Raw genomic sequence first — 57,671 nt, 5'->3', positions numbered from 1 at the left:
GACTGGTAAATATAACCCGCGCAATGGGTCCAGCCTTCGGTGCCCACATCCGGACTAACATGAACCATGGCATAGGGGAGCGAAGCCCCGGGAAAAGTATGTCCGAAGAAATCGGTTCCCAAAAATGGATTTACATAATCGGCGGGTTTTGCTGTGTTTTCCTGCGAAAAAGCCGTGAAACCGGTCGTGGCCAGCAAACAGATCAACAGCAAAGTTCTGATTTGGATATTGGAAAAGGAAAGATGGATGTTCATAAGTTACTTTTAGAATTTTAACCTCTTTGGCGAATTTACATTATAAAATATAAACGAAGGGTTAATATATGTTGTAAGATGAATAAAAAAGCAGAAGTTTTTTTGTGCTTTTCCTGCTTCCTTTGTTCAAATCGAGCTAGCCGGAAGTGGAAGAAAAGACGTAGGGTATAACCAAATGTCAAAGCAGCAGTAAAAAGTAAAAAGGCGAAAGCAACGGTACTGGAAAATGAGGATAAACGCATTCATTGCCTGCCGTGTGCGCCTGAAATATGACTAAGAATAAGTGTAAAACAAGTCCAGGCTTCTTGCCTTACGAAAGGATGAGTTGGAACTGAAACGAATGAAACGAACAACCTAAAACAAAATGAAACAGCGCAATTATTTTCACAAAACTTTGAGGCTTTTACTGGCGGGTATGTTTTTTATAACAGCTTGCACACCTGCAGAAAAAGAATTGGTTTCGCGGGTGGAAAACCTTTCTTCGGGCTGGAAAATGCAGGCGAGTGAAAAACTGGCCGGTGTAGAGGAAAGCAGTATTTCTGAAAATGGCTTTTCCGACGATGCGTGGCTGCAAGCTTCGGTACCCGGAACCGTGCTGGGGAGCATGGCCACTTACGGCGTGATTGAAGATCCTTATTTCGGGATCAACATGCAAAGCGTGGATATCGAGCAGTTTAAAAAGCCCTGGTGGTTTCGTTCGGCTTTTCAGCTTTCTGCCGGCGATTTAAAGAAACACATTTCGCTGCGTTTTAACGGAATCAACTACCGCGCCGAGCTTTGGGTGAACGGAGAAAAAGTGGCGGGTAAAGACGAGTTTGCCGGCGCTTACCGCATGTTCACTTTTGCTATCGACGAGTATGTTCAGGAAGGGGAGAACACTCTGGCATTAAAGCTTTGGCAACATGCCGATGGGGAATATTCTATCGGTTTTGTGGATTGGAATCCGCTGCCACGCGACCGGAACATGGGCATTTTCAGGGAAGTTTTCCTGGAAGTGAACGAAGGCGTGAAAATCCGAAGTCCGTTTGTTTCATCTAAAGTAAACACGGAGAACCTGAAAGACGCCGATCTTTTTATTCAGGCTGAAATCGAAAACCAGTCGGACAGACCCGTGGAAGGTCTGGTTCGGGTTGATTTTGGAATCGGAACGGTTGAAAAGAAAGTGCAGATCGCTGCCGGAGATACCCTGTCCTGTCGGTTTACTTCGGATGAATTTGCACAGCTTTCAGTAAAAGACGTGAAGTTTTGGTGGCCCAACGGAATGGGCGATCCCAACCTTTACAACATGTCGGTTGAGTTTATTGCGGGCAACAAAGTGCTGGACAAAGTGGAAAGCCGTTACGGAATTCGCGAAATCGACAGTTACCTGAACGAAGATAAAAACCGGGTGTTTACCATCAACGGCAAATTTGTATTGCTGAAAGGCGGCGGCTGGGTGGATGATCTGCTGTTGCAGGATACCCGCGAAAGCGTGGAGGCACAGATGAAATACATTCGCCACATGAACCTGAACAGCATTCGCTGCGAAGGTTTCTGGGGCAAAACGCAAATGCTGTACGATTTGTGTGATGAATACGGCATTCTGGTGATGGCTGGTTTTAACTGCCATTGGGAATGGGAGGAATACCTGCTAAAACCCACGCACGAAAAATACGGAGGCGCTGTTACGCCTGAAGACATTAATTTGCTGGCTGCCTACTGGAAAGACCAGATGTTGTGGCTGCGCAATCATCCCGCCATTTATGTGTGGATGCTGGGAAGCGATAAACTCCCGATTCCGGAGCTGGAATACAAATACATCGATCTGTTTAAAAAATACGATTCGTCGCGGCCGTACATCACTTCGGCAGGCGGCGCCGGAACCGAAGACAACAACATTGTGGCCGAAGTTCCTTTGATTAGCGAGATCAGCGGCCCCACCGGCATGAAAATGTTAGGCCCTTACGCTTACACACCACCGGTTTACTGGTTTACCGATACACAACTGGGCGGCGCTTACGGTTTTAACACCGAAACGTGTCCCGGCCCAAACGTTATGCCTTTGTCTTCACTCAAAAAAATGTTGCCCGAAGAAAGTCTCTGGCCCATCGATAAAAAATACTGGGAATACCACACCGGGCGGAATGCGTTTACCACGCTCGACCGTTTCCGCAAAGCCATGGACGAGCGCTACGGACCTTCCAGCAGCGTGGAAGAATTTGCCTTTAAATGCCAGGTTTCGAACTACGAACTGATGCGGCCGATGTTTGAGGCTTTTATCGCGCACAAACCCAAAAGTACAGGTTTGGTGCAGTGGATGCTCAACTCGGCCTGGCCCGAACTATACTGGCAGTTGTACGATACTTATCTGCAGCCCAACGGCTCATTTTACGGCGTTCGCAAGGCCTGTAACCCAATTCATGCCATTTATCGCTACGGTTTTGACGACATTTACCTGGCCAACGAAGATTTGAACGATGCCAATAGCCTGACGGTGAAAATCGCAGCATATGATATTCACTCCAAAGAGATTTTTAGCGACGAATGGAAAGGTGATCTGGCCACCAACACCTCGAAATTTATTTACAAACTTCCGGAAATCGCAGGGCTGACTTCGGTTTGGTTTCTTCGCCTGAATGTTTTTGACCAGGACAACCGGGAGGTGGATCACAGCACCTACTGGTTATCGTTGAAACAAGATGAACTGGATTACGAAGCCGCTAAAAAATTGGATTGGCCCTTCTATACTCCGCCAAAAGCTTATGCCGATTTCAAGGCACTGGATAAACTTCCGGAAGTGAAGCTGGAATACGATTACAAGTACCAGAAAGAAGATGAGAAAGGGAATATCACTTTGACAGTGAGGAATCCGGGGGCATCAATTGCGTTCTTTACTTATTTTGATTTGGTGAATCCCGGAACCGACGATCCCATTCTGCCGGTTTATTGGAATGATAATTATGTAACTTTATTCCCGGGAGAAGAACGGGTTTACACCGCAAATTTCGATCTTGTCGATTTAAAAGGCGAAAGACCGGAATTGAAGGTGAAAGCCTGGAATGTAAAACCTAATAGAATAAATTAAAAATGGAGAAATTGAGATATGCCACTGGCATCGACCTTGGAGGAACGTTTGTAAAATATGCTTTGGTAGCTGAAAACGGAGAAATTGTAACCGAAGGGAAATTGCCGGTAGGCGGAAAAGCCAGCCGCGAAGATACCTTGGAAGCCATTAAGACTTCCATCCAAAAGACAATCGATAAAGCCGGAGAAGAGGCTATTGAGGTAGTAGGGATCGGGATCGGTTCCCCGGGAATTGTTTGTGACGGAGTTGTGCAGGGGGGAGCCGAAAACCTGGATCGCTGGTTTGACATTGATCTGGCCGGGATTTTTGGCAAAGCTTTCAACCTGCCTGTTTTTGCTGACAACGACGCCAATGTGATGGGGCTGGGCGAAGCGACCTACGGTGCTGCGAAAGATTGCTCGGATGTGATTTTTATTACGGTCGGAACCGGTATTGGCGGGGCGATTATTGCCAACGGCGAATTGTACGGAGGCTATAAAAACCGCGGTACAGAAATGGGCCATGTCACCATCGATCACAAAGGGATTGACTGTAGTTGTGGCGGACGTGGCTGCCTGGAAGCCTATGCTTCCACCTCTGCATTGGTGCAGCAATATGCTGAAGCAGCAGGTTTGAATGCCGAAGAAGTGAACGGTCATTTGATTGTTGAAAAATACAAAAACAACGAAGCCACAGCCGTAAAATGCATGCAGGAACACACCGATTATCTCGGACACGGAATAGCCGGGTTCATCAATACGTTTGCACCACAAAAAGTGGTGATCGGCGGGGGAATTTCTGAAGCCGGGCAGTTTTACATCGATATGATCAAAGAGTCGGCCTTCGGTTACGCAATGTCCGATTGTGCTGCAAATACCGACGTGGTGGGGGCAACCCTCGGGAACAATGCCGGTTGTCTGGGCGCAGCATCGCTGGTTTTTAAGCACGTAATTTAAACAAACAATATGCGACGAAATCATCTTATGGTCGTTCTTGTTATGTTGGTGTTTTTTGTGATTTCATTTCTCACCAACATTCTGGGGGCGCTGAATCAAAAAGTATCCGAGAGTTTTACACTTACCGAAACCATGGCCGGCCTGCTCCCGTTTGCTTTTTTTATTGCTTACGGGGTTATGTCGATTCCCTTTGGTTTTATGGTGGAGAAATACGGTGAAAAACGGATAATCATTTTTGCATTTCTGATGGCTTTCGCCGCTTCATTGATATTTGCAGTTTTCCCTGTTTTCAATGTGTTCATCGTTTCATTGTTTACGATTGGAGCAGGAATGGCTGCTTTGCAGGTGGTCATTAATCCGCTTTTGCGCGTTTCGGGAGGCGAAGCAAACTATGCTTTTTATTCCGTAATGGGGCAATTGGTTTTTGGCCTGGCTTCCTTTATAAGCCCGCAAATGTATTCCTATTTTGTGGTGAATATCGACCATGGAAACCTGGACAAGCCGCTGATTGAGTGGATGGCAAAACTGGTTCCCGAAAATATGTCCTGGGTTTCGGTTTACTGGGCTTTTGCCGCCATTGCCATTCTGATGGGGGTAATTATTTTCCTGGTTAAATTTCCGAAGGTGGAATTGCAGGATGAGGAAAAAGTTGGTTCAAAAGAAAGCTTTAAGGAACTGATCAAAAACAAATATGTGATTTTGTATTTCCTGGGCATTTTTATGTACGTAGGTTCTGAACAGGGAATCTCTTACTGGTTGTCAAAGTTTTTGAAAACCTACCATGACATTGATCCTGATTTGGCGGGGGCTGATGCCGTTTCGTATTTCTGGGGATTAATGACGATTGGCGGAATACTGGGCCTCGTGCTGATGAAACTATTCGACAGCAAACAAATTTTGCGGTGGTTTACCATTCTGGCCATGATTTGTGTCGCTGCGGGTTTGTTTGGCAGTGCCGGTATTGCCTTGTGGGCTTTACCTGTTTCGGGATTCTTTCTGTCAGTAATGTACCCCACAATTGTTTCGCTGGGGCTGAATTCAGTGGCGAAACACCACGGTTCGTTTGCCGGGATCTTGATGACCGGTATTGCCGGAGGGGCCATTGTTCAGGTGCTGATCGGCGCCATCAGCGACTTTTCTTCGCTGCGGGTCGGAATGCTGCTGATCTTTGTGACACTGGGCTATGTATTGAGTATTTCATTCTGGGCCAAACCGCTGATCACCAACAAAACAATCTCGTTTAAGCCGGAACATTAGCGGTAAGCAAAAATAAATACCGGGGGACTGTCGCTGACAATCCTCCGGCACTTTTTGACAGGTAACTAATCAAACAAAAACAGATATGAACAAAGAAAAATTCCATTCGAAGTGGATGTTTATTGCATTCCCTGCTTTGGCCATGATGCTGGGCTGGGGATTGCGCGGCCACATTGGCGGTGGCCCCTATGGTGCCATGATTCCCGGCGCCATGATTGCCTTGTGTGTAAGCTTATTACTAAGAATGCCTGCCCGGGCTACTTCTTTTCTGGTTGTTTTTGGGGTAATTGGCATTGGCCTGGGGGGCGAAATGACATACGGACAAACATTGGGCTTTTTGAAAAATCCGGATACCGTTTGGTGGGGAACCGCCGGAACTACTTTAAAAGGTGCCGTTTGGGGATTGCTGGGAGGAGCCGTTTTTGCACTGGGGTTTTTCTTTCGGTCTGTTCCGCGGAAGACTCTCATCGTGGCTTTTCTGCTCCTGATACTGGGTATAATCGTCGGTTTTAAACTGATCAACGACCCGATGTTGCTGTATTTTTCCGACCCTGTGAAACCCCGCGCCGAATCGTGGGCCGGACTGTTGCTGGGCGCTGTGTTTTTGCTGGGGTATCTGAAACTGAAGATACCGGCTGAAAACTTCAAAATAATTCTTCGCTTTACGATTTGGGGAACCATCGGCGGGGCACTTGGTTTTGGCCTTGGTGGTTTTTGGCTGGTGCTCGGAAGTCATCTTCCCGATGTGATTTTTGGAAGTTGGTGGAAAGCGATGGAATTTAGTTTTGGTTTGTTGCTGGGGGCTTCGTTGGGCTATGCAGCCTGGTTAAGTCGCAACGATTTGGTTTTTGAGCCGGATAACGAGCCTTTAACGGAAGAAAGTGGTTGGGCAAAGTGGAAAGAGTTGTTCGTGGTACTGGGAACCGGTCTGCTGATTTTCTGGTTATTTCCTTCGTTAATCGAAGTAGTGGGCAAAGTAACACTCGACAACAACATGCCGGGCGGATCGATAAAAAATGAGATGATTCGACTGGTGGATAATTACTCGTTTACCGGGTTGATTTTTGTGCTTGTACTAATCCGTTTCCCCAAAGCAGCCTGGCAAATCGGAATCACCTTAACCTTCTGTCATACGGCCATCGACTTGTTTCGCGATTTTTACCCGGGTGTAAATACATTGTCGCCTTTTACCTGGCATTTTTTCTGGGTGTTTCTCTCCACAGCGGTGGTTGCTGCCCTGGTATTTTATTTCAGCCGTAAAAAGGACAACATTCGGAACCTGTTGTTGGTATTGACCTGGTCGTGTATTTTTATATCTATACTTCGGATGTACGAACATCCCCGGAATTTCGACCTGGCTGGCTTGTCCTTGTGTCAGGTGGTTTGCGGACGTTTTTTTGTCGATCTCTTTTTTGTACTTTCTGCTGTGTTGCTTAGCTGGATGATCAAGTCTGAATTCAAAACAGAAGCAGAAAAGGCTGCATAGAACGGGGTGTGCTGAGAATGGCTAACATTGTATACATCAACCTGCTTCTCCGCAAAGTGCCGCGCGATCTTCAGCAAGATTCAAAATTATGGCTAAATTGCAGATATTGAAGAAACAAACGAATGATACAGAATGGCTGAGCTGATCGAATTCCGAGCCGTTTTTGGCTTTTGGTGATTGATCTGTTTCGGAGGGTCAGGATCGGTACCGTATTTTTGTTTTCACACAAAATTGCACGAAAAAGAATACAAATGAAGAAAGTAGCAAAAATCATCGGCATGGTAGTGGTAGTTTTTCTGGCAGGACTGATTATCTGGATGTTGACCAACCTAAAAGACAGGCATCCCGGTTACTCAGCCGATCTGAAAGTGACGGGTACTTCTCCGGCCGGATTAAAAGCCGGGTTTGCCGCAGTGCCGATCACGCCTGAAGTTCCGGACCGCTGGGTGGACAAGAACGACGATGCCAAGTACAAGCCGAAGGATGGAGATACTTTTATTGACGGAAACGGGAACGGTAAATTCGATCCGGTGTGGATTGCGGGTTTTAGCAACAGTAAACCCGCCAACGGAGTTCACGACGATACTTGGGCTCGTACCCTGATTATTGACGACGGCACAACCCGGTTAGCAATCGTAATTATCGATGCCATTGGTTTTATGCACGACGATGTGGTGGACGTTCGGAAAATGATTCCGGCAGAAGCGGGCATTACGTACACATTGATCGCATCAACGCATACACACGAATCGGCGGATCTGCTTGGTTTGTGGGGAAAATCGCCTTTGAAAAGCGGGATCAACCCCGATTACATGATGTTTGTTAAAAACCAGATCGTAAAGTCGGTGGTAGAAGCTTCAGAAAGTTTAAGACCGGCCCGCCTGGAGATTTCACAGGATCTGACCGGAGCGATTCCGCTGGTAAAAGATACACGCAAACCCGAAGTGTTTGATTCGGGGCTCCGGATGATAAAGGCTGTAGATAAAGAAAATGACCAGGTTTTGGGAACGGTGGTGGCCTGGGGAAATCACCCCGAAACTTTGTGGAGCCGCAACCTGTTGATTTCGTCCGACTTTCCGCATTTTGTACGCGACGGGGTTGAAAACGGCGTTTTTAATGGCGAATCGCTAATGAAACCCGGTGTTGGCGGCGTTTGCGTGTACATGAACGGGGCACTTGGCGGCTTAATGTGCACACATCCCTCGCTTGCGGTGAAAGATCCTTTTACCGGAGAAGAGTTTAAAGAAGGTTCGTTTGAAAAGGCTGCCGCTGAGGGAAAACACCTTTCGATGCTGGCGCTGAATGCGATGGAACAACCCGAATCCATTATTGATTCAGCAAATATTTCATTGCTGGTTCGTACCATTTCGCTTCCGATCGATAATAACCTGTTTAAGCTGGCTACTGCGTTGGGCGTGATGGACAGAGGAACAAGCGGCTGGATGAAAATGCGCTCGGAGCTTTCGGTGTTTAGGATTGGCCCAATGTCGTTTGTAAGCATTCCCGGCGAGATTTATCCAGAAATCGTAAACGGGGGAGTGGATGCTTTGCCGGAAGGCGATCTGGGGATTCAGGCGGTTGAAGTTCCACCCATCCGCGGAATGATGGCAGGCGACTTCAAATTCATCATTGGTTTGGCCAACGACGAAATCGGATACATCATTCCCAAAAGTCAGTGGGATGTAAAAGCACCTTTTGCCTACGGGCGCGAAAAGGCACAGTACGGAGAAGGAAATTCGCTCGGTAAGGAAACAGCGCCGCTTTTGCATCGGAATATCCAGGAAATGCTGAATGAATTAAACGGGAATTAACTGTCTTCCAAATAAGCACGATGATGGTAAAAAAAGCAGTAAAACGAATAGGGAAAGGATTGCTGGTTATACTGGCTCTCCTGGTTGTTTGGATGTTGATCCCGAGCTTGGTCGGAGTTTTATTTCCGGAGAAAGCTCCCATTGGCTACCATTTTGAAACCCTCGATTACCTGGCCATTGGTGTAGGTCTGGAAAAGCTGGTGGATCTGAAACCCGAAGTTCCGGACGGAATCGAATCGTTCAAAGACATTGAATACAAGGCGGTAAACGGGAAGTCGCTGCAGCTGGATGTTTACAAACAAAAAGGATTGACGGAGAAAGCACCTTTGCTCGTTTTTATACACGGCGGTGGCTGGCGAAGCGGGAAACGGCAGGATTACCTGGTGTACCTCCTGGACTATGCGCAAAAAGGGTATGTAACCGCCACAGTTTCGTACAGGCTGAAAAAGGAAGGGACTTATCCCGCGGCTGTGGAAGATGTGATGGACGCAGTGGATTTTCTCTTCCGAAACGGCGAAACTTTTGGCTACGATACAAGCCGGGTAGCATTGATTGGCGGCTCTGCCGGGGCACACCTCGCAATGCTGGCGGGCTACGGCTGGGAAAACCCCCAGCGGCATAAAGTGAAGGCGGTAGTGGATATTTACGGGCCGGTGGACATGACCACGCCATACGCGCAAACACAGTTTATGGTGACTGATTTTATCGGACATCCGTACACCGAAAAGCCGGAGTTGTATTGGGACGCTTCACCGGCCAAATACCTGAGTAAGGATATACCGCCAACACTGATTTTGCAGGGAACTTCCGATAATTTGCTTCCTCCCAGCCAGTCGGATACCTTGCAGGTGCGGCTTGATCGCTTGGGAGTCCCGAATGAATATTATCGTTTGCCGTTGTGGCCGCATGGTATGGACATGGCAGAACGTCCCAACGTTTACATGCAAAAGAAAATGGATGCCTTTTTTGAAAAATACCTGAGGTAGTTTTTGTGCAACATAATTGTTAAAATTCAGGCTGAACCGGAGTAATACCAAAGTCTTTGCCTAATAGGATGGTATTTACAATGTCGTTGACCAGCGGGAAATCAACCTGGTATTGAAATAAAAGTTTGATTTCTTCCGGCGAGTCGGTGCCAAAATAGTTTACCCTGATATTCTTTTGTTTTAACCGCTGGATGTGTTGTTCTAAATCGGGCGTAATTTCACCACGTAACTGAATAAAATCGGCCTCCGAATAAATCGTGGTATTTACATAATCTTCGGTGGAGGATTGTCGGTCCATATTGCAGATCAGTATCTCGGGAACCTTTTTTCTGGCCTTTTTAGCAGCTTCTACACTGCAAGCCAGAAATGCCTGGTGGAGCCGGTTTTCTTTTTTTAGTATTTCTGCAACAAGTGCCGGTGCCTCATTCCCATCTTTCATGTGAATATTCAACCAGACATTCCGGGGCATCACTTTTAATGCTTCTTCAAAAGTGGGCACCCGCACTCCTTTAAATGACGGCGATTTCCAGCTTCCGGCGTCCAGCTTTTTTATTTCGGCCAGCGTTAACTCTGCTATTTTTCCCGAGCCATTGGTTGTTCGGTCAACCGTGTTATCGTGAATAACCACCATTTGCCCGTCTTTTGTGAGCCAAACATCCAATTCAATCATGTGGGCACCAGCGTTTATGGCTGCCTGAAATGCCGGAAGAGTATTTTCAGGATGTGTTTGCATGGCGCCGCGGTGGGCACAGAAACCACGTGCCGGAAGGATGATTTCATCACCGTTTCCTTTATTGATTGCATTTTGACCAACGCAACTTAATGCTGCTAAAAGTAAAAGGCCCAGTGAAAAAGCGGTAATGTTCATTTCTATTAAGTTACTTCAGAAGCTATCTCGCTGCCGGACTTTTTTCAATAAGTTTCAAGGCTTGCTGTTCATAAATTTCGGCTGTCATTTCGCCCAGCGAGGTTCTGGTGATGTACTTATATCTTTCAAAACTATTAAAATCTTCCTTGGTTAGCATGTAGCCAAAGGCATCGTTGGTTAAGCCAAAAAGAAAAGGCTGTTCGGTTTTGAGGTGACGTTTTAGGTAGAACCCAATATTGGGAAGCGCTTCTCCCGGAATGGTAAGTACTTGCGCTGTTCCGATATTTAAAAGGTTGACTTGTGTGGTTACTTTGCTAAAATCATCGGTTTGTTTTTCAGCCAGTTTCGCTACCGGCGAGTGTTTGAAAACAAACTGCATGGTCTCATTTTCCACCGGAAGTTCGATCATTTCTGCGGTGCAGTACAATTGCGGATCTTGCTGAACAGGAGCCGGGGTGATAATACGAAGTGCTTCGTCGGCCATTAAATTTCCGATGCGGATGCATTCGTTCCAGTCGTTGGCCTCGCCGCCATTTTCGAGTCTAGTGTCAGCAGTAACCATTCCACCCTGTGCACTGTTCATAAATAGGGCAATGCCTCCTACTTTTGACTCAATTCTGTCGTACAACGGGCCGCACAAATCCGGGCTCATCAGTTTTCTTTTTGTTCCCAGAATTTCGGGGTGGGTGGCATAGTTTACCAAAGTGGCAATCGGTTTTCCTTGTTTAGCGCCGGTAGTTGCAAGAACCTGAATAACACCCATCCTTGGATCGTAAAGACGAGGTGCGTAGTAGTTGTAAGCTATCTTTCCTTTGGCTTCGGCAACTGCGGTTTTTAATTCCGCCGGTTGAGTATTTTTTACTGCCTCGTTCACCGCATCAGCAATTTGGGTGACGCACCAAGTCAGGTAATCCAGATCAGCTCCAGTGTTTCCTTTTTCATCCGGAAAACCGTAAGCATCGGGTGCACTGTGAGTATGCGTAACGCCAATCAGCACATTTTCGGGTGCAATATCTTTTATCAACGCTCGCGAACGATCACCCAGATATGCCGGCCAGCCAATATTGTCAATGCCTACGATGGCCACTTTTGTTTCGCCTTTTTCCAGCACCAGTGCACGAATGGTGAGTTTTCCCTGGTAGTCGGTTGGCATCACCGGCTCGCCCATCCCTCCCGAAATCGGGATTAGATGATCGGGCGTAATATCACGAATGGCAGCGCCGGCTTTAAAAGTTTGTGCATGTATTTGTGTGACGAAGAGGAACAAAGCGATCAGGAACGAAATTCTTGTTGTCATCTTGAGATTGATTTTCAGTAAACATAAATGGGGTTTGAATAAATCCACGGAACATACTTCCCGTGCAGCGGAATGTGCACTTCAATACGGTATGCTCCTTTTTTAAAAGGGCCTTGCGAGGCATAGTTGTATCCGTCGATACCGGAAATATTCACCTGTTTTCCGTTATAGATCAAGCGGAACTGGCCGGGAAGAGGAGTGACGGCATTCAACGATTTAATGGCGCTTATTGAAATGGAATCACCGGTAATGGCGTTGATCTTTCCGTCGGTATTTTTGCTGAAGTAGTTGAATCCTTTCGCATCGCCCAGACTTTTAAACGCAGAGAACAGGTGTCCTTTTTTTATGTTTTCGGCGAGTGATGGAACAGAAAGTGTATCGGCAAAAACATAGTTGGTGATGTAATTAAAGCCTTCGTTGTAGGTGTCAATCATCAGTCGGAAAATCCAGCCGTTTACATCGGGTTCGTGAAACAGCCACTTATTGAAAATGGTAACATCGGTGGTGTCAATAATTTTAGCATTGGGGCCTACCCATTCCACTTGTCCGTTGGAAGTGTATCTGGCTCTGAAATTTTGATTTTCATGTGTGTCGACAGCCGAAAAACCAACGTGGTGACGGTAAGTGTTCAGCGAATCCCAACGTGCAAGAATAGCGGTTTGCTCATCAAACATCTCGCGTAGTGCCCAAATCCGGTATGACTTTCCGTTAACCAGAAAATTAAGAATACTGGGAAGAAGTGATTCATCTTTGGTGTCGGTGTGGAAGTTGTACATTTCCATTCCCTGGTACCAGGTATTGCCCCAGTTACGAGGTTCCTCGGTGTGGGAAAAGAATACGATTCCTCCCTGTTGTACCACATTTTTTGCAATGGTGTCGGGATTGGTTTTCAGGTCGATCACCATGGTATCGAGCGGCCAGCAAACATAACCGTGTTTTTCGCTCCCCGGTTCAATTAAAACGCCGTCGTAGTTTCCCTGGTAGCCACGTGGAAAACTGTCGAGCTGATAGCGCGGATGATCGGTTAAAAAGATAAAGTCGATGCCGTTGTTTTTGGCTGCTGGAATCAGGTCATTCAGGTTCCCTTCGCTGTCGTGCGAAAGGTAACTGTGAACGTGCATAACACCACGATAGGTGTTCAGGTCTGTTGTTTTGGGAGTTTCTTTCCGAAGCTGATTAAACTCGGCTATTTCTTTTTCAAGACGGGGATAAGTAAGCAGGTTGCGCCAAAGAGGCTTGGCAAACCCAATGACGAGCAAAACCAGGAGGATTCCCAAAAATGAAAACAAAGTGTATTTCAGGATTCTCAGTGCCTTTTTGATTGCTTTACGTCCGTTCATTTTAAATGACAATTTCGCTTAGCTGATGAATTAGATCCATGGTGTAATCGCCCATGGTTGGTCCAAACCAACCCATGTCTTTAGGCTCGTATTTATCGAGATAGAAATATTTCCCGGGAATGATGTACCCGAGGTAACTTCCGTTAAAACTCGAAACGTTGGCCTTGTATCCTTTAGTTGCCAGTGCGTTTTTTAGCTGCAGTGCATATTCTCCGCTAAAATCAGCCGGAGTTGTAATCCATATCATATTTCCAAGCCTTACAACCTGGAGAACAGAATTGTCAGGGATGGGATTTAGCTTCCTGCAAAGAAAAGTTGCCAGGTTTCGTTGGGTGCTCAGGCGAATATGATATTCAGGAAGCGCCATTTTTAGCGTCAATGACGAAGCAGTGATTTTATTTTTTAGCGGAATGTTCTGCAGGTGCACATTTAAACTGTCGGCCAATGCTTCTCCGATGAATTTTGGTTTTTCAAAACCTTCGCCTTCACCTACATTTGTTTGACTTCCGACCGATCCTGCAAAAAAGATGGCATAATCCACCGATGTATTTTCCATTTTTCGTTGCCAGTAGCCCGGATAATCGCCACTGATTTGCATGTTTTTGTCGCCCATGGTGGTGGCATGTGCCGCAAACGAACCGATCACCGCGTTTTTCCCATTATCTTGCTGAAGGTAGATAAAACTGAAGTCGTCGTTGGTGGTTCCGCGGGCCCCAATTAAACGGTTACGCGTATACTGTGCCGCATCAAAATCGCCTGTAGCCAGCGATGCCGGCTTTAAATCGGAAACAGCAGCTGTGACTGCCATAACGATTTGCCTGGTCAGCCATTTGGCAAGCCTGGGATTGTACTCTCCCGAGAATTGTTCGCCAACCCATCCGGGAGCCCACGCTCCCAAACTGGAGTGCGTATGTGTAGCTGAGAAAAAGAGCTGATCCCGTTGTATCCCTTTTGTGGAAAGCGCGACCATCACCGAATCGGTAATGTTGGGGGGAATAATCAGCAGATCGGCCCCCACAAAAACGAACAATCGGTCGGCTACTTTTAACGCGGCTGCCTTTACAAAAATACTGTCGTGAATGCCGGTTGCAGGCGCACCTTTACGGGCACCAAATCCGGCTAATGGAACCTGAATGAATTTGCCTTCTTCCGCATTGTCTTCAATATTGTTGAGAACCGGAGTGATACTCACTTTGGCAAAGCCGGCCAGCAATGAATCGTTGAAAGAAGTGTAATTTTCCTTCAAATCATCAATTTTCGAGCAACTTTCCTTGTAATAGTCGCTTTCAAAATAGGACTCCTGGTTTACCGGTCCTGTTGCCGTAAAATAAAGGATTGCGAGTAATAAGGCTAAAACACCGGTTATGATTCCAGCTCGTTTCATAGGCAGAAAAAGCTGCCGTTTTAAATCTGGCAGCTTTCGTTTTTATTCGATTATCGTTTATTCACCGCGTTCAAGAAGCACTTTTTGGTCGTTCATCAAAAACATGCGGGTACTTTGTGTATAGTCTCCTCCAAACGGAGCTTTGTATTTCAGGTCGACGTAAAAAGCTTTGTAGCCCGATTCAGGTAGTTTAAGGGTGACCGTAAATTCTTTTTTCCCTTTTTCTCCCAGGCTTTTATCGGTCCACGTATTGTCGCGAATGTCGCGGTCATCCGATTCGGCACTCCACAAAATAGCATCTTCCAGTAAATTGCCATCGGCTTTCATTTTAAGGGTAACAGTGCCGTCGTTTTCTGAAATGGAATAGTTACACTCCGGATGTTTATTCCCGGAAATGGCTTCCCCAAAAAAGGCACTCAAGGTTGTGATAGCCTTTGTTTTATCTCCCAGTCCGTGCCCGGCATTCGGAATGTAGCAAAGGTGATTGTCGCCCGGAATACTGTCGATGTAATTCTTCATGGCATCCACCGGCCAGTATTCATCGTTGGCACCGTTGAAGATCATCTTGGGCATGGTCAGCGCCTTTCTGTATGAATACGGATCCACCATTTGAACCAGTGCATTTCCTTCTTCAGAACCCACTTGCTGAGCAACCCCCAGTTTTACGTAATCCTCAATCTGGATGCTGTATTCGCCCCAGGCAGTTTTGTGGTAAGGGATATTTACCTGCATGTTCAGCATGTCGATCACCATTGGGCCGATTGCTTTTACCCGTTTGTCGCTGGCACCGGTTAGCCACGTTGTCCAGCCGCGTTTGGAGGCGCCTGACACCACAAACTCGTTTACTTTGGTTTTTAAATCTTTTTTGGCAAATTCCTGAATGGCATCCATGGCGCGGATGGCACTTTTTGTCATCGGAAACAAAAGCGGCCAGGTGTAATCGTTGTCGCTCTGGAAATTGTGAAAGGTGTAGGAAATAATTTCGTCTTCCGTTTTTCCGTCAAAAATGGGCTGGTTCGGAACCTGCCATACGATGGCGGTGATGGCTTTGTTGGTTATGGCCATTTGGCTGAACATCTTTATTTCAGATTTATCCCATTCATGGATGTTGGGTTCACCGTTTTTTACGCTTCCTCCGGTAATAAAAAGCAAGGCATCGTGGTGCTTCAATTCGTCGGGAACCATGATGGTGAGTTCGTGTTTCCAAACCAGATCGCGCCAGGTTTGCGAAGTAAAAATAACACGGTACAGTGCAACTCCGTCGACTTTTAGCTGATCCTGAACCTCCCAATTAAATGAATTGTCGCCATTGTTTAAATAGGCTTTCAATGCCGTTTGCGGAGTGATTTCTTTTTCTGTGCCCGCCAATACAAGCATTGCCGGAAGCAGGAGGACGATAATACCCAATAAGATCTTTCTCATGTCTGTTTTCCTTTCAAAAGCAGCAGGGAGTCCCAAAAGTATATTTCACGCAAAGTACGCCAAGTTTTACCCAGAGAGCGCAAAAGCAGAAACTGATAATGTGCACTCTGTGAGCTTTGCGCTTCTTTTGTCTCTTTGCGAGAACCTGATTTTACTAACTTTTGGGACACCCTCCTTGTTGTTTTATTATGAATGTTTTAATATGGTTTTGCAGTTCCCTGGAGCAACCAGAATTTTGACCATGCGCTGTTGTTGGTCTGATCGCTGCCTTTGTATTGGGTTGGTTCCAGCCTTGCGACAGCCGCTTCAGCATTTGCCGTGTTGGTGGAAAGGTCTTCGTTAATGTTGTAGTAAAAACGAAGCGGTAGTTTCTCCCTTCGTGCCGATGGGCCAGTTTGCAGATCAGGCAAACCTGTTCTGCGGTAGTCGAACCACGATTCGGCAGCAGCAGTCCAGCTGGCAATCCATTTTTGCTGAATGATACTTTCCAGTCCGTTGTAGCCGGCACCGTCTATGTAATCGTCAAATTGGTCAGCCACATCCCAGGCGTTGAACGATTCTTTAATACCATTGTCATAATAGGTTTCGGGGCTTCCCGGCGCCCAACTGTAAAGGGCGGCTTCGGCCAAAATGAAGTTTACTTCGGCCGCAGATAAAAGTCTCATTTGCAGCAGTGCCCCGCTGGTTTCCTTGTACATTTCGTTCAGTTGCGAAACATGCGGGTTATAAGCAGCCTGTTGGGTATAATTGGGTGTTAGGTTATACGCTTGTGCCGAGAATGTTTGAACCGGTATTCCCACATATTCCTGGTCGTAATCTACGTAAAGATTATCTTCTCCTTCCCATTTGGCTAAGAAAGCTTCTTCCACGTCTTTTGAAATCTCACGTTTCCCATCTACGATCCTGTCTACACCGGTACCAGGCACCAGCACCAGCGGAATCTCAACTTTTTCGGCCCAAACGCCTAAACGCGGATCATTCAGCGCCTGAAGAGCCTCCACCAATGTGGCACAGGGTTTTCTTCGCATGTATTCTCCCAATGGGTCGATGTTAAATACCATGTTGATAGGCCACGAAGTGCCCGGAGATGAACCGGGATAGGCCACATTGGCCTCGTCGGCGGCAAGGGTGATAACTGGGTACTTGGCAGGATCGCCGGTAATTTTACTGATTCCTTCCTGTGCAACAGATGGTTCCTTTGCCTGTAACCTCATGTAGTAACGTAGTGCCAGCGAGTTGGCAAATTTCCTCCACTTGCTAACATCTCCTTCGTACAGTACATCCTGCGTGGAATTGATGTTGGTGTATTCGCTACTGTTTTTTGATAAAAGCGTATTGGCTTCCTCCAGGTAGGCAAGAATGCCGTGGTAGATATCCTGTTGCGAATCGAAAACGGGTTTATAGAAGTCCGGACCTTGCTCAGCCTTTAAGGCTTCTGAAAAAGGGGCTTCTCCCCAAAGATCGGCAATCATCCCAAAGGTATAGGCTTTCAGAATTAAACCAACACCCTGGTGGAACTCTAACTCTTTCTCTACAGCTTTGTTGTAAAACTCGTCTGCATTTCGCAGAATGTCGTAAAAACCTCCCCAGGACTGACCGGGATTGTTCCAGTCGTAATCGTTGTGACCGCTCGACCAGCCAGTTTTTTGTGTGTGCTGCATAACGCCGGCAATATCTCCGATGCCGAGATTAACGATGCCTTGTCCTAAATTGATGATGATGGTAGGCATCAGCAGGTTAAGGTCCGTTATTTCCGGATCAGGGTTGTTGGGGTTGATATTCAGATCGTCTAAATCGTGACAGGCACCAAAGGCCAGCAACATACCCAGAAGAACTGTGATGAACTTTATATTGAACTTTTTCATATTCTTAGATTTTTTTTGTTGATGGATAAGGTGATTCAATTAAAATGTAAAACCAACTTTAAACCCGATAGGAACTACCCATGGATTAACATTATAACGCTCAAGTCCTTGCAGTAGTCTGCCTCCATCTGGCTGGTAAGCCCTTTCCGGGTCGATTCCAAAGCCGGAGTCTTTTGTCCAAAGAAGGATATTGCGACTGTAGACCGAAACATTGATGTCTTCCATATTTACTTTTTGAGCAATGCTTCTGGGTATTCTGTAGTTTAATGAAATCTCCCTGAGCTTGATATAATCGGCATCGAATACGTTGGCTTCGCCAATATCCCAAGGATAACTTACCGAGTAGGGAAGGAAAACAGTTCCCTCGCCACCAAGATTTTCTCGTTCCAGAATAAAGTTCCCTTCGTCATCATAGGTTCCAATTACGCCGGGAACAAATGTTCCGTCATACACCTTTGTTCCGCTCCACTGTTCCGGAAAACCTCCATATTCAGGAGTTGGGCCACCTACCGGGTATAAACGGTCGGCATATATCAATTGGTCGGCATTGGCCACAACCCAATCGCGAAGTCCCTGGCTTGGCCCCGGATTGCTTGGATCGTACACTCCCGGATAAACCAGGTTTTCAAACCAATGGTTGGTAGCCATGTCTTCGGTCAGGTAACGGTAGGTTTGCGATACGTACTGTCCGCCATGCCGCCAGTCGAAGGTCATGTTAAGCGAAAAGTTTTTCCAGGATAGCGAGGCTTGAAGCCCCATGATAAAATCCGGATTCACATTTCCGATTTTGGAATAGGTGGATGCGGCTTCCCATTCGGTGTCGGTAGCTGCATCGGGAAGCAATGGGTACATGTAATAAGGTGAATTTTTGTCGGTTACGCGGTTTATTTTGCGGGAATACAGGTTGCCCACAACACCATCGCTTATTTCTTCGTTCCCAAACTGATCGGTGGCCACAAGTTGTCCCTTGGCATAACCAACACTTCGTACTTTTGCCTGATCCCACAGGGTTACAAAGGGTATTCCATCTGCCAGTTCTATGATGCGGGTTACATTTTTGGTGAAGTTCAGGTTTAAATCCAACGACCAGTCACTGGTTTTGATGGGGGTTCCACCCAGCATCAACTCAACTCCCTTGCTTTGTACCAGACCCGCATTAATGATGGTTCCGCTAAATCCGGTTGACGTAGGCAGGGAAACATTAAAGATCATGTCTTTATTGTCGAGTGTATAATATGTTCCATCAAACCTTAGCCTGTTTTTCCAAAGCCTGGCTTCAATTCCGTATTCCTGCGAAATCTGTATTTCGGGTTTCAGGTTGGGGTTGAGCAGCGAGCCGGGTTTGTACAGGCGAATGGCATCATCCCATTGCTCGTAGTTTCCGTAGGTTTGCAATAACTGGTAGGGTGAAGTATCGTTACCGGTTTGTGCTACCCCTCCCCGAAGTTTAAGTAAATCTATGGCGCTGCCCAGGTTAAGCAGTTCGCTCACCAAAACACTTAACGAAGCAGATGGGTAAAAGTAAGAACGGTTTGCTTTGGGTAAGGTGCTCGACCAGTCATTACGGGCGGTTAAATCAAGGAAAATAGTTTCTTGCCAGCTAAGGTTGGCCATCCCATAAAAGCTGTTAACTCCCAGTTGGTAATGGCGCGAACTGTAATTTAGATTCGCAGTTGGGATATTGCTGAGTGTAAAAAGATTGGGAACCGTTAATCCTGAACTGTTTTTTGATGAGTTGCTCACGCTGGTGCCTTTTGCATAACGTGTATTTCCTCCCACTGAAAGGTTCCAGGCAAAGTCCCCCGAGTTGTCTTTGTACGAGAAGAGTCCGTCAATGTTGCGCTCCAGGTTGTTGCTGGTTGCTATACCATAGGCTCCGTTGTTGGGCTCATCGGAATAACCGAGTCCGATTTTTGTTTCGCGTACTTCGTCTGATTTGTTAAGGGTCATTCGTCCCATAAGACTAAATTTGGTCGATATTTCCCAGGTAGCCATAACGTTGCCAAACAACTGGTAACGGTTAAAGCTGTTGTTAACATCGTAGGCCAGCATCCATGGGTTCTCGCTATCTTCGATAACTTTCTTTATCGTATTTCCCTGTCCCAGGTCGTAGTCACGCAATTCATTTATGTCAATATAAGGTGGTGTGAAATAAGCCCACTGCAAGGGGTTTGCTCCCCGGTTACCGGCAGGACGGTTGTCGGCAAAACTGTTTACAAAATTAATGTCGGTGCTAACCGTAAGTTTTTCCTTCACTTTGGAAGAAGCAGACAACGACAAATTATTTCGTTTAAGGTCTGAATTGGGAATCAGGCCTTCGTGTGTCATGTTGGTATATCCGAGTCGGTAATTTATTGCTTTCGATGTGTTGGAGATAGACACCCCGTTTGTTGTAGTGAAAGCATAATCATTCAGGAAGTTTTTTACGTTGTCCTTGTACGAAACAAGTTCGGTCGGAATCTGCACTCCGTTTGCATCGCGGGGCGAATTCCATTGCACGGCCCAGTAACCTTTGTCCAGTTCGGGACCGATTCCCGTTTGGTCGAGAACAGGCGGCAGATATCCTCCGCCAACATCCTCCGGACGGTAAGAGAAATAGCCGGTTGCAAACTGTTTTTGCACATTTAGGAAACGGGACGGAATATCAAAGTTGGTATTGGTCGTTACCGATATTTTCATGCCCTCACCACTTGCTTTTTTAGTGGTAATGATAATAACGCCGTTACCCGCTCTTGAACCATAAAGTGCGGTGGCACTGGGGCCTTTCAAAACAGAAACACTTTCAATGCTTTCAGGGTCGAGATCCGAAATGGAGTTTCCGTAATCCACCGGGTTACCCGATCCAAACCCCCCCACATTATTTAGCCCACTCGACATAGGCACACCGTCAACAACATACAAGGGTTGATTGTCGTTACTCAGCGATTTGGCGCCACGAATGATGATACTGGTCGTAGAACCGGGGCCGCCGGTTTGATTGATGGTTACACCCGCTATTTTTCCCGACATGGAGTTCAAAAAGTTCTCCTGCGCAACGCGTGTAAACTCCTGACCTTGTACCCTGCTGATGGAATATCCAAGCGATTTTTCTTCCCTTTTTATTCCGAGAGCGGTAACCACAACTTCATCAATGGCTTCTACGCTTTCTTCCATTTCAATGTTGATCGTGCTTTTGCTGTCAACAGCCACCTCTTGTATTTTGAACCCTATAAATGAGAATACAAGTGTTGCATTGTTGGCCACCGAAATCGAATAGTTTCCGTCAATATCGGTAACCGTTCCCTGCGCAGTTCCCTTTACGGTAATGCTAACACCCGGAAGTTCTGTTCCATCGGTAGTGGTGGTTACCTTTCCTGTTACATTTATTGTTTGCTGGGCCGAGGCGTTTATGGAAAACAAACCAATGAACAGGCTGGTTGACAACAAGACGGTGAAAAACCATCCCATTTTATTTTTTAGTATTCTTTTGATTTTCATGTATCTATGTTTTTAATTTTCAACGATAACCCGTCAGGTGACGGAGAATTTGCATGTCCGTCAATCGACGGGAGCCATCATCAGTTGTTGCAATGTAATTTGCCAACTGGCTGACTCATGCTTATTTCATGTTGAACCAATTTTACGGGTTTTAATTAATGGCATCGAAACTAAGCACCAAGGCGTGGGTGTTTATACCAATAATTTGTGCAGGGTCTGATCCTGCAGCCATAAACATCACCAGTTGCATGCGGCTGTTGGAAATGCTTTTAAGGATCACTTTTCGTTGGAAATCCCTGAACCCGATAAACTCGGTTCCTGAAAAATCCAGCGTCATCACATTGTTGAAGGTGATGGAATAAGTGGGTGGCCCGTAAACCGACGACACCGTAAGGTCTTCATTGTCGTTGAATGTAAAAGTTGCTCCGTTTTGAGGCGTATATTTGGCGATGCACAAGCCGTAATCCTGTCCGTTTGCATTGACAATACCGGCTCCACCTGTATTGACGATCTCGTAAACAATCCCGCTGAACGAAGCTTGGTCTTCCTTTACATCATGACTATAACTTCCGTCGTAATGAAAAGTGAATTCGTCTTTATATATATCGCCCATTTTAAATTCGGTATTGAATATTCCGTCAGGGAGCGGTCTCGGCGTTCCGCTTACTACAGTCAATTCTGCATCGGCGTTGGCCAGGTAATCTCCGGCAGCATTGTGGCTTGAAGTCAGTTTCCAGGTTTTGCCGTTATAGCCTTCAGCCGTAAAATCTCCTGTAAGCAAAGCATAAGGAGGAAGAGCTACGGCTAATTTTACCTGGTCGGTAACAGTGTTTCCGTCTTTGTCTTTCGCCGTTAAAGTAGCGATGTAATAACCTCCTTCAGGATACACATAAACAGGATTCTGTTCGGTGCTGGTTTCCCCGTTTCCAAAATCCCACTGCCAGCTTGAGGCGCTGTGTGTTAATGCGGTGAAGGCTACCTGTTTTCCGTCAATGCTGTGGAAAATGGCCGCAGAAAGAGGAAACACCGGTCTCTCGTCATCATCCGAACAGGATGGTAGCAAGATTATTCCAATCATGCAAATTAAGAAAGAGAATTGAATTAATTTTTTCATATTGAATAAGTTAGGTTAGAGAATAAATTCTTGTGATTTCATAATGTATGGTGCTTAATTGTCGTTGCATACGATAATTATGTGCAATGCATCTATTCAATTTACGAAATTGTAATGAAAGTAGAATGTGTAGTTATCAGTTACCCTTATTTCGTTAATTCTCATAGTTCCGAATCAGCTCTATTCAAATTTAAGAAGGAGGCGGGAGAAAAACTAATGAAAAATTGGTCGAATTGCATGGAATATTGCTAACTCATAGCAATTTAACGGCAAATAAACGGTTTGGATATGTTAATATAACATTAGACTCAAAATGATTATTTCACAATATTTGAAAAGGCAAAAATCAAGTAGAAATGGGACAGCATGAAAGTGGTCGGTCGATTTGTTATGTAAAGTGGTTGGCATGTGAAAATTGAGTAATCTTTATGTAAAAAAAACTTTGGGGTGTCTGAATCGAAAAGAGGAATACCAAACCGTTCAGCGTGAAACTTATTCTTTTTTTGAGTGCTCAATAGAGTCCAATCCTAATATTTACTTCATGTTTTTGGGGAGGTGAATCAGACCTGATTCTTATGGAATATTATCACACCGCAGCGAAATGTCATCCCAACTTCATTTCTCTGTTTTGTAGCACTTGTTTTTGGATTCTATGGATTTATAAGTAAATTACTTGCTCTTTGAGAGAGGCTTACCTTGGACGGAATCTGTAGGTGTTTGGGATCAGTTTATAGGGAGGATTTTCGAAGGTGTTAAAATTCCATAGGTAAAGTCCAATATTAACGAAGTAAATCTGAATGAACGGTTTTATCTTGGTCTGTATCAAAAGTAAAGCAATTAATAGCTAATAAATTATAACTAAACAAGTATCCTGAAATGAAACGATCGTGTAGGATTTTTCTTCACACAGGAGAGTCATTCTCCGTCAGTTGATGAACATGAGAGTTTCAGCCGTCGCTTGACGGACCTTAACCAATAAACAATTTAATAAGATGAAATCATCAAGAAGAGCTTTTCTGAAAAAGAGTGCAGTTACAGGAGCGGGCGCCATTGTAGCCCCCACTGTAATATCGTCAAACGTATTTGGAGCCAACGACCGGATCAATGCCGCCGTACTGGGGGTTAACGGACGGGGCGGAAGCCATATTTCGTCGTTCATGAACCAGTCGAATGTGCAGGTCACCACTTTGTGTGATCCTGATTTAAACGTTGCCGGAGAAAAAGCAAAGGCATTTAAAGAAAAATACGGCAAAGAGGTGAAGGTAGTTCAGGACCTTCGTCATGTAATGGACGACAAGGATATTGACGTGATCAGTATCGCCACGCCGAATCACTGGCACTCGCTGGCGGTAATCTGGGCGTGCCAGGCCGGGAAAGATGCTTATGTGGAGAAACCGGGATCGCACAACGTTTGGGAAGGCCGCAAGATGGTGGAAGCAGCCCGCAAATACAACCGGATTGTTCAGCACGGAGTGCAGTTAAGAAGTTCTCCGGCCATTCAGGAAGCTGTTCAGTTGCTTCGCGAAGGTTACATCGGACGGGTGTACATGGCGCGTGGCCTGGTATTCCGTTGGCGTGGTGACATTGGCGACAAAGGTTTTTCTTCGGTTCCGGCGGGTTTGGATTACGACCTGTGGACAGGACCCGCACCAATGCGTCCGTTCACCGAAAACCTGGTACATTACAACTGGCACTGGCACTGGGATTACGGCAACGGCGACGTAGGTAACCAGGGAATTCACGAAACCGATATGTGTATGTGGGGACTCGACGTGGGATTGCCATCAAAAATTACTTCGATGGGCGGAAAGTTTCTGTGGAACGATTGCAAGGAAACCCCGGAAGTCCTGACTTCAGTATATCATTATCCGGAGGAAGACAAAATCATTCAGTTTGAAGTACGACCGTGGTGTACCAATACGGAAGACGGAGTGACAGTAGGAAATATTTTCTACGGTGATAAAGGAATCCTGGTGATTGACGGTTACAACGAGTACAAAACATTTTTGGGAAAAGACCGGGAGCCCGGGCAGTCGGGTAGCGACGGACAAATACAGGCATCCGGAATGGCGCGCGGCGATAGCGGTACCGATGGTCATTTTGCGAATTTTATTGAGGCTGTCCGTCAACAAGACAGCTCCATACTAAACGGGCCGGTTGAATCGGCACACTTGTCATCGGCACTGGCGCATTTGGGCAACATTGCCTACCGCACAGGGCGTGTTCTTTCTTTTAACCCCGATGCCGAACGTTTTGTGAACGATCCGGAAGCTGATTTGATGCTAACCCGGAATTACCGGGCGCCATACGCAGTGCCTGAAAATGTATAAGAAATATCGTTGAATTCTCTAACCAAAGTAAATCAATAACAATGAAGATTCGAACGATAAATATATGTGCGAGCCTGTTTTTAGGCATTTCGGTAATTTGTGGTTGCCAGGAAAAAAAGCAAATGGTAGAGGTTAAAGTTGATCCGGCAGATAAAAAGGTGGAAGTTACCGTCGATGGTAAATTGTTCACTTCCTATATCTATCCGAATACGATTATGAAACCTACTTTGTGGCCGCTTATGTCTCCGGCAGGGAACATGCTTACCCGCAGTTTCCCGCTGGCAGAGAAAGAAGGCGACCGCGCTGATCATCCGCATCATGTAGGAGTGTGGTTAAATTACGGCGATGTTAACGGGCTTGATTTCTGGAATAACTCTGAGGCCATTCCGGAAGAAAAACGCAGTGGCTATGGCACCATTTTTCACGAGTCGGTTGATAAGGCTGAAAGCGGTGAAGGTAAAGGAGTACTGGAAACTTCTGCAGAATGGAAATCGCCGGATAACCAGGTACTGCTGGATGAATCAACCCATTTTGATTTTATCGCACTTTCACCCGATGTCAGGATTATTGACCGAACCACTACTTTAACGGCTGTGGCTGACGAAGTGAATTTTAACGATAACAAAGAGGGAATGTATGCAATACGGGTAGCGCGCGAACTGGAACTTCCTTCGGATAAACCAACCGACCTGGTTGATTCGCATGGCGTTGTAACGCGTGTTGAAAGCATGGACAACAGCAAGATTACGGGTAATTATCACAGTGCCGACGGGGTGGAAGGCGAAGATGTGTGGGCAACCCGAAGCCGCTGGATGAGACTTTCGGGAGTTATCAACGGTGAAAATGTGTCGCTGGTAATCATCGATAATCCTTCGAATGTGGGTTATCCTACCTATTGGCATGCGCGCGGTTACGGGCTGTTCTCGGCCAACCCGCTGGGACAAAAAGTATTTTCCGACGGGAAGCAGGAATTAAACTACTTCCTTAAGAAAGGTGAATCAACGGTGTTTAAGTATCGTTTGGTGGTGACTTCTAAAAATATGAGTGACGAAGAAATCAATCGTCTGGCAGATGAATTTGCCAAAGAATAATTGAATTTCAGCAATTAAGAGGAAATGAACCGGGTGCGTCAAAACAGTATGAAGGCTTTGTGGATAAAAATGATCGTTGTCGGGATGACGCTGGGAACAGCGTGGGCAGTTCGCGGCCAGTTCGGACATGAGCAGGGAGCTGCCTGGGCCGGAGCTATTGGCGCACTCGGTTTGGTTTTGGTTGCCAAGCGGGCCGATTGGTGGAAGCGAATCAGCCAGGTGGCACTGGCTGCCGCAGTTGGATGGGGCGCCGGTGGAATTATCAGTTACGGCAGGGTGGTAGGCTATGGCCGTAGCGACGATCTTTTCAATGCTTTTTACGGCCTGCTGATGCTCTTTGTAATAGGCGGTTTGTTTGGCTTGCTTGGCGGCGGACTTACCGGTCTTGCATTGGAATCATCGAAAGAGAAGAAAGTTAACTGGGCCGCGTTACTGGTCGAAATGGTGGTTGGAGGCCTGCTTTTCTATGGTTTTTTGATCATGCAGCTGGGAATCGCCATGACACCTCCGCGCTCAGAGGCCTGGGCTTTTATCCTGGGAGCTGGCCTGGCAATGGTCTGGCACATGGCCCGAAAAGGGTTTAGTTCATCACTTCGGGTGGCTGTTTATGCCATGCTGGGAGCGGGTTTTGGATTTGCATCGGGAAACTTCCTGCAAATTCTGGGAAACGTTCTGAACATTCCTTTTAACATGTGGAATGTGATGGAGTACAACATAGGCTTTTGGGGCGGGATAGGACTCGCTTACGGAGTGCTCTCTTCGGCCTGGCCCGATGTGTCGGATGAACAACCAAAGAAATGGGAAATAACGAGTGCTTTGTTGTTGATCCTGGTTTTTGTTCCGGCGGTTATTTTTAAGGAGTCGCTCACGGTATCAAAACTCGCAAAGAATTTCGATTCGTACTCGGTGAGTAAAAGTATTGCGGTACTAAGCAGCTTGCTTGCTTTGGCCGGTATGCTGTTGGTGGCCTTCATTAATTTCTTTAACTACAGGCGAAATAAATCTGTCGCCGGACAAAGGGAGGCATTCCTACTTTTTGTAAGTTATTTTGCTCTTTATATTTTCATAAGTTTTGTTGCTACCGGACTGTTTGCCGGTAAGATACATTCAAACCATGTTTTGTACCTGGTAAATATTGTGCTGATACTCTTTTTAATACGTTTCTACCGTAACCGGGCGGAAAGCGATCATTCAGAAATAGAAAGCATGAACATATTGCGGGTTTGGCCATATTGTCTGGTAGCGCTCATCCTGATTATTTTTTTACTTTCCTTCATCTCCGTCAGCATACACGGAGAACTAAGCGGTGCGCATAATCGCTTCACTATATAATTCTCGAATACGCGACGGCTACATATCATTTATTAAACAATTAATGGTTTATTGATTGTATTTTAACAATTATGCTCTTTTTTAGGGTGTTATCTAGAAGTTAATGGTTAAAATTTAATGCAGAATGAATAAAATTCACGAAGTAGTTGATGAAGTGTTTTTGGAAATTTGTTACATAATTTTTTATCAGTAAAAAATCGAACTAAAACCTTTGGTATGAAAAAAAGAATTTCAACAATGCTGTTTACTGCATTGTTTGCCATGATGTGTTTTACTGCATTTGCGCAGACCAATGTCAGTGGGACAGTATCCGGTGAAGATGGTGAACTTCTTCCCGGAGTTTCAATTTTAATTAAAGGCACCGGAACAGGTATTACTACCGATATAGATGGTAAGTATTTGCTAAACGGAGTACCTAAAGATGCAACGCTCGTGTTTTCGTTTGTAGGAATGAAAACACAGGAAATTCCGGTAAACGGAAGAACTGAGATTAATGTCGTTTTACAATTATCGGCGATAGGTGTTGACGAAGTGGTGGTAACTGCTCTTGGTATCACACGGGAGAAGAAATCGCTGGGATATTCTGTGGGCGAGGTCAGCGGAAGCGACCTGAATGAAACGCCCATGGGAAGTGTGTTGAATGCCGTTGCGGGGAAAGCTGCAGGTGTTCAGGTGTCCCAAATGTACGGGCTTGCGGGCTCATCAGTAAACATGGTGATCCGGGGAGCCAGTTCATTAAACACCAAAAATCAGCCTCTTTTTGTAATCGATGGTGTGCCGGTAGGCAACGGAATTGATAATAACTACAAGGATGCAGACATGGGTAATGCCATTTCTGACCTTAATACCGAGGACATTGAGTCCATGTCGATTCTGAAGGGCCCCAGTGCTGCGGCTTTATATGGTTCCCGGGCCGGAAACGGAGTAGTGCTTATTACCACAAAATCGGGGAAAGGCGTTAAAAAAGGAATAGGAGTTTCTTTTAATACATCGTATGTTCTCGACAATCCGTATCACTTTGTTCCTTTTCAGTCAATGTTTGCATCGGGCAAAGCCGGTTCCCATAATTTAGGGGAACAGGAAAATGAATCATGGGGTGCCATTCTTGACGGAACATTCCCGGATTCCTACCAATGGGACAAGTCGTTGCTGGATAATGACGGAACATCGTTGCAGCCGTTGGTAGCCTATCCCAACAGGCAGCAGGATTTTTACCGGAACGGATTCAGCCAGTCGAACAATGTTTCGTTTGAAGGCAAATACGACAAGGCAAATTTCCGTGTTTCTTTCGGTAATATGATCAACGAAGGCATTTTGCCCAATACCGATTATGCCCGGAAAACAATTGGTATTAACGGAGCTTACAATCTGACTGATAACCTGAAAGTAAGTGCAGCCGTTAATATTTCGGAAGCAGGGTCGGATAACCGGCAAAACATTGGTACGGGGAGACGGGACCCATCCCGGTCGGTTCTCGAAATGGGCGTCCAGGTGAATATACTTGATTTGAAGGATTACTGGTTGGAAGGGCAGGAAAACATCCAGCAGCGGAAAAGTAAACCCAAACAGAACAACCCGTATTTCAACGTTTACGAAAACCTTACAGGGTTTAAGCGTAATCAAACGATGGCAAAACTCCAGGTGGATTGGGAGATTTTTAAAGATTTCAATTTCATGGGCAGGTATCTTACCAATGTGATAAACCAGCGAAACGAAGCAAGGGTTGCCTGGAGTGATTATGATAACAGCAGGGGAGCATATTCCATCGAGAAGACTTTGATAAAGGAGGAGAACTGGGAAGCCATGTTTTCTTACAGCAAAAATATAATGGATGGATTGAGCCTTACTGCAAATCTAGGAGGAAATCTTCGTTATGATTACAACGATGCTATTTCGAACGAGGCATCTCAGCTCGTATTACCGGGCTTGTTTACCATTTCAAACGGCGTTCCCGGAACGGTTTCGTACAATAGTTACTGGGGCGAAAAGGCGGTGAACAGTGTATATGGCTCTGTTTCTTTGGGCTATCAGAACTTAGTTTACCTCGATCTGACGGCAAGAAACGACTGGTCGAGTACCCTGCCAAAAGATAACCGGTCGTATTTCTATCCGTCCGCTTCTTTGAGTTTGCTGATCAATGAAATGATAGAATTGCCTTCGTGGATCGATCTGATGAAACTAAGATCGGGCTACGCACAGGTTGGTAACGATGTGGGAGCTTACGCATTGGCTCAGTATTATGCCACTGCCAGCGATTGGGGCGACGCCAAACGGATGTACATGCCCGGAACTTTGAGAAACCCTGAGTTGAAGCCCGAAATTGCAACCTCCAAAGAGATTGGTTTGGATTTGGCTCTTTTTGATAGCAGGATCAACCTGGATGCAACTTATTATGTAGTGGATAATAAAAACCAGGTGCTCAGTATCTCAACACCTACCGAGTCGGGAGCAACTGCCAAACAGATTAATGCCGGGCTTGTTCGGGGCCGGGGATGGGATATCTCCTTAAATTCAAGTTTGGTGAGAAAACGGGATTTTGCCGTTGATCTGGGATTAACACTGACCCGGAACCGGACCAAAATCGTTGAATTAGCGGAAGGTATCTCGTTCTACCAGTTTGGTTCAGTAGGGCAGGTAAGGCTAAGAAGTTATGTGGGAGACGACATTGGGAATATATATGCCTACCCATATTTAACTGTCGAAGATAAAAGCTCAGAATATTACGGCTATCCAATTATTGCCGCAAATGGAAGGGCACAATTAGATAATCGGGAAGAGAGCATCGAAAAAGTAGGGAACTTCAATCATAAATTTTTGATGGGTATACAGCCGGTTATCAAATACAAGAATTTTAGTGTTTATGCCAATTTCGATTTTAGATACGGAGGTGAATTCTACTCCAGATCGATGGAATTTTTCAGAAACAACGGTTGGCTGGAGGAAACATTCTCGGGTGTTGGCTACGACGGGAACAAGGATATTGTTCAACAAATCAAAGATAATCCTGAAAAATACTTTAACCTTTGGGTTGGAGGACGTACCGGTGATTATGGCGGGTTCCCATGGGCCGATCCGGCCACACAGGCTTCAAGGTCATACATTGATAAAAATACAGGAGAAACAGTATATGTAGAAGATGCGAGTTTTATTCCCGGTGTGCGGGAAGACGGACAGGGAGGATACATTGAAAACTTAGGAGGCGAAGGAACGGTATGGATGACTCCTTTCGATGCCAATAAATATGCAACCAGGTATTATGGGGGAAACAATGTTTACAGTGCTACTTACTTAAAATTAAGGGAATTGTCCGTAACATACAGGTTGCCTCAGCAATTGGTAAGTAAGGCGAACCTGAGCAATGTGTCTCTGTCTTTAATGGCTCAGAATGTGTTTACGTGGACAAAAGCAAAAATACCCGTTGACCCGGAACTTGCTTTTGCTTCGAGCGGTAGTTCTTGGACACAAGGGGCTGAATATTACAACGTAACGCCTTGGACCCGCTCATTTGGTATTAAACTTAATGTTGAATTTTAATTACTTGTCATGAAAAAAATAAGTCTGATTTTAGCAATTATATTTTTAGGACAGTTTCTTCAATCTTGCTACGACGATTTTGATGAAATGAACGTGAGTCCTAATAATGCCGAAGAAGTTTCGCCCAATTATCTGCTATCGTATGTTATCTCAAAAACAAGTATGCAGTTTTACGGGCTGATGAACGAACATACCGATATTGCCGGTACGCTGCAGTACACACAACGGGGGACGGAATTCAATGCCGCGAATCAAAACTGTTATCAGTGGGGAAAAGGTTCCTGGAATGCCTATTACGACATTTTGAGAACCAGTCAGTTGATGTATGAGCTGGGAGAAAAGGAAAACAACCAGTTCTTTATGGCTGCCTCATTGATTATGAAGTCCTTCACTTTTGGTCTGATGGCTGACCTTTTTGGGGATTGTCCTTATTCGGAGGCATTGCAAGCCAGCACCAGCGTTCTGTTTCCAAAGTTCGATGCCCAAAAGGATGTTTACGAAGGAGTTTTGACCGACCTAAAAACAGCTTCCGGATTGCTGGAAGGATTGGATCCAAAATTAAGTGTTTTGCCATCGTCCGATCTTCTTTATGCTGGAGATAGAGACAAATGGATCAAGTTTGCCAATTCGCTTCGGCTGAGGTATTGTTTGAGGTTGCACAACAAAAAAGAGGAGCTCAGCATCAATACTGTTAACGAATTTAAGGACGCTGCCACCAAGGTGTTTGGAAGCAACGCAGACAATGCAACACTGGTACTTTTGGGGTTGTCCGACGAGAACTCGGCCGTTGGAGGACCTGTAAGATCATCCAATAAACCTTATGCATTTAAGCCTGGGAAACCATTGGTCGACTACTTGAAGGAAAGAAACGATCCGAGGCTTCAACGCTGGGTGAATCCGGTGGAAAGAAAATGGGATTTTAATGCCAGCGAAGAAACGACGGTGAATTACACCGATATTTTTGGAGATACTTATCAAATGACGATTTTCCCAACCGATGATACCAGCCTTGATACGTCGGTTTATGTGGGATTACCTATCGGATACGATAACCTGGAATTTTTGGGAAATTACAACCGGGGCGATGGCATTAGGGACTATCCGGATGAAAGAAGTGCTTATATTTCCTATTTAACACCCATTTATTTTGAGAATAGTAACGACTTTGTTAATCCTTCGCTGATCACATATGCCGAGGTGGAATTTATACTGGCCGAAGCTGCCTTGTTGGGGGATTATGGTGTGTCAAGTGTTGAAGACCATTACAAGAATGGCATCAGGGCTTCCATGGATCAGTACAAAATATTGTCAGAAGCTCAGGGATTTGATTTTGATGTATTTTATAGCCAGCCAACGGTTAGCTACAGCAGTTCTTCTATTACCAATAAGCACGAGCTTATTATGACACAAAAATGGATTGCGCTTTGGTTACAGGCCGAGTCGTGGTTTGACTGGAGAAGAACCGGGTACCCGGACTTCGAACCCGCAGCAAATCCTGCATTTGGTCCCGCATTGCCATTAAGGCTTGCTTATCCCGAACCATTTGCAGATCCTCAGTATGTGGAAAAATATGAGGAAGCGGTTTCAAAACTGGAAAAAACGGGTTTTGTTCCTTCCAATCAGTCAAATGATCATAGTTATTCAAAAACATGGTTATTGCAGGGTACAGGAAAGCCCTATTAGTTTAGTTTTTTCAAGGAGGTGTTTCTGATTCGTTCCGGTTTCGGGGCAAAGCAGGAACTACCTTCTTTTGCATTTTACATAACACATAGTTCATTTTATTATTTCAGCGGAGGTTTCACAGAACCTCTGCTGAAATAGTAATGTTATACTCCACAACTCTTGATACTTAATTGATCGTCAGGGGCGTCATTATGCCGTTTTCCACTGAAAAATCATTCAGAAAAATGTATCGGTAATTTTCCATTTTCCAATAGAAAATTAACACTGAAAAACCACAGCCTTTTAAGGAGTCGCGGGTATTGTATTTAATAATTAATATTTCATTAATCGTATTTTAACACTTATTCCTGAGTGATAGGTATTTGACGCTTGTTGAAGGTTAAAATATGATGTATAATGAATAAGATTCCCGAAGTAATTAAGCCGGTAATTTTTGAATCTTGAGGTAGGAGATAATGATATATTATCTGTATGAAAGAATTAAACTAAAACCTTTTGTATGAAAAAAAGAATTCAAAAAATGCTGCTAACTGCATTGTTTGCTGTGATGTGTTCTACCGCATTTTCGCAGGTCAATGTAAGTGGTACGGTGTCCAGCGAAGAGGGGGAACTGCTTCCTGGCGTTTCTATTTTAATTAAGGGTACCAATACGGGAGTAATTACCGACATCGACGGTAAGTACTCGTTAAATGGTGTGCCTGCCGATGCAACGCTTGTTTTTTCATTTGTGGGAATGAGAACGCAGGACGTTGCCGTTGACGGAAGAGCAGTGGTGAATGTTACCTTGCAAATGTCGGCCATAGGTGTTGATGAGGTGGTGGTAACTGCGCTGGGTATCTCCAGGGAGAAAAAGTCGCTGGGGTATTCAGTTGCAGAAGTAGATGGCGATAATTTGCAAAAAGTAGCACAGGAGAACGTATTGAATGCGCTTTCCGGAAAAGTTGCCGGTGTTACCATTAATTCTACAGGTGGCCCGGGGTCTTCAGTTAGTATGGTAATCCGTGGAGCATCTTCGTTAACCAGTGATAATCAGCCTTTGTTTGTTGTTGACGGAATCCCAATGAACAATACCTTGAACAATGTTTCGTCCATTGGTCGGGACAATAAACCGGATTACGGTAATGCTATTTCAGACATTAACCCGGATGATATTGAAAGTATGTCCATACTTAAGGGACCAAGTGCCGCAGCACTTTACGGATCGCGTGCCGGTAACGGTGTGGTTCTTATCACTACAAAGTCAGGAAAGAAAGGAAAAGGTTTGGGGGTAACGGTTACATCCAATACGGTTATTGATAATCCTTATAAGTATCTTGAAAAACACACTTTGTTTGCCAACGGTCAGCGTCCGTTTACGCAGGAAAACCGTCCGAACAATGGCTTGGATTACTATGCAGTTCCGGTAGGAGACTCCTATTGGGTGGGGCCTGAACTTGATAAAGGCATGATGGCATATCAGTGGCCCTATTTTAATGAAAACGGACAGTTGACTGCAACGCCTTTGGTTTCTCATCCTGACAACTACAAAGAGTTTTTTGAGACTGGTTTTACTACCACCAATACGGTTGCCATTAATAACTCCAACGAAAAAGTAGATTATCGTTTATCATACAGTAATATGCAGAACAAGGGAATTATCCCAAACAGTGATTTGCATAAAAACTCATTTGGTGTAAATACCACCGTCAGATTGCTGGATAATCTTTCGGTCAGTACAAGTTTTAATTTTGTATCGAATGGCGCCGATAATCGTCCTTCGACCGGAAACCGTGGAACCAACCCTTTACAAGCTCTATACGATATCAATTCAAGTATTGATATTAATGACCTGAAAAACTATTGGGAGCCAGGGAAAGAAGGAATTCAGCAAAATGCTCCATATAACCTGGAAGTTAACAATGATGGGACTTACGGAAAAGGAGATGCCATCAATAACCCATATTTTATCGCTAATGAAGTAAATAACAGCTTCCGTCGCGACAGGGTATTCGGAAATGCTCGAATTGATTATGAAATAAATAAGGATTGGTCGCTAATGGTTCGTTACACCCACGATCAGTTCCAGGAAAAACGTGAAACCAAAATTGCGCCTAGCTACACAGGTGATGCAAAAGGTGTTTATGGTCTTGAAAATTTATACAGAAGAGAACAAAATGCCGACTTCTTGCTGGCCTATAAAAAGACGATCGAGAATTGGAGTTTCAATGCTTCAGCAGGAGGGAACTACATGTATCAGTTTGCCGAGAATAACCTTTCGGCTACCAAAGACAGAGGTTCGGGCTTAATTGTACCCGGTGTTTATAACCTTGGTAACATAGCTCCTGACAACCTAAGATATTCTTCAGGGATGAGCGAGAAGGCTATTTACAGTATTTATGGTTTGGCTTCAATTGGCTACAAAGATGCAGTTTACCTGGATCTTACCGCACGTAACGATTGGTCGAGCACCTTACCCGAGGAAAACCGCTCCTATTTTTACCCTTCGGCATCCTTAAGTATTTTGCTGAACAATGCAATCGACTTAGGCGACAAAGTATCCCTGGCTAAAATTCGCGGAGGTTGGGCCCAGGTGGGTAACGATACCGATCCTTACCGGTTAATGGCTACCATGGGAAGGTCAGGTTTATGGGGGAACCAGATTGAATTGACTACATCTGGAACATTGTTATTGCCTGACCTGAAACCAGAAATTCAAACTTCGTGGGAGATCGGTACTGATCTGGCCTTTTTTGACAGCCGTATTCGTTTTGAAGGAACTTATTACGAGGCAGAGAACGAAAATCAGATTCTAAATATCGGACTTCCGCCATCTTCCGGTTATACCGGAAAACAGATCAACGCCGGTTTAATCTCCAGCAAAGGTATCGAACTTTCTCTTGGAGGAAGACCGGTTCAAACCAACGATCTGGATTGGGATGTTAACCTTGTATTTTCAAAGAACCGCACAAAGGTGGAGGAATTGGCAGATGGTTTTGATTACATTGTTCTTTGGACAGATGCAAAAGGTGGTGCAGTTACCCGTGTCGGAGATGAAATCGGTCAGATTGTTGACGATATTCTGGTGCGGGTAGATGACCCTACGTCTCCTTATTATGGATGGCCGATTGTTGACAATGAGGGCTGGGATGATGCTGACAATTGGGAAAATTATATGGAACCGGGGGACAATACAGCTGTGATCGGAAACTTCAACCCCGACTTTTTGCTTGGAATGCAAACCTCGTTGCGTTATAAAAACTGGACCCTAAGTGCCAGTTTGGACTGGAGAGTTGGCGGGCAGTTCATATCTCAAACCTTCCGTTACGGAGAATCGGATTTGCACTCTCAACGATGGATCGACCGTACGCTAAAACTAAACAACATGACAGGGGCTGAAATGGCTCAATACCTGAAAGATCATGCGGATCAGTATTTGTCACCCAACGGAGAATTCTTTGTGGTAGTTGGTGGACCAACTGCTGAGTACGGGGGACTGGAGCATACTGAAGACGGAATAACGCTTCATGACGGTGTTTTTATGCCAGGGGTTGAAGGTTATTACGACGATAACGGAAAATTCATTATGGTAGCAGAACACCTTGGGGGAGAAGGTACTCCAACCATTCGTTTCCAGGATTTTTATGGGTGGAGCTACAGTCGAAATGCCATGTTTGACGCCGACTTTATTAAACTACGAGAGATCTCTGTTTCGTACCAATTGCCTCCTCTAACAAAAATTGGTATTCGAAATGCCTCTGTTTCGCTTTACAGCCGGAATATTTTACTGTGGACAAAAGCAGGTATTGGCATTGATCCAGAAACTGCATTTCAGGCTGAATCGGGTACGCAAGGCAGCGGAATTCAGTTTAAACAGGGGATTGAACGGTACAATGTACGGCCATGGACAATTCCTGTAGGTGTCAAATTAAATGTAAGTTTCTAAAACCGTAAATTGTAGATCATGAAATTAATACAAGCAACATATAAGTTTTTTCTTGTTCTGGCAGTTGTGTCTTTTGCATCATGCGGCGACCATCTGACAGACCTGAATGTGAATCCCAACGGGGTGGATCCTGCGATTGTAAATCCAAACCTGATTGTACCTACTATTATCACTTCAACGGCTCAGTATTATCTGAACGAAGGTTACAGAGGTGGATCTGCCGGGGTTATGCAGTACATTCAGCAAAGTGGTTGGAGTGGCGAAACCAATAAGTTTGATTGGGACGGCGCACGTGATTGGACAACACAATATGGGAATTTGCGAAATGCCAAACATTTGTACGCGCGTTCGATGGAAGAAGGTCTGGAGTTTCAACAAGGAGTCGCGATTGTTATAAGAGCTTTTAATTTTGGCTATATCACAGACTCATGGGGAGATGCTCCGTTTAACAACGCATTGAATGCAGATAATGGTGAGCTGGAAGATTTATTCCCGGCTTTCGATTCGCAGGAAACCATTTATAAGGGAATTATTGCTGAACTTAAAGAGGCCAACACATTGTTGTCGAAGTCTTTGGGTGACTATAGTGGGATTAATCCTGATGCTGATGTATTGTATGGGGGGGATCCAGCCAAATGGCGGAAATTTGCCAATTCACTGGCACTTCGTTATTACATGAGGGTTTCGGCAAAACTGCCCGATTATGCAAAAGCTGGTATTGAAGAGATTGTTTCCAATGCAGGTGAATACCCTATTTTTACTTCTGTTGACGATGACGCAACCATGGGATTTATTGGTTCTTCCAACGACGATTCGTGGCCTGCAAATACTACTTACGACGCTTCTGAAAGTGCTTTTGACCGGATTCAGCTTTGTGCCGGTTTCAGGGATGTTTTAGTGGATCTGCATGACCCGAGGTTAGCAGTTTGGTTTAATCCGGTGGTAGTGCCTATCAAAATTTCGTCGGATGTGGCGGAAGACGAAGTAATCGACGGAGTTCGCTATTTGAATCCCGATTATATGACGGCAAGTAATTATATGGTTTATAATAAATCAACATGGGTTGCTGATGTGGCAGCCGGAAAAACACTGGTGGACACGATGGAATTTGCCGGCTTACCGATTGCTTCGACTACCGGCGACGGCTCGGGTTGGAACCTGAATCCAAATAAAATTCAGGGAGGCCCGAATGTACACAACTCTGCACTGGCTGATATGTATAAAGAAGAAGAAGGAGATATGCTAAAAGCAAGGTTGATTTCGTATGCCGAAGTCTGCTTTATCCTGGCTGAAGCAGCGCAAAAAGGATGGTCGGTTGGCTCGCAGCAATCATGGTACGAAAAAGGTATTAAAGCTTCTTTTGATACCTGGGAAATAAGTGATGAATACGATGCCTATGCCAATGTCTCCGGCGTTGCATTCGACGGTTCACTCGAACAGATCATTACTCAAAAATGGATCGCAAACTGGACTGTGGCGCACGAATCATGGTGCGACTGGCGCAGAACCGGTTATCCGGAGCTTACATACGGCGATAAAGGACTTAGAGATGCGATGCCGATCCGTTTTCAGTATGGAAGTGCCGAAATTGCAAGGAATAAAGACAATTACGATACGGCAGTCGACGGTTTACAGGAAACTGCATTTACTGCAACCGATGGTAAAGACAGTTCCTGGTCGAAAATTTGGCTATTGCAAGGAACGAATAAACCGTATTAGGAACAGTGTTTTCACATAGATTTAGATTTGGTTAGACGGTAGAAATAGGCAGACCTTTCTGCCTATTTCCTTTCATTTAATTTTTTAATGGATATGAAGACATTTTTAACTGTAGTTTATTGTTTGTTTTTGCTGGGAATGCCGGGGAAGTGCTTTAGCCAGCCGGATAATGCGGGAAACAAACCGGAACATATCATTGTAAACCTGACCGAAAAACCATCGGAAAGTGTGGCCGTTACCTGGCGCACCAGGGATGCTGTTGCACAAATGCTTCAGTGGGTGGAAGTGACCGATTCTCCGGTGATTCCCGACAAAGAGCAGGTTCTTACGGCCAACAGTAGTACCGACACTTACATCGATGGTGATATTCCTCCGCTGGTTGTTACCAACCATTCGGTGGTTATCGGCAATCTGAAACCGGCAAGCCAGTACCTGTACCGGGTGGGCAGCGAAGATGCCTGGAGCGAATGGATCGGGTTTAAAACGGCGGGGACAGAAAATGACCCGATTTCCTTTATCTACTTTGGCGATGTGCAAACAAACATCAAATCGCAGTGGTCGCGGGTAATGCGCAAAGCCTATAGCATGGCACCCGATGCCGGTTTTTTGTTTTACGCCGGCGACCTGATCAACCATACCCACAGCGAAGAAGAATGGAAACAGTGGTTTGAGGCCGGAAGTTTTATTCATGCGACTATTCCGAGTATGATGACTCCCGGGAATCATGAATACGACAGTACGGCATTGGATAATCACTGGCGCCCGCAGTTCACTTTGCCCGAAAACGGTCCGCAGATGGATTTGCTTTCCGAAACGGTTTATTATGTCGATTACCAGGGCCTGAGGATCATCTCGATCAATGCCGATATGATGGATGAATCGCCGGAAGCAGCCGAAAAAACAAAAGTCTGGCTGGAGAAAGTGCTGGCAGAAAACAAAAAGCCCTGGACGATCCTCACGCTGCATTTTCCTTTTTATTCGACCAAGGCCAACCGCGATAATGCCGAACTACGCGAAAACTTTCAGCCAATGGTTGAAAAGTACGGAGTGGATATGGTTTTGACAGGGCACGATCATGCCTATGGAAGAGGATGGGAAAATATTGAATCGATGACAAAACCGGGCGAGATTTCCGGGCCGGTGTACGTGGTGTCGGTAAGTGGGCCCAAACAATACGATCTCTCAGCGCAAAGCTGGATGAGCAGAAAAGGCGGAAATATTCAACTGTTTCAGCTCATTTCGATTGATAACAACAAGCTGAACTACAAAGCCTATACTGCCAGCGGAACGTTGTACGACGAGTTTGACCTAATAAAACAAGCGGGAAAAGCAAACAAACTGATCGATAAAGCGCCGTCAACGCCGGAGCGTTTATACACGCGGTAAGCAGTGTGGTTTTTGCAGAACAGTAACCTGAATGAACGAGAATGAATGGTGGTTATAACCTAAAATACAAACGAATGAACTTCCGGAAAATACAATTGGCGGGAAGCGTATTGTTTTTTTTGTTGTTGACATTTGCGCAGGCCGGTAGTCAGAATTTGGCTAAGGGAAGGGTGTTTGATGACCTGAACCGGGACCAGATTCCGGACAGCAACGAACCGGGCATTGAAGGCGTGCTGGTATCCAACGGCCGCGAAGTGGTGCGGACCGATAAAAACGGAGCCTGGACACTGCCTGTGGATGCGGAAGTGGAGGAATTGTTTCTGATCAAACCAGCGGCCTACGAGGTGCCGGTGAATGAAAACAAAATACCGCAGCATTTCTTTCTGTTGTCACCGGAAACCGATCTGAATAGAAACATTTTGTTTCCGCTTTACGAAGGATCCAAAAACGACACTTTTTCAGTGGTGTTTTTTGGCGATCCGCAGGCCAGGGGCGAAAAGGAAATGAATTATGTTTTTCACGATGTGGTGGAGGAACTGGTGGGAACCAACGCAACATTGGGTGTTTCGCTGGGCGATATGGTAGCCGACGACCCCGAAATGATGGATGATATCAGCAGCGGGATCGCGCAAATCGGGATTCCGTGGTACAATGTTTTCGGAAACCATGATAACGACCGCGATGCAACAAGCAACAACGACCGCGACCGCACTTTCACCCGGTTTTTCGGACCTAGCACCTATGCTTTCGAATACGGCAATGTGGCCTTTATCGGGCTAAACAATATTTTCTTTCAACCCAACGGAAAATACCGCCCGCATTTTACCGAAAAGCAGCTGCTTTTTGTGGCGAATTACCTCCGGCAATTGCCGGCTGATAAATTAGTTGTGCTAATGATGCATGCGCCCATCGTTGCCTGCAACAACCGCAACGATTTGTTCCGGATACTGGAATCGCACGAACATACCTTCTCCATATCGGGGCACGTGCACGAGCAGATGAACCTGTTTTTGGATGAAAAAGACGGATGGAAAGGGAAAAATGAGCATCATCACCTCGTAAATGCCACTGTGTGTGGAAGCTGGTGGTGCGGACTGAAAGATGAAAGGGGCATCCCTCATGCCACCATGAATGACGGGGCGCCGAATGGGTATTCCATTGTCTCATTTACCGGAAACCGCTACAGCGTGCGGTTTAAAGCAGCACGCCGACCAGCTGATTACCAGATGAATATTTATTTTCCGGAAGAAGTGAAAACTACAGAGATCGCTAAAAGTCGTGTGGTGGTGAATGTTTTCGCGGGGTCAGAACGTTCGGTGGTCGAAATGAAAATCGGGCACAACGGAAACTGGTTGTCCCTTCAGAAAAAGGACCAGATCGATCCGGAAAATTTGCGCGCACATCAGCTTAATCCTTACCTGGAGCAAGAAGTAAAAGGTGAAGTGCTGGAGGATGTTTTGGGATACAAAATGGATTCCCCCAGCGTATCGACACATATGTGGGAAGGGGCTGTGCCTGCTAACCTGTCTCCCGGAACCTATACTTTAACGGTGCGGTCAAGCGACATGTTTGGGCAAAGCTGGACAGCCCACCGGATCTTTCGGGTTACCAACTAAACATCAGGCGTGGAATGATATATTTACGAACATACGGCAGATTAAACCCCGCGTACATGCTAACTTTGCTGATGGCATTGGTAATGGTGGCCTGTCATCCGGCGGGTTCTGAAAAACACAACAAACAAATTTTTATGAAAGAAAAACAACTATCATTCTCGGCTAAAAATCATGCGCTGGACAACAACGATAATTTTTCACCCGACGACCGTTTTCTTTGTTACGACACACGCGGTACGGTTCTGAATTTCGATCTGGCCAATTGCAAGTCCATCGAAAAAATAGAAATTACTAGCGGGGAAGAAACCGTGCTTTGGGCGCCCGAGTCGGTAACCGGGGAACAGGCGGCACCCGGTGTAGCAGCTGTTTCGTACCATCCTTTTGATGACAAAGTGATTTTTATTCATGGTCCGCTGCTGGAGGAAGTGGCCGAACGGGGTTACTACGGCATACGAAACCGTAGTGGAGTGGAAGTGAGCGCCGATGGGAAAGGCTCCGTTACAAAAGTGGATATGCGGGATGGGGCCACCGATCGTCCCACCATTCCCGGAGCCCAGCGCGGAGGCACACATCGCCACGAATACACACGCGACGGCAATCGCATAGGCTTTACCTACGACGACTTTTTACAGCAGGATTACGACCGGACGATCGGGTACATGATGCCGCATCCAAAGGCTCCGGCGGGGTACACGCACTATTTTGCTGTTTTGGTGAAACCCAAAAAGAAAGGGAGCTCAAAAGCCGGTGAAATTGAAAAGGCCTTTGGCGATTCGTGGGTGGATGCAGCCGGGAAGATACGTGCTTTTGTTGGGCAGGTGCGCTCGGAAAACGGAGTCGATTTTCAAAACGACCTTTTTGTGGCCGAAATTCCGGATTCGGTGGACATTACAAGTGCAGATTCGGGAGATGCTGAAAACTATCCCGAGCCACCCCAGGGAATTGTGGTGCGCAGGCTAACGCACGACGGAGGTGTTTCCGGCATTGTGCGTGGCTCGTTTGACGGACGACAGATCGCCTTTCTGATGAACGACAAAAACGGTGTGGCACAGGTAAACACGATCGACGTTTTGGGAGATGATCCGGCCCGGCAAGTGACAAATTTTGAATCGGATGCTGCCTTTTTACGCTGGCATCCGAATGACGAATGGATCTTTTCAGTAGTAAAAGGAAACATTGCAGCCACCTGCGTGCGTGCAGGAAAGGATTTTGGCCAAACGGTTCTGCTTACCAACGATCAGCAGCTGCGTTCGCAGTTGGTGGTTTCGCGCAACGGAAAAATGCTGGCCTATAACATCGATGTTCCGGGAGCTACCGAAACCGGTGAAGAAAAAGCGTTCATGCAGATTTTTGTGATGGAAGTGGAAATGGAGAAGATGAATGCTGCAATTCAGTAAAAAAAGAGAGAGAAGATAAATATTTAAATAAACAAACTTAAACGAACTAACATGATGAGGTTTCAAGTCAAACTAAGATTGGTCTTGATGTTAATGACACTGAGCAGTGCATTGGCGGTTATGGGGCAGAAGCGAGCGGATGCCCCGATACAAGACAAGCCTTTTATACAGGAATACAGTATAAAATATAATTACGACAATTCCGGAAACGAGCTTTTTCAGGCTGCTTCGGACCGGAACGGGTACATCCAGGTAATTTCGTTGCACGGACTGCTTCGTCCGAGAGCCGGCGAGATGCTTTTCCCCGGCACGCTGGTAAAAGATGTGCAGTACAAACCAACTTCCGACAAAGGAATTCGTGCCGTTGTTAATTACCAGGATCAGCTGGTTTATGTGGATGATGTGGCGGTATTGAGTAATGCCTGGGCAGGAAGGCTTTTTACCCGTCATAATTTGCCCGAAGCCCGCATTCTGGAAGCCGGAAAAGATTTTACTTTTCTGATTTCGGACGGGAAAAAACTCCAGTTGCTAAACATGGAAGGAAGTCTTTGGGAAGGCGAATCGGCTGATGCTGTAAACGAAATTGCCTACGATGCTGCAAACAATCAGTTCTGGATTTTGGGCGAAAATTCGATTCAGGTTTTTCAACCCGGGAAGAACAACTTAAAGCAGGTACTCAGCCGACCCGGGCTCACGGCTATCGAAGTTTGGAAAAACCAGCTGGTAGCCGGTACTTCCGACGGGTATTTTACGGTTGATCTCCAAAGTCATCAGGCCGGAGAAATGCAAAAGAACCTGCCGTGGACAGAGATTACCTGCGTAAAAAATATCGACGGCGATCTTTGGTTGGGCTCCACCTGGGGTGCTTTCAAACGAAACGACCAGGGAAAATACGATTATTATGCGTCCAAACGCTGGCTGCCTTCCGACGAGGTGATTGATATTGCAAAAGGACCAGAGAATTCGGTGCTGATTCTAACCGGCAAAGGTCTGGGGCAGATTTGCCGCCAGGAAATGACACTTTACGATAAAGCCATGTACTTTGAAAAACAGGTACGTGAACGACACATCCGCTTTGGTTTTAACGGAACCATTTCGGGGATGACTGACGGCGATGTAACCACCGGAAGTCTGGAAACTTCGGACAACGACGGCCTGTGGACCACCATGTACCTGGCCGGCGAGGTATTTCGCTATGTGGTTACCAAGTCGGACGAAGCTTTGCAAAATGTACGGGAGTCGATGGACGCAATGGAGCGTCTGTATTCGATCAATCCGGTTCCCGGGTTTCCGTCGCGCTCTTTTGAACGCCGTGGCTACAAATACCACGACAAGCCCTGGCGCCGGGCCGAAGATCCCGAGTGGGACTGGAAATCGACCACGAGCAGCGACGAGGCCATCGGTCATATTTTTGCGTTTGGAGCTATTGCTGAGTTGGTGGACGTTCCTGAATTAAAAGATCAAGCGATTATGCTGATCGATACCCTGATGTCGCATGCGCTGAAACACGATCATTATTTAGTAGACTGGAACGGAGAACCCACGCTATGGGGAAAATGGACCCCGGAATATGTAAATGCGCGTCCGGTAGGAGTGGGTGACCGCAAGATCAATTCTTCCAACTACATCGGGATGTTGCAGACAGCTTATCATTTTACCGAAAAAGAAAAATACAAAAAAGCGGCTTTCGATCTGATGGAGAACCACGGTTACCTCGAAAACCTGATGTTGCCCATGAGCAAGATAGGAAGAGCAGCGGAAGATGCCGACGACTGGAGCAAAATGCTTTCGGAATCTTGGAACCATTCAGACGATGAAATGTACTATTGCGGATACTGGGGCTTGTACCGTTATGCCTTTGACAAGGAGCTGAAAGCCAAATTCAAGGAAGCGATTGTGGACCATTGGGAAGCGGAGCGTCCGGAAAAAGAAGGCTTGTGGAACATCATGACTGCCCTGGTTGGGAAAGATGATTACGACTTTGATAATGCTGCCTGGTACCTGCGCGAATATCCGTTGGATATGATCAACTGGACCGTGAAAAACAGCCACCGGAAAGACATTGAGCTGCTGCCGGAGAATTTCAGGGAACAAAGCACCGCCGAGGTATTGCCACCCGATGAACTGCGGATTTCGCGTCACAATGCGAACCGCTTTGGCCTGGATGGTGGCAGCGACGGCAGATCGGAATACAGTGCCGGCGACATTTGGTTACTGCCCTACTGGATCGGGCGTTACCTGGGCGTAATAAGTGAGCCCGCAACAAAATAATTTGTTTATACTCAGCAAAGTGTAGAAAAAGGGCGTACTTTGGGTGTTGACCCGGTACGCCTTTCTCTTTTAATTCCTTGCTAAATGTCAATAAACAATAGCTTTTGAATAAAATATCAGAAGCCTTGTGTGCTTCTGTCTCCTTACTTTGCATACAAGGCCAATTGTGAAAGTGAAACGTTTGCCCATGAAAAGAAGCAGCATGAATAAAAAATTCGAAGTAAGGCGATCATTAAATCAATGCAACAAACAGGTACTCGCCATTGGGATGATAGTGCTGGCCTTGTTTGCTTGCAACCGGGAGCCGGTTGACAAACGCATGGTAAAAGATCTGATGAATGAGAAGATCAGTCGGCTTTACGTGGAAAAAACACAGGAAGAACTGGCTGCAATTACCTATGGGGAGGCGTTTAAACTGTTTGCCGACGATGAGCTTGAGGTGTTGGCAACCCGTCACTGGATGTTTGATGTAAATGTTCCGGTGGTGGTGTCGGTGATGCGAAATACCAAACAGGAGATTGTTCCGTTTTGGCTTATCAGCGATGCTTTTACGAAAACGAAGATGACCCTGAATAACGAAATGACTACCTACGAAGTGTGGCAAAAGTCGTTTGACGCAGGAACGGTTGGCTTGGGGATCAATGGTTTTGAGAATAATTCGATGCACTACTTTGTTTCGGTGGCACCGCAAAATAAAACCGACGAGCTGAAACTGAGTAACTTTTTTCCGGCTGGTCAATACGTCGGAATACTCGATAACGGGGCTTTTACCTACCACGACTGGGATGAACTGGTGCTGGAAAATGTGCCCGAAGAATTAAAAGGACAAAAGCTGTTAACAACCATTCGGGGACGCGGAACCGAGTCGCACCTGGAAAACGCTTTTCGAACAACCAACTATCCTTCATCCACTCAACCCGACCAGGTGATGCTTACCTGGAGCGGCGACCCCGCAAGCACCATCGATATTCAGTGGCGCACCAACACGGATGTTTCACAAGGCAAAGTTGAATACCGGGAAAAAGGTAGCGAATCAGTCACTGAAGTGGAAGCAGAGAAATATGTACTGGACGATTTGTTGCTGATGAACGATCGCTTGGTACATCGTTTTACGGCCCATTTAAGCGGACTAAAGCCAGGCACTAACTATGAATACCGAATTGTTCCGCAGAAGGAATGGACCGAAAAGCAGCAATTTAGCACCGAAACTGCGCACGATGAATTTTCGTGGCTTTGGTTTGGCGATATTCATCACTCGCCCCAATGGGGAGAGCTTGCGAATGAAGCTTTTCAGCAACATCCTGATGTATCTTTTGTTTCGGTTGCCGGCGATTTGGTGGGCGACGGCCTGCACCGCAACCAGTGGGACGATGTGTTTGAGTATTCCGCTGATATTATTGCGCAGCGTCCGTTTATGAATGTATTGGGGAATCACGATAACCGAAGCGGACTGGGTGCACATATGTACGAACAATTATTCAGCTACCCCAAAAATGGCCCCGATGGTGTCATTCCCGAACATACCTATTCTTTTTCCTACAAAAATGCCCTGTTCCTGATGATCGATGCTACTTCGAAAGATGAGTTGCAAACCGGATGGATTGAGGAACAGCTAAAAAATACAACTGCCACCTGGAAACTAGCCATGTTTCATTTTCCGCCCTACAATTGGGAAGAGCCCTATTTAAACATCCAGAAACTCTGGGTGCCGCTGTTTGATAAATACCATGTTGACATGGTTTTTGGCGGGCACATTCACTATTACATGCGTTCCAATCCCATGAAAGGCGGTCAGGTGGTTGATTCTTACAACAACGGAACGGCGTATGTTATTTCCATCGGAATCCCGTCGCGAACCCGCGAAATTGCCAGCGAGCCTTATGCGGCAGTGCAAAAAGCCGACGGACAGTACTTCCAGTACATGAAGTTTGGCCCGCGTGAGCTTTCGTATTCGGCGGTCAACTCAGAAGGAGAAATAATCGATTCGCTGATCCTAAAAAAATAAACCATGACTTCTCGTTTTCTTAGCTCTTTGCTGCTTTTGCTGCTGGCTTTTTGGGCCGGGGCACAAAACAAACCCGATCTGGATTTTTCTGACTCGGGCGAGTTTAAGATAGTCCAGTTTACGGATACACACATCAACCTCGAAAAAGAATCCAACCGCGATGTTTTCGGCCGGGTGAAAAAGATCGTCGGGATCGAAAAACCGGATTTGGTAGTATTAACCGGCGATATTATAACCGGAAGTGACCCAAGGGAAGGCTACCTGCTTTTTGAAAAGCTTTTTGTGGAAGCGGGTGTTCCCTGGACCGTTGTACTTGGAAACCACGATGCCGAGCACGGTATGAAACGTGAAGCCCTCGCCGATTTTATTCAACAGCGAAAACTTTGTTTGAACAATGATCAGCACGAAACCGATGGAAACTCAAATTTTGTGCTGACACTGGGGAGCGATAAAACGGAGGCATTGCTGTATTTTATGGATTCCAACTCGTATAGCACCCTTCAACCGCTGGTAGGCGGGTGGGGGTGGTTTACCTACAATCAGGTGGGCTGGTACCGCGAAAAAAGCCGGCAATTTACCCGTTCCAACGGAGGAAATCCCTATCCGGCACTGGCATTTTTTCATATTCCGCTGCCCGAATACACCGCTGCCTGGGAGAACAAAGACAATCCGCCGCTTGGTGTGAAAAACGAGGATGAATGCAGCCCCGAGATCAACACCGGAATGTTTGCTGCCATGCTCGAAAGTGGCGATGTAATGGGAACCTTTGTAGGGCACGACCATATTAATGACTACATTGGCGTACATTATGGCATTGCGTTGGCTTATGGCCGTGTTTCCAAAAAAATGAAAGGGGAAGAAGATCCTTTGGCGGGAGGCCGTGTTATTGTTATCAAAGAAGGAAAACGCAGTTTCGAAACCTGGATAAGAGACATGAACGGGGAAAAAGAACTCGAATGTTCGTGGCCTGCATCTTTCTCCAATACTGAAAATCAATAAACCATGAAGAATAAACTAATCATTGTTGTGCTGCTGCTGCTGACTGGCGAAGTAATGGCACAACCCAAAAACAGTCATCAATCCATTGTAAGGGAGGAGCTTATATTTACTCCACAGCACGAACACAGTCACGGTAGCAGCCTGGTGGCTTTGCCCAATGGCGATATGCTGGCCTGCTGGTTTCAGGGAAGTGGGGAACGTAAATCTGATGATGTTCGCATCATGGGAGCCCGGCTCGAAAAAGGGAAGAAGCAATGGAGTGCTCCTTTCCTGATGGCCGATACGCCCGGTTTGCCCGATTGTAACCCGGTACTTTTTCTGAACAGTAAAAACAAGCTTTTCCTGGTGTGGATAGCCGTGCAGGGAAACCAGTGGGAAGGCTCCATTTTACGTACCCGCACCACCAGCGATTACAACCAGCCCGGAGCACCTAAATGGCAGTGGCAGGACAATATTCTGTTAAAACCCGGAGAGGAGTTTGTGCAGGAGCTGAGCCAAAAGTTTCAGGAAATGCCTCCGCTTCATAACGGCTGGGCAGGGTATGCTCCAAAGTACGACAACCTGATCATGGAAGCGAGCAAAAATACAGTGAACCGTAGCATTGGATGGATGACGCGTATCAAACCACTTGTTCTTGAAAGCGGACGGATTGTTCTGCCTCTTTATTCGGATGGGTACAACCTTTCGTTGTGTGCCATTTCTGATGACGACGGTGAAACCTGGCGACCTTCGAAACCCATTGTAGGACGTGGCCCCATTCAGCCGGCGCTGGCACAGCGCAAAAACGGTGATATTGTGGCTTACATGCGCGACAGCGGCGACGCACCGGCACGTGTTCACAAGAGCATTTCGCACGACAATGGCGAAAGTTGGACCTATTCTGTAAAAACGGATATTCCGAACACAGCAAGTGTGGAATTGCTTACCCTGGCCGATGGACGCTGGGCCTTTGTGGGCAATGATATTAACGACGGGCGCTACCGCGTGGTGTTGATGCTTTCTGACGACGAAGGTGAAACCTGGAAATGGAAAGAATACCTCGAAAGCGATGCAAAAGAGAGCGGCGGAAGCTATTCTTATCCCTGTTTGATTCAAACTTCAGACGGAATGTTGCACATCACCTATTCTTCGCGCACGGGAGAAAGGGAAAAGTCGATCAAGCACCTGGTAGTGGATGCAGGTAAGATAAAATAACGGTTGCCGGCTTTTCCGGTAATCGATGCAATCAGATAAAAAAAGGGTTTAGCACAAAACGGTCTTCTGTTTATTCGGGAGACTGTTTTTTTTATTGCTTTTAGTTTAACCCTTGTTATTTCTGATTACTGATCTTTACTTTTGTACTTTAAGCCAAAATGAGAACTTTGTTTTAATTAATTTCTATTTTTATTGGCTTCATTCTTTTGCGGGTCATGGCAGGTTTAATCGATTGGAATAAAATAAAGGAAGGAGATAAAGCAACATTTGAGAGAATGTTTGATTTATACTATCAACCTCTATGTGGATTTATTTCATCGTATATAAAAAACAACCATGTTGTAGAAGATATTGTCATTGAGTGCTTTGTAGAGATGTGGGAAAAACGTCAGTCAATAGTCATCAAGTCGTCTCTTTATAATTATTTACTTACGGTTGTGAAGAACGCAGCAATCAGCTACCAGCGCAAGAACAAGGTACAGTTTGCCGAATTGGAAGGCTTGTCGTTAGGTAATGAAGAGTCAAACAATCCGTTGGAAGAGATGTCAGTACTGAATCGCCTGTATGTGGCGATCAATAAACTCCCCGAAAAACGCAGACAAATTCTGAGAATGACGGTTTACGAAGGAAAGTCGTACCCACAGGTGGCTGAAGAGCTGGGAATCTCGGTGAATACCGTTAAAACCCAAATATCCCGCTCGTACCGGTTTTTAAAAGAGGAACTGAATGTGCCCGATCAGTTCATTTTCTTTCTCCTTTCGCGGGAAGTCCAATGTTTTGAATAGAAAAACTTCAAATCTCTGATTGTGATGTTTTTGTGGTCGTGGCTTTTTCATTTCAAAGAGAAGGATTGAGAAGCCTTGTATCTTTTTTTATGGAAAGTGAAAAAAAGATACAATTTGTCGTCACCCTAAATGCATTCTTTGGCGTCAATGGTAAAAATGAACAAGGTGAATAACAACGATACATATTGGGACCGTTTAGTTGAAAGAGTTTTCCAGGGGGATGGGTCTCAAAAACAGACAAATGAACAACCAGAGACACAGGAGGAGAAAGACTATCAATGGGCGAGGCAGACCAACGAGCATTTAATGCAGGTTTTTAGTTGGGATCGTTTTGATAAAAAAGAGGCCAAATTTCGCTTGAATTATCGCTTAAGTCGCAAAGATTCCCTTCTGCAACGTTTCAATCGCCAGGTTTGGATGAAAGCTGCGGTGATTTTGCTGGCGCTGATTACCGGAGCTTTGTTGCATGCAATTCTTCCCGGGAAAAAACAGGAGACAAGTTATTCGGAGGTGACTGTTCCGCTGGGGCAAATGAGCCAGATCCAACTTCCCGACGGGTCGGTGGTGTGGCTGAATTCAGGTTCTGTTTTTAAGTATCCGACTTCATTCGATCAGAAAAAAAGAGAGGTTTTTATTGATGGGGAAGCCTTTATGGAAGTAGCTCATAATCCTAAAAAGCCTTTCGTTGTAAATGCCCCTTCTTTTGCTGTTGAGGTTTTGGGAACTTCGTTTAATGTGGATGCCTACGCTACCGACAGCTATTCGAGTGTAACCCTGGTTGAAGGAAAGGTGCTGTTACATGCCAATCAGGAAAAGCAGTCCCAAATATTGGTTCCGGGGCAACGTGCAAGTATTCGCAACGGAAAGATTGATAAACTGACAGAGGTGGATACGGAATTCTATACTTCGTGGAAAGATGAGAAAATTGTTTTTCGCCAGGAATCACTGGAAGAGATCGCCAGAAAGATGGAGCGATGGTACAACGTCGAAATTCAGTTCAAGGATGAGTCACTAAAAAAACTTGAATTCTCAGGAACTTTTTTGAAAAACAAGCCCGTGAGTCAGGTGCTGAAATCGTTGAGTATTATGAATGACCAAATTGACTTCGTCACTGAAAATAGAATCAATCAGAAGAATATAATCTACATCGTAAAGAAAAACAACTAAAACTGATTTTATATGACAAAACCTAAATGAAGTAAACTTTAAAAAAGGATGGGAGTACCCACCAGTACTCCCATCTTTTAAAACCAATTCAAAAGCCGTTGACGCGGCTAATTAATTAATTTAAATCCGTTTCAAAACTATGAAAAAAAAACGAACAATTCATGGCCTTGGCGGGCTATGGAGTAAATTATTTTTGATTATGCGATTGGCTATTTTTCTGTTCTTTGCGTTTGTTTTTGGGGCTCAGGCGAAATCATTTTCGCAGTCGTCAAAACTAACGCTCGATTTGACAAAAACCCGCTTGATGGATGTTTTGAATGAGATCGAAAAGCAGTCCGATTATTATTTCTACTTCAATTTGGACCTGGACAATTACATGGTAGAACATGTACATGTAAAAGACAAGGAAATCAAGCAAGTGCTAAACGATGTGCTGACGGATTTGGGCCTGGGCTATGAAGTAGTGGATCGTTACATCGTAATCAAGAAAGTTGATTCCCCCAATGAACGGAATTCCAATTCAAAAGCGGAGCAGCAAAAAGGTGTTAGCGGAAAAGTGAGCGATAGCACAGGCGCCCCGCTTCCCGGAGCTACCGTGGTTGTAAAAGGAACTGCGCAGGGGGCTGTTACCGACAGAGATGGTAATTTTCAGTTAATGGATGTGTCCGATGATGCTGTTCTTCTTTTCTCGTTTGTAGGAATGAAAACACAGGAAGTAGCTGTGGCAGGACAAAGCAGTATCAATGTCCGTTTGGTTGAAGACGCCATTGGTATTGAGGAAGTGGTGGCCGTTGGTTACGGTACCATGAAAAAAAGTGACCTGACCGGCAGTGTGAGCCAGGTGGATGGTGACGACCTGAAAAATGTAGCTGTACGTACAGCAGCCGATGCGCTTCAGGGACGTTCGGCCGGGGTGATGGTAACTTCTACCAGCGGTAGCCCCGGTTCTATGGGAGCTGTTCGCATTCGCGGGGTTGGAACCGTTAACAACAACGATCCGCTTTTTGTGGTGGACGGCTTGCCTCAATCCAACATCGGATGGTTGAACCCCAACGATATTCAGTCGATAGAAATTTTGAAGGATGCTTCGGCAACTTCTATTTACGGAGCCAGGGCTGCAAACGGTGTAATCATGGTAACCACCAAAAAAGGAAGTTCGGGCAAAGACTATAAATCCAGTGTTTCCTTTGATATGTTCATCGGTTTCCAGAACCCGGAAAAACGGTATCACATGCTGAATGCCGAGGAGTTTATGGAATTTAAAAACCGTGCCTATACTGCTACCGGACAAGCTTTGCTGGATGACTTTTCTACACCGGAAAAGCGCGAACAGATTCTTCAGTTTCTTGAAAAGAATACAGGAAGCAGGGAAGGAACCGACTGGTGGAAAGAGATTATGCACAAAAATGCACCCATGCAAAGTTACAACATCGCCTTGTCGGGTGGTTTGGAAAAGCTGCGGTATCATTCCAGTTTGGGGTACATGTCGCAGGATGGTATTGTTAAGGCTTCTGATTATGAACGAATCTCTTGGCGGAATACTCTGAATGCAGACTTGGCCAAGTGGTTTAAAATGTCGGCCAATGTGGGTATTATTTATGAAAACCGGCGTAACGTTAGCGAAAGCAACCCTTACAACGGAACCATCTTTTCAGCCATGACCGCTGACCCGATTACCCCGGTTTACCGGAACAACCTGGTGGATGTGCCCTCTTTTCTGCAATCAAAATTAATGACTGGTTACGAACCCAGTAACGAGTTTTCACAATATGCCGGCGTGCTTTATTCGAACAAGCCCAACCCGGTGGCTCAGGTTGAGTTGATGGGCCTGAATGTTTGGGAAGGAATCAGTGTTAAAAGTGGTTTGACAGGTGACTTAAACCTGACTCCATGGCTGAAGTTCCGTTCCAATTTTGGTTTGGACGTGCACCGTGGCTTATCCAAAGGTTTCACGCCAAAATACTATCTTGATGGAGACCAAAATGCAACTGATGCCACGGTTGGACGCAGGTATTACAGTACGAACTATTGGGTGTGGGACAACACCCTGACTTTCGATAAAACGTTTGAAGCTCACCGGGTATTGGCCATGGTTGGTACTTCGGCCGAAGAAAATAAGTACGAAGAAACCGGAGCTTCAAAACAGGGAACAATCAATAACGATGAAGACCAGCGTATCATCAATGCGGCGTCGAAAAATCCGGCAGCAGATGGCTACGATGTAACAAGTTCGATGAATTCTTATTTCGGACGCTTGTTCTATACGTATCGCGACCGTTACCTGTTTACCTTCAACATTCGCCGTGATGGCTCTTCAAATTTTGCCGAAGGTAACCGATGGGGGGTATTTCCTTCCTTCTCTTTGGGCTGGGTTTTCAGCGAAGAAGGATTCATGGATAAATACGAGTTCCTGGATATGGGTAAGCTGCGTTTTGGTGCCGGTGAAATTGGTAACCACAATATTGGCAGTGGCGCCTACTTGTCGACCTACGGAAACAGTGGTTATTACACCTTTGGAAATCCGCGCATGCCTTATTTGAGTGGAGGCCGTAACAGCGTTGGTAATCCAAACATCAAGTGGGAAACTACCCGTCAGATTGACCTCGGAGTAGACCTGGCCTTCTTTGATAGTAGATTTACCGTAACGGCAGATTACTTTGTAAAAACAACCGACGACATGTTGGTTCAGGTACCACTTCCGAGTTCGTTCGGCTATCCGAATACTCCGTGGACCAATGCCGGAAGTATTGAAAACAAAGGGCTTGAACTGGAGCTTGGATTCAAGGAATCAATTCGCGATTTCAACTTCTCGATTGATGCCAACTTGTTCACCTTTAAAAACAAGGTGGTTAGTTTGGGTGGTGGCGAACCAATTAATGGATCCACTCACCTCGGAAACATGACACATACCCGGACAGAAGTAGGTATGCCAATTGGTTATTTCTACGGATGGAAAACGGATGGAATTTTCCAGACACAAGCCGAAATTGATGCCTATGCCAATAACGAAGGAGAGTTGATTCAACCTACTGCTCAACCTGGTGACCTGAAATTCCAGGATTTGAACGGCGTGGATGCGGATGGAAATATTGTTAAAGGACCAGATGGCGTATTGAATGATGCCGACCGTGTGATGGTTGGAAACCCATTCCCCGATTTTACCTACGGCTTTACTCTTGCTGCCGATTATAAAGGTTTTGACGTATCCTTGTTCTTCCAGGGATCAGTTGGAAATGACATTCTGAATATCCTGAAGTACGATATTCGCTCGGGAGCCGGTTGGTACAACGCCCCGGATGATATGCTTGATATTGCATGGAACGGCCCGGGAACTTCGAACACTCAATTTGCAATCAGCGCCAATTCACGACAAAATCTTCAGATGTCGGATTGGTATGTGGAGGATGGCTCTTACATACGCTTAAAAAACGTTCAAATAGGTTATACGATTCCTAAAACTGTTCTTAAAGCGCTGAACAACCACAATATACGTGTGTGGGTGGGTGGTCAGAACTTGTTTACCATCACCGACTATTCCGGCTTAGACCCGGAAATTGGTTCTTCCGATCCGAAATTTATGGGAATCGACCAGGGATTTTACCCGCAGGCGAGAATATTCATGATGGGTATTAATGCTACATTCTAACTAATGAAAACGTATTAATTATGAAAAGTAAATTCAATTTATCAATTATAATAATCCTTCTTATTGTAACAGGATGCTCCGAATCTTTTTTGGACAATCCCCCCAAAGGTTCGTTTTCTGAAGATGTTTTTTACAAAACCGAAGATGCCGGAATCAAATCAGTGATCGGTTGCTACACACCCATGTTAAACCATTGGGACTACCAGGTGATGTGGTACGATGTGGGCAATATTATTACCGACGATTCGAACAAAGGAGGATCGGATGCAGGCGATGGTATTCGTAAAACAGAGGTTGGAATTGGCAAACCATTGCCAACCAATGCGATGTTAAATAGTTTGTGGGCACATCGATTCAATGCGATAGGGACATGTAACACGGCCTTGGAAAACATCACCATGGAAACTCCGCTGATTCACAAGGGAGGAACCTATGTAAGCGACGCTGAAAAAGCCCGTTACATTGCTGAAATAAAGTTTTTGCGTGGTTTTTATTACTACGATTTGGTGACTGTTTTTGGAGGTGTGCCGTTGATTACCAAAACGCTTTCTCCTGAAGAAAAATCAACACTTACAAAGGCCTCAGTCGAAGAGATTAAAACGCAGATTCTGAACGATGTGAAAGCCTGTATTGATGAGCCTAATATGCCTACTTCGGCATCGCTGCCCGAAGCAGAATTTGGACGCATAACCAGGGACATTGCCAATGCATTTAAAGCGCGCGTTCACCTGTTTTTTGGTGATTATGCCGACGCCAAAGATGCTTCGTGGAAAGTGATTGAAACCGGTACTTTTGAATTGCAGTCCGACTACCAGGAACTGTTCAACAGCTATGGCAACGGGTTCTTCTCGAAAGAAAGCGTGTTTACCATTTTGCGGGAATATCGTCCGGGCTACACCGGCTCAAGTGTGATTCCTCAAATGAACACAGGTCGTAATAACCTTGGAGGCTGGGGAGGCGACTGCCCAACGCCTGATTTGGTGGATGAATACGAAGTAGGGGATGCCCGTTTGATTCATACAGTTATTCAGGACCAGGATGAATTCATGAAAAATGATGGAACAATTGAAGTGCATAACTACACCGGATACGATAACAATACCGGTTATCACAGCCGAAAAGCCTATGTGCCGCACCAACGCAGACCGGACGGCGGTTTCTGGCAGGTTGACTGGACTTTCTACCTGATTCGTTATTCCGATGTGTTGCTGATGTATGCTGAGTCCTTACTTGAAACAGGAGGTGACAAACAGGAAGTGGCCGACTATATCAACATGGTTCGGAAGAGGGCTTTTGTAACTACTTCGAGGGTGGATAGTTGGGCGCACAAACGCCAGATTGTTATTCCGGAAGTAACGGAAGCAGAGTTTGAAGCAAACTATGCGGTGAAAGCAACCGATGACCTGTCGGCAGCCATTAAGCATGAAAGACGGGTTGAGTTGGGAATGGAAGGCTTACGCTATTATGACCTGATTCGTTGGGACGATTTTGTAAGCACCATGAACGCATTTTCGAAATTGCCCTATGCCAATGGGAAAGGGTCAAAAGTAGATGATCTGACCTGGCCGTATCCAATTCCTCAAACTGAAATTGACAGAACAGGAGGTTCAATTACTCAGAACCCTGGATATAACTAAACATGTGCTACTGGTCGAAAGGCCAGTAGCCTTTTAATACTTTAATACATGACTCTAAAAAGTAGATTATTTGCATGCGCTGCGGTACTGGGCTTATTTGGATGCCAGGCACCGCACAACCAATTAACAGAGCAGGAACAGGCTGAAGGCTGGGAGCTGCTGTTTGATGGAGAAACACTTAGTGGCTGGCGTGATTACAACGGGGAAGGCCTGACAGGCCCCTGGGTAGTGGAAGAAGGCCAGATTAAAGCCGAAGGACATGGGAGCGACGAAAGTGGCTACATTGTTACCGACAAGCAGTACGAAAACTTTGTTTTAACCTGGGATTGGAAAATTTCTCCCGGAGGAAACAGCGGTATGCTTTACCACGTAGTGGAAAATCCGAAGTTCAAAGTACCTTATGTTACCGGTCCTGAGTACCAGCTGATCGACAACGAAGGTTTTGAACAGCCGTTGGAAGAATGGCAAAAATGTGGCGCTGATTATGCAATGTATCTGCCCGAAAAATCAAAACTTCACATTAATCCTGCCGGTGAGTGGAATACCTCAAAAATTGTATTCGATAACGGACACGTTGAGTACTGGATGAACGGCGAGAAAACCATTGAATTTGAAGCATGGAGCGATGACTGGTTTGAACGTCGTAACAGCGGGAAGTGGGAAAATATGCCCGAATACGGTTTGGCACGCAAAGGTGTTCTTTGTTTGCAGGACCATGGTTACCCTTCGTGGTTCCGTAACATAAAAATCAAGGAACTACCTAAAAAAACAGAAACCGTTGACTTATTTAATGGAACAGACCTTGAAGGCTGGGAAGCATACGGTAACGAAAAATGGTTTGTTGAAGACGGCCTGCTGGTTTGCGAAAACGGCCCTGAAAAAGGATACGGTTACCTGGCAACTACCAGCTATTTCGATGATTTTGATTTATCCGTTGAATTCAAACAGGAAGCCAATGGTAACTCCGGAGTTTTTATTCGCTCGTTTATTGAGCCGGTTGCAAAAGTAAATGGCTGGCAGGTAGAAGTAGCTCCTCACGGACATGGAACCGGCGGCATTTACGAATCGTATGGCCGTGGTTGGCTGATTCAGATTCCGGAAGAAAAAGAAGACCACCTGATTGTAGGTGATTGGAATACACTCAGAATAAAAGTTGTTGGTAACGATGTACAAACCTGGTTAAATGGCCACGAGATGGTTCAGCTTAACGATGAGAAAATCGGTAAAGGTCAGGGGCGCATTGCTCTTCAAATTCATGATGGAGGCGGTATTAGGGTATTATGGAAAAACCTTAAAGTAACGCGTTTGTAGGATTTTATAAACCAACTAAAAAACAACATTATAAACCAATAAAAGAAAAGTATGGTAAACAGAAGAACGTTTATCAGCCGCTCGGC

General features: G+C 45.6%; 34 protein-coding genes (1 of these 34 running past the window's edge). 25 read left to right on the top strand and 9 right to left on the bottom strand.

What is annotated here, in order from left to right; all coding sequences use genetic code 11:
• A protein-coding gene (locus tag D1614_RS10505) for a GH92 family glycosyl hydrolase (RefSeq protein WP_119437888.1) crosses the window boundary here: on the bottom strand, positions 1 to 254 show its start. The gene continues 2,149 nt to the left of window position 1, outside the view; only the first 254 of its 2,403 coding nucleotides appear in the window; it begins with the start codon at positions 252 to 254; the stop codon falls past the left edge of the window.
• Positions 255 to 618: 364 nt separating this feature from the next.
• Here D1614_RS10505 and D1614_RS10500 point away from each other — a divergent pair, with 364 nt between their 5' ends.
• The 6 genes from D1614_RS10500 (at position 619) to D1614_RS10475 (ending at position 9,793) form a co-directional block, all read left to right on the top strand.
• Positions 619 to 3,318, top strand: coding sequence for a glycoside hydrolase family 2 protein (locus D1614_RS10500; RefSeq protein WP_119437887.1), 2,700 nt, complete (start codon positions 619 to 621; stop codon positions 3,316 to 3,318).
• A gap of 2 nt (positions 3,319 to 3,320) precedes the next feature.
• A complete protein-coding gene (locus D1614_RS10495; protein ID WP_119437886.1) occupies positions 3,321 to 4,253 on the top strand; it encodes an ROK family protein in 933 nt (310 codons plus the stop codon).
• 9 nt (positions 4,254 to 4,262) lie between these two features.
• Positions 4,263 to 5,510: an MFS transporter gene (locus tag D1614_RS10490; RefSeq protein WP_119437885.1), complete on the top strand. Its 1,248-nt coding sequence runs from the start codon at positions 4,263 to 4,265 to the stop codon at positions 5,508 to 5,510.
• Between the two features lie 85 nt (positions 5,511 to 5,595).
• Positions 5,596 to 6,996 carry a hypothetical protein gene (locus D1614_RS10485; protein ID WP_119437884.1) on the top strand — a complete coding sequence of 467 codons (1,401 nt, stop codon included), beginning with the start codon at positions 5,596 to 5,598 and terminating at the stop codon, positions 6,994 to 6,996.
• A 251-nt stretch (positions 6,997 to 7,247) separates the two neighbouring features.
• Positions 7,248 to 8,807 carry a hypothetical protein gene (locus tag D1614_RS10480; RefSeq protein WP_119437883.1) on the top strand — a complete coding sequence of 520 codons (1,560 nt, stop codon included), beginning with the start codon at positions 7,248 to 7,250 and terminating at the stop codon, positions 8,805 to 8,807.
• A gap of 20 nt (positions 8,808 to 8,827) precedes the next feature.
• Positions 8,828 to 9,793: an alpha/beta hydrolase gene (locus tag D1614_RS10475; RefSeq protein WP_206609982.1), complete on the top strand. Its 966-nt coding sequence runs from the start codon at positions 8,828 to 8,830 to the stop codon at positions 9,791 to 9,793.
• A gap of 19 nt (positions 9,794 to 9,812) precedes the next feature.
• Here D1614_RS10475 and D1614_RS10470 read toward each other — a convergent pair whose 3' ends face one another.
• From D1614_RS10470 to D1614_RS10435, 8 genes are all read right to left on the bottom strand, one after another.
• Positions 9,813 to 10,661 carry a glycerophosphodiester phosphodiesterase gene (locus D1614_RS10470; protein WP_119437882.1) on the bottom strand — a complete coding sequence of 283 codons (849 nt, stop codon included), beginning with the start codon at positions 10,659 to 10,661 and terminating at the stop codon, positions 9,813 to 9,815.
• A 22-nt stretch (positions 10,662 to 10,683) separates the two neighbouring features.
• A complete protein-coding gene (locus tag D1614_RS10465; protein WP_119437881.1) occupies positions 10,684 to 11,958 on the bottom strand; it encodes a hypothetical protein in 1,275 nt (424 codons plus the stop codon).
• A gap of 14 nt (positions 11,959 to 11,972) precedes the next feature.
• Positions 11,973 to 13,298: a PHP domain-containing protein gene (locus D1614_RS10460; RefSeq protein ID WP_119437880.1), complete on the bottom strand. Its 1,326-nt coding sequence runs from the start codon at positions 13,296 to 13,298 to the stop codon at positions 11,973 to 11,975.
• A gap of 1 nt (position 13,299) precedes the next feature.
• Positions 13,300 to 14,682: a neutral/alkaline non-lysosomal ceramidase N-terminal domain-containing protein gene (locus D1614_RS10455; protein ID WP_119437879.1), complete on the bottom strand. Its 1,383-nt coding sequence runs from the start codon at positions 14,680 to 14,682 to the stop codon at positions 13,300 to 13,302.
• A 57-nt stretch (positions 14,683 to 14,739) separates the two neighbouring features.
• Positions 14,740 to 16,104, bottom strand: coding sequence for a PhoPQ-activated pathogenicity-related family protein (locus D1614_RS10450; RefSeq protein ID WP_119437878.1), 1,365 nt, complete (start codon positions 16,102 to 16,104; stop codon positions 14,740 to 14,742).
• Between the two features lie 197 nt (positions 16,105 to 16,301).
• Positions 16,302 to 17,969 (bottom strand): SusD/RagB family nutrient-binding outer membrane lipoprotein, encoded by a 1,668-nt coding sequence (locus tag D1614_RS10445; RefSeq protein ID WP_119438156.1) that lies wholly within the window; start codon positions 17,967 to 17,969, stop codon positions 16,302 to 16,304.
• Positions 17,970 to 18,008: 39 nt separating this feature from the next.
• Positions 18,009 to 21,446 (bottom strand): SusC/RagA family TonB-linked outer membrane protein, encoded by a 3,438-nt coding sequence (locus D1614_RS10440; RefSeq protein ID WP_206609981.1) that lies wholly within the window; start codon positions 21,444 to 21,446, stop codon positions 18,009 to 18,011.
• A gap of 151 nt (positions 21,447 to 21,597) precedes the next feature.
• Entirely contained in the window at positions 21,598 to 22,524 is a 927-nt protein-coding gene (locus D1614_RS10435) for a PKD domain-containing protein (RefSeq protein WP_162304469.1), read from the bottom strand.
• Positions 22,525 to 23,552: 1,028 nt separating this feature from the next.
• On the opposite strand from D1614_RS10435, the gene D1614_RS10430 reads away from it, so the two are divergent.
• From D1614_RS10430 to D1614_RS10340, 19 genes are all read left to right on the top strand, one after another.
• Positions 23,553 to 24,890, top strand: coding sequence for a Gfo/Idh/MocA family protein (locus tag D1614_RS10430; RefSeq protein ID WP_119437876.1), 1,338 nt, complete (start codon positions 23,553 to 23,555; stop codon positions 24,888 to 24,890).
• Positions 24,891 to 24,931: 41 nt separating this feature from the next.
• On the top strand, positions 24,932 to 25,981 hold the full coding sequence (locus D1614_RS10425) for a DUF6807 domain-containing protein (protein ID WP_119437875.1): 1,050 nt from the start codon (positions 24,932 to 24,934) through the stop codon (positions 25,979 to 25,981).
• A 24-nt stretch (positions 25,982 to 26,005) separates the two neighbouring features.
• Positions 26,006 to 27,313 carry a hypothetical protein gene (locus D1614_RS10420; RefSeq protein ID WP_119437874.1) on the top strand — a complete coding sequence of 436 codons (1,308 nt, stop codon included), beginning with the start codon at positions 26,006 to 26,008 and terminating at the stop codon, positions 27,311 to 27,313.
• Between the two features lie 216 nt (positions 27,314 to 27,529).
• The gene (locus tag D1614_RS10415; protein ID WP_119437873.1) at positions 27,530 to 30,847 is read left to right on the top strand and encodes a SusC/RagA family TonB-linked outer membrane protein; all 3,318 of its coding nucleotides are present in this window, start codon (positions 27,530 to 27,532) and stop codon (positions 30,845 to 30,847) included.
• 9 nt (positions 30,848 to 30,856) lie between these two features.
• Entirely contained in the window at positions 30,857 to 32,530 is a 1,674-nt protein-coding gene (locus D1614_RS10410; protein ID WP_119437872.1) for a SusD/RagB family nutrient-binding outer membrane lipoprotein, read from the top strand.
• Positions 32,531 to 33,029: 499 nt separating this feature from the next.
• Positions 33,030 to 36,452 carry a SusC/RagA family TonB-linked outer membrane protein gene (locus D1614_RS10405; protein WP_206609980.1) on the top strand — a complete coding sequence of 1,141 codons (3,423 nt, stop codon included), beginning with the start codon at positions 33,030 to 33,032 and terminating at the stop codon, positions 36,450 to 36,452.
• An 18-nt stretch (positions 36,453 to 36,470) separates the two neighbouring features.
• Positions 36,471 to 38,171 (top strand): SusD/RagB family nutrient-binding outer membrane lipoprotein, encoded by a 1,701-nt coding sequence (locus tag D1614_RS10400; protein ID WP_119437871.1) that lies wholly within the window; start codon positions 36,471 to 36,473, stop codon positions 38,169 to 38,171.
• Positions 38,172 to 38,264: 93 nt separating this feature from the next.
• The gene (locus D1614_RS10395) at positions 38,265 to 39,557 is read left to right on the top strand and encodes a purple acid phosphatase family protein (protein ID WP_162304468.1); all 1,293 of its coding nucleotides are present in this window, start codon (positions 38,265 to 38,267) and stop codon (positions 39,555 to 39,557) included.
• A gap of 74 nt (positions 39,558 to 39,631) precedes the next feature.
• On the top strand, positions 39,632 to 41,173 hold the full coding sequence (locus tag D1614_RS10390; protein WP_119438153.1) for a calcineurin-like phosphoesterase C-terminal domain-containing protein: 1,542 nt from the start codon (positions 39,632 to 39,634) through the stop codon (positions 41,171 to 41,173).
• 56 nt (positions 41,174 to 41,229) lie between these two features.
• On the top strand, positions 41,230 to 42,570 hold the full coding sequence (locus tag D1614_RS10385) for a DUF3748 domain-containing protein (protein WP_162304467.1): 1,341 nt from the start codon (positions 41,230 to 41,232) through the stop codon (positions 42,568 to 42,570).
• Positions 42,571 to 42,657: 87 nt separating this feature from the next.
• Entirely contained in the window at positions 42,658 to 44,841 is a 2,184-nt protein-coding gene (locus D1614_RS10380) for a ligand-binding sensor domain-containing protein (RefSeq protein WP_206609979.1), read from the top strand.
• A 202-nt stretch (positions 44,842 to 45,043) separates the two neighbouring features.
• Positions 45,044 to 46,846: a purple acid phosphatase family protein gene (locus D1614_RS10375; RefSeq protein WP_119438152.1), complete on the top strand. Its 1,803-nt coding sequence runs from the start codon at positions 45,044 to 45,046 to the stop codon at positions 46,844 to 46,846.
• A 3-nt stretch (positions 46,847 to 46,849) separates the two neighbouring features.
• Positions 46,850 to 47,845, top strand: a complete 996-nt coding sequence (locus D1614_RS10370) for a metallophosphoesterase family protein (RefSeq protein WP_119437867.1) — start codon at positions 46,850 to 46,852, stop codon at positions 47,843 to 47,845.
• 3 nt (positions 47,846 to 47,848) lie between these two features.
• Complete coding sequence (locus D1614_RS10365; protein ID WP_119437866.1) at positions 47,849 to 49,039, top strand: sialidase family protein; 1,191 nt, start codon at positions 47,849 to 47,851, stop codon at positions 49,037 to 49,039.
• Between the two features lie 215 nt (positions 49,040 to 49,254).
• The gene (locus D1614_RS10360) at positions 49,255 to 49,824 is read left to right on the top strand and encodes an RNA polymerase sigma factor (protein ID WP_119437865.1); all 570 of its coding nucleotides are present in this window, start codon (positions 49,255 to 49,257) and stop codon (positions 49,822 to 49,824) included.
• A gap of 156 nt (positions 49,825 to 49,980) precedes the next feature.
• A complete protein-coding gene (locus D1614_RS10355) occupies positions 49,981 to 50,991 on the top strand; it encodes a FecR family protein (RefSeq protein ID WP_162304466.1) in 1,011 nt (336 codons plus the stop codon).
• Between the two features lie 139 nt (positions 50,992 to 51,130).
• The gene (locus D1614_RS10350) at positions 51,131 to 54,637 is read left to right on the top strand and encodes a SusC/RagA family TonB-linked outer membrane protein (RefSeq protein WP_206609978.1); all 3,507 of its coding nucleotides are present in this window, start codon (positions 51,131 to 51,133) and stop codon (positions 54,635 to 54,637) included.
• A gap of 20 nt (positions 54,638 to 54,657) precedes the next feature.
• The gene (locus tag D1614_RS10345; RefSeq protein ID WP_119437863.1) at positions 54,658 to 56,274 is read left to right on the top strand and encodes a RagB/SusD family nutrient uptake outer membrane protein; all 1,617 of its coding nucleotides are present in this window, start codon (positions 54,658 to 54,660) and stop codon (positions 56,272 to 56,274) included.
• Positions 56,275 to 56,322: 48 nt separating this feature from the next.
• Positions 56,323 to 57,585, top strand: a complete 1,263-nt coding sequence (locus D1614_RS10340) for a 3-keto-disaccharide hydrolase (RefSeq protein WP_119437862.1) — start codon at positions 56,323 to 56,325, stop codon at positions 57,583 to 57,585.
• Positions 57,586 to 57,671: the final 86 nt, after the last annotated feature.

The sequence above is a fragment of the Maribellus luteus genome (assembly GCF_003576475.1).
Classification (GTDB): domain Bacteria; phylum Bacteroidota; class Bacteroidia; order Bacteroidales; family Prolixibacteraceae; genus Draconibacterium; species Draconibacterium luteum.
Note: the sequence above shows the minus strand (reverse complement) of the source record. Positions and strands in the feature narration are given on the sequence as shown.

Bases quoted from the DNA above. Each gene is read 5' to 3' on its own strand.
- D1614_RS10480 (WP_119437883.1), top strand. From the start codon at position 7,248: ATGAAGAAAGTAGCAAAAATCATCGGCATGGTAGTGGTAGTTTTTCTG.
- D1614_RS10415 (WP_119437873.1), top strand. From the start codon at position 27,530: ATGAAAAAAAGAATTTCAACAATGCTGTTTACTGCATTGTTTGCCATG.
- D1614_RS10400 (WP_119437871.1), top strand. From the start codon at position 36,471: ATGAAATTAATACAAGCAACATATAAGTTTTTTCTTGTTCTGGCAGTT.
- D1614_RS10430 (WP_119437876.1), top strand. From the start codon at position 23,553: ATGAAATCATCAAGAAGAGCTTTTCTGAAAAAGAGTGCAGTTACAGGA.
- D1614_RS10440 (WP_206609981.1), bottom strand. From the start codon at position 21,446: ATGAAAATCAAAAGAATACTAAAAAATAAAATGGGATGGTTTTTCACC.
- D1614_RS10425 (WP_119437875.1), top strand. From the start codon at position 24,932: ATGAAGATTCGAACGATAAATATATGTGCGAGCCTGTTTTTAGGCATT.
- D1614_RS10455 (WP_119437879.1), bottom strand. From the start codon at position 14,682: ATGAAACGAGCTGGAATCATAACCGGTGTTTTAGCCTTATTACTCGCA.
- D1614_RS10475 (WP_206609982.1), top strand. From the start codon at position 8,828: ATGATGGTAAAAAAAGCAGTAAAACGAATAGGGAAAGGATTGCTGGTT.
- D1614_RS10495 (WP_119437886.1), top strand. From the start codon at position 3,321: ATGGAGAAATTGAGATATGCCACTGGCATCGACCTTGGAGGAACGTTT.
- D1614_RS10375 (WP_119438152.1), top strand. From the start codon at position 45,044: ATGAATAAAAAATTCGAAGTAAGGCGATCATTAAATCAATGCAACAAA.
- D1614_RS10490 (WP_119437885.1), top strand. From the start codon at position 4,263: ATGCGACGAAATCATCTTATGGTCGTTCTTGTTATGTTGGTGTTTTTT.
- D1614_RS10420 (WP_119437874.1), top strand. From the start codon at position 26,006: ATGAACCGGGTGCGTCAAAACAGTATGAAGGCTTTGTGGATAAAAATG.
- D1614_RS10470 (WP_119437882.1), bottom strand. From the start codon at position 10,661: ATGAACATTACCGCTTTTTCACTGGGCCTTTTACTTTTAGCAGCATTA.
- D1614_RS10450 (WP_119437878.1), bottom strand. From the start codon at position 16,104: ATGAGAAAGATCTTATTGGGTATTATCGTCCTCCTGCTTCCGGCAATG.
- D1614_RS10445 (WP_119438156.1), bottom strand. From the start codon at position 17,969: ATGAAAAAGTTCAATATAAAGTTCATCACAGTTCTTCTGGGTATGTTG.
- D1614_RS10340 (WP_119437862.1), top strand. From the start codon at position 56,323: ATGACTCTAAAAAGTAGATTATTTGCATGCGCTGCGGTACTGGGCTTA.
- D1614_RS10405 (WP_206609980.1), top strand. From the start codon at position 33,030: ATGAAAAAAAGAATTCAAAAAATGCTGCTAACTGCATTGTTTGCTGTG.
- D1614_RS10410 (WP_119437872.1), top strand. From the start codon at position 30,857: ATGAAAAAAATAAGTCTGATTTTAGCAATTATATTTTTAGGACAGTTT.
- D1614_RS10350 (WP_206609978.1), top strand. From the start codon at position 51,131: ATGAAAAAAAAACGAACAATTCATGGCCTTGGCGGGCTATGGAGTAAA.
- D1614_RS10385 (WP_162304467.1), top strand. From the start codon at position 41,230: ATGCTAACTTTGCTGATGGCATTGGTAATGGTGGCCTGTCATCCGGCG.
- D1614_RS10460 (WP_119437880.1), bottom strand. From the start codon at position 13,298: ATGAACGGACGTAAAGCAATCAAAAAGGCACTGAGAATCCTGAAATAC.
- D1614_RS10465 (WP_119437881.1), bottom strand. From the start codon at position 11,958: ATGACAACAAGAATTTCGTTCCTGATCGCTTTGTTCCTCTTCGTCACA.
- D1614_RS10360 (WP_119437865.1), top strand. From the start codon at position 49,255: ATGGCAGGTTTAATCGATTGGAATAAAATAAAGGAAGGAGATAAAGCA.
- D1614_RS10395 (WP_162304468.1), top strand. From the start codon at position 38,265: ATGAAGACATTTTTAACTGTAGTTTATTGTTTGTTTTTGCTGGGAATG.
- D1614_RS10380 (WP_206609979.1), top strand. From the start codon at position 42,658: ATGTTAATGACACTGAGCAGTGCATTGGCGGTTATGGGGCAGAAGCGA.
- D1614_RS10485 (WP_119437884.1), top strand. From the start codon at position 5,596: ATGAACAAAGAAAAATTCCATTCGAAGTGGATGTTTATTGCATTCCCT.
- D1614_RS10370 (WP_119437867.1), top strand. From the start codon at position 46,850: ATGACTTCTCGTTTTCTTAGCTCTTTGCTGCTTTTGCTGCTGGCTTTT.
- D1614_RS10435 (WP_162304469.1), bottom strand. From the start codon at position 22,524: ATGATTGGAATAATCTTGCTACCATCCTGTTCGGATGATGACGAGAGA.
- D1614_RS10500 (WP_119437887.1), top strand. From the start codon at position 619: ATGAAACAGCGCAATTATTTTCACAAAACTTTGAGGCTTTTACTGGCG.
- D1614_RS10355 (WP_162304466.1), top strand. From the start codon at position 49,981: ATGAACAAGGTGAATAACAACGATACATATTGGGACCGTTTAGTTGAA.
- D1614_RS10365 (WP_119437866.1), top strand. From the start codon at position 47,849: ATGAAGAATAAACTAATCATTGTTGTGCTGCTGCTGCTGACTGGCGAA.
- D1614_RS10390 (WP_119438153.1), top strand. From the start codon at position 39,632: ATGAACTTCCGGAAAATACAATTGGCGGGAAGCGTATTGTTTTTTTTG.
- D1614_RS10345 (WP_119437863.1), top strand. From the start codon at position 54,658: ATGAAAAGTAAATTCAATTTATCAATTATAATAATCCTTCTTATTGTA.